We start from the raw sequence: 56,585 nt of genomic DNA, 5'->3' as shown, positions 1-56,585 counted from the left end.
CCATATTGGATATCCACCTTTTTCGGTAATATCCATATAAAATTCATTCTTTGTTTTAGGATCTTGAATCTTTACACTATAAAATGATTCTTTCGCACCTTTACCACTTTTCTCAACTTCTACTTTTTCATCGCCTTTTAAATTTAAAAATGATTTTGCAATTTTTGCCGCTTCATCTTTTGAAATCGCTTTGCCTGTTGCTTCAAAGCCGCCTTTTTTCACCTTTTGCATACTTGTGAAAGTTGGACCAAAATTATCTGAAGAATAGGATGTTACATTTTTCTCAACCGTCTTAAGCCCGTCAATAATCGTGTTATCCGCTGGATCTTTATCTGAAGCAAGCGCAAGTTCTACATCCATCCAACGTAAATTATTTTTTAAGACAAGATGTTGTACTTTCCGAAGTTCGTCTTGAATATCAGCTGCATTAGAATATAAACCTTGCAATGCTTTATATTCTTGATCGTTTAAAGGCTCTTTCTCTAAATCACGAATTGCAGTACGATAACTAAAATCACCAATATTCGCGAGAAATTCTTCTGTTTTATTAAACGGCATTAATGTTAAAGGGAGTTGTCCTACATCAGAACGGGCTTCTGATGTTAAACGCCATACATCAGCTAATGCCGGTGATAACGATGTTCGCGAATTCATTGCGAGTGTTGTTCCAATTTTATCGTGTAATAAATCAACCTCATATGCTAGATCATGAAAAGCACGCTGATAGCTGTTTTCTGCCCGGATTAAAACCGCATTCTTTTCTTGGTGTTCTTTATAGCCCCAATACCCAGTTCCAACTACGCCGATTGTTAACAATACAATTATGATACCTCTTAACATTTCTTCACCTCCACTCTATTTACAGAAAATATGTTTGCCGATTTTTTTAATTTGTGGTCGACTCCAAATCCATTTACTCGTTGCAGTATCTGGATTGAAATAATAAAGTGCATTTCCAGTAGGATCCCAGCCATTAATCGCATCTAATACAGCTTTTTTCGCAGTTTCATTCGGTGTTAAATAAATTTGACCATCAGCAACTGCTGTAAAGGCACGTGGTTCAAAAATCACCCCAGATACTGTATTTGGGAATGATGGACTCGTTACACGATTCAAAATAACTGCCGCTACTGCAACTTGTCCTAAATATGGTTCACCACGAGATTCACCATATACTGCGTTCGCCATTAATTGAATATCATTTTGTGAGTAACCATTTGGCACATTTGTACCTTTATTTTGAGTTGGCTTGCTACCTTGTCCACCACCTGTGTTTCCTTTATTAGCAGTCGATTTCTCGTACTTTGTTGCTTTCGCAAGCATTTGCTTCGTCTTCGCTCCCGCTAAGCCATCTACAGGTAAACCAAACTTTTGCTGGAAATTTCGTAGTGCCCAATATGTACCCCAGCCAAACACACCATCTACTTTTCCTTTATAAAACCCGTTAGATTTTAATCGCGACTGTAATTCAATGACATCTTCTCCAGAGGCACCTCTTTGAATTACTTGATTAGAAAAAGCTTGCACATTTCTTGTTTGCCCACTACTTACAATTACAGATATACCGATTAATACAAATAAAATCAGTATTTTAAAAATTGCGGTAGAACGCATATAATTCCCTCCTTATTTGCAGTGATGATTTCATGGTTATGTTTTGTAAATAAAACTCTTTTATGTAATGAAGACAAAAAATCCAAACTTATATGATTTAGACAGCATGTACACAATAAGAAAAACGGCTAAAAGGAGTTTATTATGAAGCGTATTTTTACATGTTTCGTATTAGGAATTGTATTTGCTACAACATATTGCAATATATATATGCACTCATCAGTTGTTCACGCTCAACCACCATATGCAAAATGGGGTAAACTTGCGGTAGAAAAAACGAAAGAAAAATATCCAAAAGCGCAAATTATTGATTACCTTCATATTGGAAGAAAACCAAAGACAGTAAATGTAACAACAGAAAAATTTAAATTATGGCTGCGTGAAGATGGAAAGGAATATGGCGTTTTTGTTGATGTAGAGTTTGATACAAAAACAGAGAAATTTTTGAAGATTATATTTCAGAAAACCAGTAGATAACATGCATTGGCTTTCAATCAAAAGTAAAAACCCCTCTGTNNACAGAGGGGTTTTTACTTTTAGAATAGACATATTAAATTTTTTGGAATCTTAAAGATCGATTTCCTAGGGTTTTTACAAGTACACAAATGAATCCAATTGCGATCCCGATTCCTACACTATATAAAAAGACACTTCCGTAACCATTTATTCTTGGATCCAAGAACGAATATGAGTGCCAATTAATAAGAGCTCCTCGTATTAAACTATAAATTACATATAATAGCGGAAATAATAGCCAACTTACCGCATGTTGCCATTTAATTTCTTTCGTTTGGGGATTTAGAGCCATGCCCATCAAGCTAACCAGAAATCTTACATTTTTGTAAGATTAGAGATTACAGGTCGTATTTTTGAATATTTTGTGTATTATGTTTATAATAAATTCTTTCACACAAAGGAGATTATACCTATGTCATTTGAACAAACATTAGAAAAGTATGCTACTCTTGCAGTAAATGTCGGTGTTAATATTCAGCCTGGACAAATATTATCTATTAATGCGCCACTTGAGGCAGCTCCATTTGTCCGCCTTGTTACAGAAAAAGCATATAAATCAGGCGCAAAGCATGTATATGTAGATTGGAACGATGAAGTATTAACACGTTTAAAATTTGACTTAGCTCCTGAAGAAGCATTCTCAGAATTCCCTGCTTGGAAGGCGCATGCACGTGAAGAGCTTGCAAAAGAAGGCGCTGCATTTATGTCTATCTATGCAGAGAATCCAGATCTATTAAAAGGTGTAGATGCAAAGCGAATTGCAAGTTCTCATAAGGTTGCTGGAGAAGCAATGGAAGTATACCGCGGTTATTTACAAGCAGATAAAGTAAGTTGGTGCGTGATCTCTGTTCCTACGAAAGAATGGGCAGCAAAGGTGTTCCCTGATGTTACATTAGAAAAGCAAGAAGAGAAGCTATGGGATGCAATTTTCCAAGCAACTCGTGCAAATCTAGAGAATCCTGTGGAATCATGGAAAAAACATGATGAAACATTACATAAAAAAGTAGATTATTTAAATGAAAAACATTATAAGGCGCTTCATTATACAGGTCCTGGAACAGATTTAACAATTGAACTTCCAGAAAAACATGTATGGGCTGGAGCTAGTAGCTTAAATGAAAAAAATGTACCATTTATGGCTAACATTCCAACAGAAGAAGTATTTACATTGCCATTAAAAACAGGTGTAAATGGGCAAGTATCAAGTACAAAACCATTAGCATTTGCAGGTAACATTATCGATAACTTTACACTTACATTTGAAAATGGACGCATTGTAGAATATAAAGCTGATATTGGTGAAGAAGCATTAAAACATTTAGTTGAGACAGATGAGGGTTCTCATTTCTTAGGAGAGGTTGCATTAGTACCTCATGATTCACCAATTTCTAATACAAATATTTTATTCTATAATATGTTATTTGATGAAAATGCATCTTGCCATTTAGCAATTGGGCATGCCCATGCAACTAACTTAATCGGTGGTAAGACAATGACAAAAGAAGAACTTGCAGAAAATGGGGCAAACTCTAGTATTATACACGAAGACTTTATGATTGGTTCTGCCAAACTTAATATTGACGGCATTACAGCAGATGGCACACATGAACCAATTTTCTGTAAAGGAAACTGGGCGTTTTAATAATAAGTCAGGAAAAAAGTACTGTCTCCTGAAAGAAGGCAGTATTTTTTAAATTTTGGCTATGTTTTAAATAGATGTTGAAAATTAATATATTAATAGTAGATATACTATAATTAAGCCATATACATACAGGTTTGGAGGTATTATTACGACAAGTGTTAATTCTTTGATTTCAGATATTCAAAAACTATCAGTATCTCAACAAGAACAGTTACTTTCCTATTTAGAAGACCTACTTGTATTAGGTACACAAGTAGGTCAAGTAACACAAGAAGTCAAGGGATTTAGATTTGCCAAGGGAAAAATCTGCCCACAAATGCTGAAACTGTATCAAGAAACGGCAAGTATAAAGGGAAGCAACGATATATTTGTAAATCCTGTAATAAGAATTTTACTGACTTCACAAACTCTGCCACTTACAAAAGCAAGAAAACATTAGATAATTGGCTTAAATACGCTAAATGTATGATTGCAGGTTTTTCCATTAGAAAGAGTGCTACAATTGTAGAGATTAATATTGCAACAAGTTTCTTTTGGAGACACAAAATACTTGATTGTATAAGGTCATTTTTGGGTGTAGGCTCTGTTGAGGGTGTAATTGAGGCTGATGAAGTATTCTTTGCAGAGAGTTTCAAAGGTACAAAACCTTCTAAAACGCCGAGAAAATCTCATAAAAGAGGAAAACATAAAGAAGGAATTTACCATATTCAACACATTAATGCTGTACACAGCAAATTAAAAAAGTGGATGAATAAGTTTAATGGTGTTGCAACTAAATATATCAGCAACTATTTGTATTGGTTTAAATGGCTACAATTATTTGAAACTGACAAAGAAGTTGTTAAAATCAAGAACTTTATGGTTCAATGCAATGTAGCCCATGCTTATACAAGAATAACAGATTTTAAAGAAAGAGAGCCAATATTTATTTAGGTATATACATTTGTAATATTAGGAATGACGAATTATTTGTATTTCATGGAGGATAAATTGTAATGATGAAAAATAATTTTAAAATAGAAAATATTCCAGCGGTTTTGTGGGGTGACAAATCAGATAAGTTATTTGTGGTGGTGCATGGTAACATGTCAAACAAGGCAGATAACTCAATTATTGTATTTGCAGAAGAAGCAACAGCAGTAGGTTATCAAGTGCTTAGTTTTGATTTACCTCAACATGGTGACCGTAAGGATGATACCTATCTTTACAAAGTTCAAAACTGTGTCCAAGACCTTAATACAATTATGACCTATGCAAAATCGTTATCAAATAATATAAGCATTTTTGCTTGTAGCATGGGAGCGTATTTTAGTCTATTAGAATATAGTCATGAGCCGTTGAAGCAGTGCTTGTTTCTCTCTCCTGTGGTAAATATGGAACGTATCATAAATAATATGATGACATGGTTTAACGTAAGTGAGAGTAGACTAAAAATAGAGAAAGAAATTTCTACACCTATTGGACAAACTCTCTATTGGGATTACTACTGTTATGTGAAAGAACATCCTATTGTTGCTTGGAATAATCCAACTTCAATTCTCTATGGTTCAGAAGATAACTTATGTGAGTTTGACGTTGTATCTGAATTTAATAAACGTTTTAACTGTAATTTGCAAGTAATGGAGAATGGAGAACACTATTTCCATACTGAGGAACAGTTGCAGTATTTCAGACAATGGCTGAAAAGTCATATATACGTTAAATGATAATAAAATAAAAAATGATTGATGTATAATCTTCTTTAAAAGCGAATTAAGGGAAGTCAAAATGTCTTCCCTTAAAAGTTATATAATTTCAACATTGTTTTAAAAGATCGCCTAAATTTTCTATTCTCTTTAACCTTCACCATTTTACTCCTTTTTATAAAAAACAAAAAATCCGATTTCAAATGAAATTAGAAATAAAAGTAAGTCTATGACCTATTTTTACACGTATCTCGGCTGTACCCCAATTACTGATCAAATCTCTTTACGATTCTCAAGCCAAACATCATAGTAAAGAAAACAACTACCATTACATAGCCTAGTACGTATTCTACTCGTATCATAGAATTCTTGTTAGTTATATATAAAACAAACAGTATTACAGCACCAACTAAATGAGAAAGACCGAAGATTTGAGCCATAAATTTCAAACTCACCATTAACTTGATGGGTATGGGATTTAAAGCCCAATCTAAAATTTATGTATGTTTATGTATCTCTTCTAAATACTCGATAAATAATTTAAGTGGTACTAATCCGCGCTTTGGCATTTGACTACTTATTACTGCCACAAGTTCTAACTGCGGAACAATGATAATATATTGCCCACCATATCCCATTGCAAAAAATATATAATACGGTATGTGAAATCTTTCATTGTCTAATATCCACCAGTGATAGCCATATGCCCCAACATGCTCGTATGTTAAAAAACGCGGCTTACTCGATTGTTCAATCCAACTTGAGGATACAATCTTTTCTCCGCTCCAAAATCCATTCTGTAGACATAATAATCCTATTTTTAACAAATCCTCCCCTTTCATTTTCACACCAAATCCACCAACATAAATATTTTGTGGATCTTGTTGCCACTCATATTCGGTAATTTGTAAAGGATTAAATAGATATTCCTTTGCAAACAGCTCCGTTGTCTTTCCAGTTGCAACTTGTAGGATATAGCTTAACAAATGGGAAGAACCTGAATTATAATTCATTTTCGTTCCTATCTCTTCTATTAATGGTTTCTGTAAAATGTATTTTATCCAATTGTCTGATTCCACAAAATCGTTTGGAAATACAACTCCATTACCAAACTCCTTCCATTCTTCACCAGTTGTCATTGTCAGCAAGTGATAAATGGTTAATCCCTTCTTTTCTTTCGGTACATGTGGAATCCACTTTGCTATAGAAGTATGTATATCACTTATGTATCCTTTATCTATTGCTATACCGATTAAAATCGACACGATACTTTTAGTAATAGAATTAATTTTATATAAATTGTTTGCACATTCTTTTGTTTTATAATATTTGGTTGTTAACTCACCTTGTTGATAAACGAGAAATGTATTTACTTTCTTACTTTTAAACATATTTTCTAGCATGTAAAAATCCAATATTCGTTCCTCCAAACACTTGCTTTCTTCTAATAGTCTTTACTATTCTACTGTGAAATAGTGAACCTTTTTTTCTTTAATGGTATTTTTTAATTTTTTTGTTGATTAATTTAACGTTACTAATTGCTTTGCTCTAGGGATGTAATAAAAAAGATGAATGCTATAGTATCTTTTGATGTACTAAACAGCTTATGAACACGATAGTTTCCCTACAGAAAAAAGGAAGTAAATGATTAAAATTTACTTCCTTTTTTCTATGTTTACATACCTAAAAGAATACAACTACATATTACGATTAGAAATAAAACCAATAAACTTTTAGGGAAATTATTCATAGAATACTCCTTTAATTGTGAGATGTGTAACAGATTATAGCATGAATTAATTGCAACGTGTATCACATATACTTATTTTCCAAATATATACAACTTATTGTTTACATCATGTAGAAATATGATTTTTATTTTTGTAAGATTTTTCAAGACCTATCATAAAATGGTTAAAAATACACCTGTATACCAAATAGTTACCATTTGATATCACTCAAAAATATCAAAATTCCCTTCCATACAACTCTTAAAAAATCACATAAATTAAAGTCTTATTTGAGTATACCAAATGTAAAAGCTTGTATTCTATATCTAACAAAAATAAGCCCGATGCTTTCAGTATCGGGCTCATTTTTGTTAACTTAATGGTTATGTTCTTTCGATCATCTTTTTGCTACTTTTTTACAATTTCGTTCTCACATTCCAAAGCTCTGGGAAAAAGCGTTGATCAAGAACACGTTTTAAATAAGAAACACCAGATGATCCACCTGTTCCCATTTTATGTCCAATAATACGTTCTACTGTTTTCATATGGCGGAATCGCCACTGCTGTAACCAATCTTCAATGTCGATTAACTTTTCAGCCAGTTGATATAAATCCCAATATTTTTTTACATCTGCATACACTTCTAACCATGCAGCTTCAACTGTCGCATCTTCTTCATAAGGCTGTGTAATATCACGATTTAAAACATTTGGATTGATTGGGAATCCCTCTTTTACAAGCGCCTGAATTGCAACATCGTAAAGACTTGCTGAATGAAGCGCTTTATGCAAACGAGCATGTAACTCTGGATCTTTTTCATAAATTTTTAATGCATGAGGCGTTTTATAACCAAGTGCATATTCAATCATACGGTATTGATAGGACTGAAATCCCGATGCTTGACCGAGTGAATCACGAAACTCAATATATTCAGATGGCGTAAGCGTTGCAAGAATATCCCAAGATTGAATAATTTGCGATTGAATTTTTGAAACGCGTGCAAGCATTTTAAATGCCGGTGCTAACCTTTCATTTTGAATCGATTCAATCGCTGCGTTAAGTTCATGTAAAATGAGTTTCATCCACAGTTCACTTGCCTGGTGAATAATAATAAACAACATTTCATCATGGTGATCAGATAATCTTTTTTGACTTCCTAACAAACTATCTAATTGTAAATACTCTCCGTATGTCATATTTTCTTTAAAATCCGTATGAATTCCCTTTTCCATAATTACTTTTTCATTTTCTTTCATAAAAATGAACACCCCTTCTATGCATCATCTGCTTGCTCTTATAGTGGTCTTAAAACTGCACGAACCGGACTACCATCCGCATCTGTCAATGCAAGTGGCAAGGCAATCAGTTCATAATCTCCGTCTTGTACATGGTCTAATACAACATTTTCTAAGATATGAATACCGTGTTTAAATAATTGATGATGGGTTGCTAATTCTTTATCATCTAATGGGTCCACAGAAGGTACATCTACCCCGATTAATCGAATGCCTTTTTTCGAAAGAAATGGTGCAATATCAGCACGTAAATACGGAATTACTTGCGGGAACTCCTGTGCATTTCCATGTGAAGAAGTCCGAAGTAATAACCTCTCTATTCCATCTAAAGGGAATTTTTTTAATTCTTTTGCGCCAATACTTTCGATACCTGATACATCTATAATTCGAGCTTTACCAACATAGACGTTAACATCTAAATCTAGTACTCTTTTTCCGTTATTATCAAAATGAAATGGCGCATCAATATGCGTACCTGTATGAATACTCATCGTTAATTTTCCAACATTAACAGATCCGCTTTGTTCTTTTGACCATGAGACTTCGTATGAAAATGGCGTATCTCCTGGCCATGTCGCGATATCATTATTTAATGGTTGTGAAATATCAATCCAATCAGATTCTTTCATCGCTTATGCCACAACCTCTCGCTTATTTTCAAATTTTTTATATTCTTCATCTTTCATGATTTTCTTCAAAATTTGCACAGACTTCCACACTTCTTCATACGTGTTATATAAAGCAACCGGCGCAAGGCGAACTCCATTTGGTGCACGGAAATCAGGAATAACTCCATTTGCTTTTAATGCTTTACATATACGCGTAGCTTCGGGATGCTCTAAATAAATATGTCCCCCGCGTTTCTCGTCCTCTAATGGATTTCCAATTGTGAATCCAAGCCCATTCAGTTCATAGTTGATTAAATCTAGCATATAACGAGTAATGTGTAATGATTTTTCTCGTAATCTTTCAATGCCAGCTTCTTTGAAAATCTCAAGAGAACCAATTAGCGGCGCTGTACTTAACACATGAGGTGTACCAATTTGATATGCCCCGGCGTGTTCAGCTGCCATTAATGTATGTTCCATATCGAATTGCTTATCTTTTCTCGAACTAAACCAGCCAGAAAGCCCAGGAAGACGATCAAAATGTTTCTTGTTTACATATAATCCAGCAACACCACCAGGCCCTGCGTTTAAATATTTATAATTACACCATACTGCGAAATCAACATCCCATCCCTTAAAGTCATGCGGGATTGAACCGATGGAATGGCATAAATCAAAACCAATATGGATACCACGTTTGTGCGCTTCAGCTGTTAATCGCTTCATATCAAGAATTTGCCCACTTCGATATAGCACTGCAGGCAATAAAATTAACGCAATATCATCAGTCATCGCCTCAATAATATCTTCCTCTTGAAGCATCCTACCATCCCTGCTCTTCACTCGTACAAGATGTTCATCTGGATTTAATCCTTTTAAACGGATTTGGCTTTGCAACGCATAAATATCTGATGGGAATGTCAATTCATCTGCAAGAATTTTTGTGCGAATTCCTTTCGGTTCATAAAACGTCGCAATGACTTGATGAATATTCGTTGTCGTGGAACCGGTTACAATTACCTCTTCAGGTAAAGCACCAACAAGAGGAGCAGTTAATTCACCTAATTGTTCAGAGAGAAAAAACCAAGGATGTTCTCCTTCTGTCCACCCATCAATACCATACTCTTTCCATGAATCTAGCATAGTAAGTAAAGATTTTTCCGCTCTTTTTGAAAGTAATCCTAATGAATTACCATCTAAATATATTGTATCTACTTTCTTATAAAATTCTTTTTGAAAATTAGCAAGTTCATCATATTTATCACATTCAATCGCATAGTCGCAAGATGGTTCAAATGGCTCTCGATACATTCTTTCACCTTCTCTTAATTTTCTTTTTATTCCAACTAATTGAAATATAACATCAAAATTGACATAACGTCAATGATATTATGTCAGTTGACTTTTTGTACTCGATTCAACTAGAATAAAAATATATTTTCAGATATTTCAGTATAAAGGAGTGTCCAGTTTGGAAAAAGGTCTTCTTTCAACAAGACAACAGCGATCTATAGAAACGAGAAATAAATTATTAAAATCTGCCCGCAATGTTTTTTTAGAAAACGGATTTCACAAAACAACAATCTCTCAAATTATTAAACATGCTGAAACTGGTTATGGTACGGCATATGTATATTTTAAAAATAAAGATGAGCTCCTTATTATCCTTATGGAAGATATTATGAACCGCTTTTATCAAATTGCCGAACGTTCCTTTTCGCCTAAAACAAAAAAAGAAGCTCACAGTATGATACAAAATCAAACGCGAGCTTTTTTACAAATAACTGAAGAAGAAAGAAATATATTACAAGTCGTTGAAGAGGCTATCGGTGCGTCAAAAGAAATTCAACGAAAGTGGAATGATATTCAAGAACGTTTTATAAATCGAATTATGCAAGATATCACCTATTCTCAGGAAAATGGATTGGCACGAAATGAATTAAATAAAGCAATAGTAGCACGTGGTTGGTTCTCTATGAACGAAATGTTTCTATGGGAAATTGTTCGAAATGAGAAGGAAATAGATGTAGAGGAAATTGTATTTACACTAACAGAGATGTATACCTCAGGACTATATAAGAAATCTTAATTTTTCTCATATTAAGAGTAAGCGCGCATTTTTTTGTTTATAATGAATGAATCATTATCCATCTTAATGTTACAAATACGATCACACTACTTTCTCATTATTCGACTACAAATAAATCCCAGTGTATCAGTAGCAATTTTATTACGATTAAGTACAATTCCTGCGTGACCAGAATTATAAATATATCTAGTTGGCTTATCCCAAGAAGTCCATAAATACTCAGTATCCTGAAAATGTACATATTGATCATATTTTGCTGATAGTAATAGAATGTTTTCTTTATTCACCTTTGGTAGCGCTTGACTAGGCTCCGTAACCTTCCAATATTGGATTAATTGTTCGTATGTGACACCATGATGTTGTAAATCAGCTTTAATGAATTTCCCAGGACTTGTATTCCATATTGAATAGGACAATTGGTTAGCATAGAGTATAGAAGCTAATACATCAATGTTACTCTCAACAAGAGCCGTTAAATTTGTTATAAACCCACCTAAACTAATACCTATTAATACTATTTGTCCTTTCTTATTCCTTTTTATCCAGTCGATTAATGCTCTTAAATCAACTACAGCTTGTTGGACCGATTGAATGGTTCGTTGAATATTTGCGCTAATCATATATTCGCCACTGTATAGAGATTCCTCGGGTTTTCTTTCAAAGTGATATGGAAGTGTAAAATAATACATATTCCATCCTAAATCCATAATTCGTTTATGAAAAATATTTTTAACTCGGTCATTTGATTCCATTCGCCAACCATGAACAAAAATAACATTAGGAACTTCTTTATTTGTATTTAAATAGGCCTCTCCCTTTACAATATCATTATTTAAATGGTCAGATTGAATAGCACTTTCATATTTAAATTCCCCTATTTCATATCTTCCGTACTGTAATTCATGCGAATTAAAGGCAATAGCAGCTGGATATAATTTATAAAACTCCTCTATCCTCTTTTCACCTTCTAGTTTAGGAAAATTTCGATCAAATTGTAAATCCTTACTTTTTTTCTTGTGTAAATCATATAAAGCAAATTGTTCTATCATTTTCCATATAATCATATTAATTCTCCCTAAATTGTAAATCTTAGTTATTTTTAAATTCAATTATAATCATAAGATATTTTTTAAGATATAACAAAGCTAACTGTGGTATTTCATTTATTTTAAAGTATGGAAGCTTGTAATATTCCCTATCTATTAAAAAAGAACCCTTAATTTACAAGGATTCTATGAATTATTTGCATCTTAACCTCCTATTTCAAAAAAAAACTTCAATTAGACATCTTTTTTATTATATCCTACTCACAATTCCCAAAATAAACTTATATTCATCCCGCTTCTTTTTTGATTTCTTAAATCCTTCTTTTGAGTCTAATATAAAACAATTTTTTCGAAACCAAACTCGTAAATAGCATGATTCAAAACAAATAGGTTTCACAACTCCTTTTTGCTCAAATTCAGTCCCATCTTCTCGTTCTATTTCTGTTCGAATAAACCATCTATTTCCGATTCCAACCTCTATATACTTCATTTATAACGCTCCTTTCGCATTACTTCTAGGAAATTTCATTATAAACACTTCTACTATTTCCCTGGTAAGCGCACGTTTTGACAGATTCTCCTTTATTTTTTCTTTATTTATGTGAGCTAAAGGAAAAATATTTATGGCACCGAATAACTCAAAGGTATATAAATATTTCTTAAGAAAGGTATGTATATTATGAATAACCAATTTACTACTCTATTAAGTGAAATGATTTTTATAGAAAGACAATATAAATTTCCTAATCCAGATGCTGTTCTCTATCATCCTGGTCATTACACTGAATTAAATGAACAAATTATCACATTATTTCATGAGGAAAGCTTTAAAACCATTATGATTCCCAGTGTACATAATACATTTTTAAATGCAAATGAGTTTACTTTTCATAAAGAAGTCCTAGTTCAATCAGGAATTCCTGAAGAACTCGTTATTCCAATAACAGGAGAAGCTAATACTGCTAATGATGTTATAAAAAACGCAATGCTTCTTCTATCAAAAACAACCGAAAACAAAAATATTTTATTAGCGGGAAAAACTTTTTTTATGAAAAGATTCTTGCTTATAGCGACCGCGTTTGCTACAAATGACATGACTATCGATGTTCTTCCTTTACAAGATCATAGAAATCTTACGAAAGAAACATGGTACTTAACAGATATCGGTAGGAAACGAGTATGGAATGAATACCATATGATTTCAAAGTTTCTTAAAGAAAACTATCATTAAACCGTAAAGTAGTAGACTTTATCGCGTTGACCAACTTAAAAGATTTCCCCTCTCTATAGAAATCATTTCATTCTACTATTTCCCCGGTAAGCGCATATTCCGACAGAACATGCATCTACATACAAAAGAAGTAGATTTACCGACATCTACTTCTTTACAATTGGAACCGTTGCATTCGTTTATAAAACGTACTAGACGGAACATCTAATAACTTTGCCACAGGTGATACATTTCCCTAGCATCCATCCTAATTATATCTAGGTACCTCCATCTGGCCTCTAAATCCGTACTGTAATAAATCATCTCCCTTTTCTTCATTGTTGGAGATTCATTTTTAGGAGCTCGTGCGAGGAAATATAATTTTATTATAAAACCCCATAAAAACGTTTCCAATAAAATCAGGAAGATGACACAAACATGTTAACAATTCCAATATTTTAATGAATACTTTTGTATTTTCTATATATCACTACATTTTGCGCAATAGAACTCACTGCAATAAAAATCCATAACCATTTCATCGGATGATTATTTAGAAAAAATATTGTGCTTGCTATAATGAACAAAACAGTGGACACGATACTAATGCATAATTTTGTTCCTAGTTGCAAGATTCTCACTCCTTTTCGCCTATGTTTCTACTTTATTTTACTCGCTTAGAAACGTCTATATGTAATTCCATAAGCTATTCTCCATTAAATCTTCCCATAATAATAGTATTATAGTATTTACCATCAGCAAGCCTTTTATCATTTTTTAATATTCCTTCTATTTCAAAACCAAGTTTTTCATACAATTTAATTGCTTTACCGTTTGTTTCTAAAACATTCAAAGCAATCTTTTTGATCCCGTTGCTGTCAGCCCAAGAGATAGATTCTTTTAAAAGGTTTTTACCGATACCATATCCCCAAAACTCTTTTAATACACATACTCCAAATTCTACCTTATGCGAGAATCGCTTTAAATTCACTCCCTCACACCTTGAAAAACCAACAATCCTGTTATTCACTACAGCAACTAAAAATAGGTTTCTTGGACTTTCAGTGTCTGTTTGTATAATCTCTTCAAACCCCTTTGTATCTATGAATCCCTCTCCTTTTTCTCTATCCAAATTTTCAGTCTCTCCATCAATCTGTAATCTTAACTCTGATAAGTCTTTTGCATCTTTATCCATTGCAGATCTAATAGTATACATTATCCCATTTACGTCAAACTCTTGTTTGCTAATAATCATAATATACCCCTTTTACATTAAGTTGATTTAGAAAAATAAAACAGCTAAAGCCCTTAATAATTTACTGCAATTCTAGCTAAATACCCCCCACCAATTTGTTCGATAAGATATTGTCCTAAATGGTAAATCTTGATAATCTCAGTTTATCATAGGTTCCATCAGTTAAGAATAAGTAGCTATTATCACTATCTAAAAAAATGTTTTATTGCTTCAAGCTGTATTTTATGATTACATTCGTCACAGCAATATTTACCTTTCTGGTCTTCCTTGAATTTCTTATATTTTTCAGTTCCTTCATATACCCGAAATACATTTTTACAACAAAAACAAATAACCTCATAAAATATCATGTCCTTCCCCCTCCTTAAGGTAATACGTTACTTTTGAATTGCCCGCTCAAAGATCTTGATAAGTTCTTTCGTGTAATCTTTAACGTTAAGATCGGAATTTCTCATTAGCTCTAGGCTAACGCCATCACCCTTAAGGACGATGTGAAAAACTCTCGAAACCCTCCTTCTGCATGCCCAAACGTAGAATATTTCCAATAGGAAGAAAAATAGTTTTAGTATGGTCTGCTGCAAACCGAAGTTTCCCTTCATCTGTTCTTTCATTCGAAACAATTTCTATAACAGCGAATATATGTTTTCAATTTTCATCTATAAATTTCAGATTGGATTCAATATATCTTTGAAGCATTCTTTTTGGGGACATTTGAGTTTCAATTTGCGGACAAATAAAGGACTGGCAAGCTATATAGTAATCAATAACAAATGTATGTAAAGAAACAATATCTATGCTTGACGATGTGATGTAAGAGAATGATAGATTTTCTACACGTAAATCGTTATGATGTAAGAAAAAAGAAAGTGAGCGAAAAATGAGTAAAATCGCGATTATTACAGGTGCATCCAGTGGATTTGGCCTTTTAACTACCCTTGAACTTGCAAAGAAAGACTATTTCGTCATCGCTACAATGCGTAACCTTGATAAACGAGCAGAATTATTATCTCAAGCTACTGCATTACATTTAAAACAAAATATCAAAATTCATCAATTAGATGTTACAGATCAAAAATCTATACAGGCATTTCAATTGTTTTTAAAAGAATTAAATCAAGTAGATCTTCTCGTTAATAACGCGGGATATGCGAGCAGTGGATTTATAGAGGAAATTCCAATAGAAGAATATCGCAAACAATTTGAAACGAATGTGTTTGGAGCAATATCAATATCTCAAATTGTATTACCGTATATGCGAAAACAAAAAAGTGGAAAAATTATTAATGTAAGTAGTATTAGTGGCCAAGTTGGTTTTCCTGGTTTATCTCCTTACGTTTCCTCCAAATATGCATTAGAAGGTTGGAGTGAATCCCTGCGCCTAGAGGTAAAACCGTATGGAATAGATGTTTCATTAATCGAACCCGGTTCCTATAACACAAACATATGGGAAGTTGGTAAAGAACTTGCAGAAAATTATGTAGAAACAACCTCTCCCTATAAAGAATATATGGATAAAATACAGAATCATATGAATAGTAGCAGTGAAACATTTGGCGATCCGATAGATGTTGCTCAAAAGATTGTAGCAATTGCTGAAACAAAAACGGCAACATTACGATATCCAATTGGAAAAGGTGTAAAATTGATGATGGTTGCGAAAAAATTTCTTCCGTGGAGAGTGTGGGAGTTTCTTGTTTTGAGAAGTCTTAAGAAGATGTAATGCAGAGGACTACTAATAAATAAGAGTCGTTATACACATTGAAATTGTGATAACGACTCTTATTATTTTACTCTTTTAACCAACAGGTTGGAATACATATATCATGAAATAATGTAATAATTAAACAAAACAAGAATACAAGTAGAGTCAACACAATCACTTTAGTGAGAGACATCCATTCTCCACTTCCCTGTAATTTACTATAATCACTTCACATGCTGTTTCACTGAATTCAATCGATCCACCCGGAAAGCGATAAAATGTTTCTTGCTTGTCACACTAAACAAGAACTTTAGAATGATCTCCATTCATAATAATCGCTTCTGAACGTAATAACAGCCTTTTCATTTTTCCTCTCTCTGTTGTACTGAATTTACAGATCGGATTTTCTCCGGTTGATCGCTCGGATAAGTAGCATACACACGATTATCATAATCCCAACTCATTATCGTGGCACTATCTCGTCCAAGTTGATGATGAACATGTTCTAAGACATCTTGAACACATTTTGTTAATTCTGGTTTATTTTCATACATATCTTTATACAAATAAAATGGATTTTCATAACGGCGTTCTCCGCATTCTAGTACACCATCTGTTACCATTATGATTCTATTTCTTCCTGTACGTAGTTCTCGAATACCAGAAGAATAACACGGGACTGGTAAAGAAAATGTATTCACATGCCCAATCCATTCATAAAAATGACGTTGGTTCAGCATATATTGTCCTAACTTATGTAATTCTTCATGAAATACATAAACGAGGCAGTCTCCTATAGAAAACCACCAAATATAATTTTCTTTTCTTACACATATTAAGCAAGCTGTTTCACCTTTTACTTGCTGGCACGACTGTTTAAATGAATTTGATTGAAAAAGTGCGAGTAAATGATTTTCAACAGATCGAAATACCGTTTCAACAGGCTTTTCTAATAAAGCTTTTATATTTTCATATTCATTTTTTATTGTATGTACTACTAAAGCAACACTTTCTGCACTATTGTGACCATCTAATATCATCGCAAATTCCCAGTTTCCATTTGACCAAACGAAAGCACCGTCTTCATTCTTCTTTGCGCCTGCACTCTTATTCCCACCATATCTGCCAAGCACTATCTCACCATGTTGCTGAACTGAAATTTCCCCTAAATACATTTCGTCACTACCAACCCATGAATATTGTGTATTATTTGTTGTATGCATACTCATTCACCATATATGTTCGTATTCTTTCACATAGTTTTTGTATTTGTTCTTCTTGTCCATATGGTGCACCTTCCCAATTTGCTACCTTAGTTGGTGACCAAAATTCCTTTGGTGTATTTGGATAACGTGGAATTATATGCATGTGCATATGATTTACTCCATTACCAGAAACGAAAGCATAAATATGTTCTGCACCCTCGCATTCTTTTAATGCACGGCTTACTCTGCTCGTAATTAAACCAAAAGCTTTCGCTTCTTCTTCTGTTAATTCAGCTAATCCTGGCGTATGTCTTTTTATATCAATCATTACATATCCGAGATACGTCTTGTCCTCTTCCCAATAGACATGTCCTACATATACAAGGTTATCTTCATAAATTGTCCCACCAGGTACTTGAATATTTCCGTTATGTTTTTGACAAATGAAACAGCTTTCTTCAGAGAAGTTTTGAATAGACATATGCATCCCTCACATTCCTTAAATTTATATTTTATAATATCATAAAAACGGAATACAAGTTAGATTTTTCCTAAATATCAGATTTTTTTTGGTTATTCATTTACAGAAATGAAAATCAAAATGATCTCGTATTTCGCACTTATTACCTTATTTTTCACAAGTCACCTTTACACGTATATAGGCATTTACTATAGAAAGCCATCTTTTACTGAAGGAGGAAGAAATCCCATGCACCCCTATATGAATTCACATTTCAATCACCTACCTATCCCCCATCAAAACCAAGCTGTACGAACTACACCACCGCTTCCTAACGATTCTTATTATATGAAGCAGCAAATGACGAATCTTGAAAATCAATTAGCAAAATTAATCGCGTTAATGAAAAAAACAACCAATTAATCAAATCGATGGAACAACAACAAAATCAAGTTTGTGCCCCGGGTGGAGGTTCGGTAATTGTTCGTATGTAATCTTTTCCGATCTTTCATCACAATAAAAAGCACGCATCGTATATGAGAAGATCCATTATGATGCGTGTTTTTATTTAACCTTTTCTTTTCCGGTGAAACCCTTGCGTAATCCGATCTAATACAATCGCAATGACTACAATAGCTAGTCCAGCTTCAAACCCCATTCCAATGTTAACTTGCGTTACAGAACGATATACATCTACACCAAGCCCCGGTGCTCCTACAAGTGAAGCTGTAACAACCATTGATAAGGACAGCATGATACTTTGGTTTACACCAGCCATTATAGTTCCCGTTGCGAGAGGTAACTGAACTTTAAATAACTTTTGCGATGTAGTTGAACCAAATGCATTTGCAGCTTCAATTAAATCTTCTGGTACTTGTCTAATTCCTAAATCCGTAAAACGAATTGTCGGTGGCATTGCAAAAATAACAGAAGCGATAATACCAGGAACAACGCCTACTCCGAAAAATGTAATCGCTGGAATCAAGTATACGAACGCCGGCATTGTTTGCATAAAGTCTAATGTTGGTTTTAATATTTTTGAAAACCGTTCATTTTGGGATGCTAACACACCTATTGGAATCCCGACAATAATGGAAATAATGACTGATGTGAGAACAAGCGCCAATGTTTGCATCGTTTGTCCCCAATAGTTAATGTTTAGAATAAATAATAAGCCGATTAACGCAAATACCACTAAAGATATTTTCCTTGTTGTATACCAAACGAGAAAACATACGATTATAATCATTAAAAATGCTGGAATCAATGTTAAGAAATTTGTAAGTAAATCAACAAAACCACCAATGACATATGAAAACCCTCTAAACAGTCCTTCAAAATTCGCATATAAACTAGCAACGAATGCATCAACCCATTCACCTAAAGGAATACGCGGAATACTATTCACCGTCATTCACCTCTTCTTCAATATTTCCTGCGAGGGCTTGAATGACACTTTCCCGTTTTATTATGCCTCTTAACCTTTTCTTTTCATCAATTACTGGTAACGGCAGCTTCATTTCCGCCATTTTTGCATATGTTTCTTCCAATAATGTATCTAAATAAACATGCGGAATATCCTTCAAGAGTAAATCTGCGATTGGCCATTGTTTTTGAACAGCTTTACTGGCATCATCAGCCGTTAAAATACCTAAAAATTCATGTTTTTTATTTACAACATATACAGTGGACACACCTGCATTTCTCATAATTTGTAGTGCTACACGTGGTCCGCGGTCAATTAGTAATGTTTCTGGTCTTTTCAAAATAGATTCAGCAGTAATCACTTTCCCTAAATTCACATCAGCAACGAATTTCTCTACGAATTCATTGGCTGGGCTTATCATAATTTCTTCTGGAGTACCAATTTGCACAATTTCTCCGTCTTTCATTAATGCGATACGATCCCCAATTCGTAGCGCTTCATCTAAATCATGTGTAATAAAAATAATCGTTTTTTCCATCTTATCTTGCAGCTCTAACAATTCATCTTGCATCTCTTTTCGAATGAGTGGGTCTAATGCGCTAAATGACTCGTCCATAAGTAGAACATCTGGATCATTTGTAAGAGCTCTGGCAATTCCAACGCGCTGCTGCATTCCACCACTTAGTTGCCCTGGATAACTATTTTTATGATGATCTAATCCTACTAATTTAAGTGATTCTAGTGCCTTTGCTTCTCTTTCTTCTACTGGAACCCCTTGTATTTCTAATCCATAGGCAACATTTTGTAAGACGGTACGATGTGGGAACAGTGCAAACTTTTGAAAAACCATACTCATTTTCGTTCTTCTGACTTTCCTAAGCGCTTCTTTCCCCATTGTTGCGATATCTTCCCCGTCTATGTATATGTGCCCTGCTGTTGGCCTTATAAGCTGATTGAGCATACGAACAAGAGTTGATTTTCCGCTCCCAGATAGCCCCATAATGACAAAAATTTCTCCGGTATATACTTCAAACGTTGCCTTTTTCACCCCAACGTTCATTCCTGTTTCTTTCAATATTTCTGATTTACTTTTTCCTTCTTTTAATAAGGCGACTGCTCTTTGAGGATTTTTTCCAAATACTTTTGTTACGTTTTCTACACGTACTTTTGTATTTTCCATAAAACGACTCCTTTTCTGCCTATCTATTCACATAGTGTAACGATTTTAAACAGAAATATTACATAAAGAGGATTTTTTTAAAATTCTTGTTTCCGTTCATAATAAGAAGGTTCACTTATAGATTTATTCCTACTAACAACGCGATCCAAAACGAAATGAAAATTTCTATTTATGAAACGGGAGGATTCAATGAAACGGAAAATATGGCTTATAAGTATTTTGTTATTTATTAGTATGATTATTGCCTCTTGTAATGCTACAAATGCAAATACGAAAGGGAAAATTAAACTTGGTGTAACAAGTTGGAAGGAAAATATTGCGGCTGCAAATATGTGGAAAGTTTTATTAGAACAAAAAGGCTATAAAGTTGAACTCATGTATTTAGAAAAAGCAGCCATTTGGACTGGTGTCGCTCGCGGCGATGTTGATGCAAATTTAGAAGTATGGCTTCCGGTTACCGATAAGCCCTTAAATGATCGGTATAAAAATGACATTGTGTTAAAATCGAAATGGTATGAGGGCACTGGACTTGGATTGGTTGTTCCTTCTTATATGAAAGATATTAACAGCATCGAAGATTTAAACGCCCATAAGGATGAATTGAACAACAAAATTGTAGGGATTGAACCTGGTAGTAGCCTTATGAACTTAACGGATAAAGCAATGAAAGAATATGATATCAAGCTAAAACTTGTCCAATCTTCGGAAGCGGCAATGATGAGTGAGCTAAAAAAGGCTTATACGCAAAAGAAACCAATCGCTGTAACGCTTTGGAATCCACACTGGGGCTTTTCAGAATTTGATTTGAAATATTTAAAAGACCCTAAAAAAGTATATGGTGAAAAAGACGACATTTATTACTCTGTACGAAAAGGTTTTGAAAAAGATTATCCAGAGATTGTGAAATATTTCGATAGATGGAAAATGAATGACGAACAACTTGGTACTTTAATGGTGATGTTAAATAAAACAAAGGACCCTGAAGAAGCTGCACGAAAATGGATTAAACAGAATCAAGCATTAGTTGATGAATGGACAAAAGATTGATTTATGGCATAAAAATAGGCCGGAGAATCATATATTCTCTGGCCTATTTTAAGTTATTTTTTTTCAATAACAGCGTCAACAATACCATATACTTTCGCTTCTTCTGCAGTCATAAAGTAATCTCTTTCTGTATCCTCCGCTACCTTTTCAACTGGTTGACCTGTTCGATCCGATATAATTTTATTAATATCATGTTTTAACTTTAATATTCGTTTTGCAGTTATTTCAATCTCCGTCGCTTGCCCTTTTACTCCGCCAAGTGGCTGATGAATCATAATTTCACTATTTGGAAGCGCAAACCTTTTTCCTTTTGCTCCAGCGAGTAACAATAAGGCTCCAAATGACGCTGCGAATCCCATACAAAGTGTTTGAACATCGGGTTTAATCAAATTCATTGTATCTAATATCGCAAATCCCGCTGTAGTTGAGCCTCCTGGACTATTGATATAAAGAAAAATATCCTTCTCCGCATCTTCTGCCTCTAAAAATAATAACTGTGCCACGATACTGCTTGCTACTTGATCATTAATTTCTGATCCGATCATGACAATACGGTCTTTTAACAACCTTGAATATATATCATAGGAGCGTTCTCCTAATTTTGTTTGTTCTACAACATACGGAATTGCATTCATTATAATCCCTCCATCTACTTTTTAAGCTGCACATAGCATATAACCGTAAGAAGAAGGTGCTTTTGTATTGAATAATAGTACAGGCTGCTTAGGTGATACGTGTTCAAACTGTATTGTCGGAAGAAGTTTTGTTAACAATTGTGGTTTTTGTTCACGAATAGCTGTTACAATTACTTCAACGTCATCATCCTGCCCGGCTAATTCAATCTTCTCTTCTTCACTTACCGTTTTCAATCTATTTCTACTACGAAACAAGGAAGCCTTCACTGCACCTTCTGAGATTGAACATATTTCCGCAATATCTGATAAGCTGTATTGAAAAACATCTTTTAACAAGAAGATAACGGATTGCTGTATATTTAATAAAGACAAGACTTTCTCTGCCATCTCATGCAAATCAGCAATTTTACCATGCGGTTCTTCAAATGGAACCTCCTGCTCTAATTTCTCTTGAACTGATTTTGTTTTTAGTTGATCTAGCCATTTATTTCGAGCAATTTTATATAGAAGCGTAATACAAATATCTTTCTCCACATATTTTTGAAGTACTTTACAAACCGTTTCTTGGGCAAGATCTTCTCCATCCCATTTACTTTTGGTTAAAAATGTACAGTACCTTTTTAACTCTGCGTAATTTTCAATTAAAAAGTTTTTATTTGAATGATTCATATCGATAGGATTTCTTAACATCTGAGTTACTTTTGTGCACAAAATAACCACTCCTTTTCAGCGCTTACTTAATTAACGATTGAACAAATGAAAAAGTTACGGGTCAAATAAAAAAAATCATGTTTATGTTTGTAATTGTGCGGTCATAAATATGTTATGTAGAATTTTACACGAGGAGGCTGGAATATGCCAAAATTAACTGTTGTAGGTAATGGCACATTTGATGTAAAAGAAGGAACAAAGTTAGTACTAGCACTCGAAGATAATGATATCCATATTCTTCATCGCTGCGGCGGGAAAGCACGTTGTACGACTTGCCGTGTAGAAATCGTATCTGGAGACTTCTACGAGCCTACACATATTGAGAAGAATGCTATTACCGAAAAAGGAATTGAAGATCATTTGCGATTGTCATGTCAAATGCGTGTACAGACTGATTTAACCGTTCGCCCAATATTGACTGTTGAAAATTCTGGATTAGATGCTGGGCCGCGTCCTGTGGAATGAAAAGGCAACAGAATGAAACATTTAAAACGCTTAGTTGGTGAATATGCTAGTGATTTTGTAAAAGATGGGATGAAAATCGGCCTTGGTACTGGTTCCACTGTATATTGGACAATACAAAAATTGGGACAGCTAGTAAATGAAGGTTTATCTATTCAAGCTGTACCAACATCAATAGAAACTCAAAAATTAGCAGAGCAACTGTCTATCCCCTTAATCTCTTTAAATGACGTAGATTATCTTGATCTCACCATTGATGGTGCAGATGAGATTAACCCGGATTTACAGTTAATTAAAGGGGGCGGTGGTGCACTTCTTCGCGAAAAAATAGTTGCTGTGTCTTCCCAGAAACTTATCATAGTCGCTGATGAATCGAAACTTGTAACGAATTTAGGTATTTTTCCTCTTCCTATTGAAATAGTACCTTTCGCTTGGGAGCAAACTGCAAAACGAATTCAATCATTTGGCTGCCAGACAATTTTACGTATCCAAAACAATAAACCATTTAAAACAGACAATGGAAATATGATCTTAGATTGTATTTTTCCAAATCAAATAGCCAATCCACTCGAAACTCATCAGCAGTTAAAAATGATAACGGGTGTAATTGAAACTGGTCTATTTATTAACATGGTAGATAAAACAATTATTGCAACTGAAAAAGGAATAAAAGTATTATGACAAAACTAAAGGGCATGAGCCCGGTACAATACCGAGTTCATGCCCAAGAAGTTACCTAAGGAAGGAATCGTCTAACTTTTTAGGACACTTCACTAATAGTGGCTAACTAAACGAATTTAGCTAACTCACATTGCAATCTATATCCTTCTAATTCCCAAATTTTATTTACAATACGTTCTTTACAACATTCAATACCAATATTCACATCATAATCAGCAGGATTAGTACATGAGCTGGATTCGGTTAAAATAAATCCATTTGGCAATTTCGCAACCACGACTGTACATTTACCATGAAATTCTTCCACTGTCCATTTCGTTTTTTCTAAAATATTATCAATATCCTGTTGAGTTACCGTATTTTCCATAACTCTATAACCTCCCAATCTTCTGCTAACATATCAGTTTATGAAGCTAACCAAGGAACAAAATTTTCTTGTACTGTTTTCATTGCAATATATGCAACATATGAGACATTATGTCCTGTATGCTTGTTTATCATAAAGATTGATAAAAATCACCTCTTTAGTTATTCTTTGAGGTGATTTTTATGTTGGATATTTATGTTAAAATGGGTTTGTGTAATTACTTAACTAGCTGACAGGTTATTTGAAGAAAGGTATTTTTTCCTTATTCTATAGAACAGGTCGATAAACCCTAAAACATCTCCTCTCCCTAATACCAAAGAGCCGTAAAACATAAAAATCATGACTACGAAAATACTAGGTACCTATATGAGTTTGATAATAAATGAGAAGTCCTTATTGGATTTTAGCAGAAGGGATGGATCAAAATGGACATTAGGAAAATACGATATTTCATAAAATCCATCTTATATTACGTGAAATGACAACGGAGCAGCAACTAAAAGCACTCTATGAAAAACAAATTCATATTGGATTTTTTCGTTCTAAACAGAACAATGAGATACTATCTTCTGAAGTTTGTGCTGAAGAATCTTTAAGATTGGTTTTACATCAAGATCACCCTTTCGCCTCATTACCCGAAATTCCACTCCAATTGTTAATTGATGAACCATTTATTTTGTTTCCACGTCATTTTGGTCCAAATTTTTATGATTTAATTGTTAGCTACTTTTTGGATTATGGTGTAAGTTTAAATGTTGTTCAAGAAGCTATTCAAATGCAAACTATTGTTAATTTAGTCGCAACAGGAATGGGTGTTTCTGTCGTTCCATCGTCGGTGGAAAGTTATAAACGTCCTGGTTTTGTAGTACCCAAGCTACTGCGAGTTGAGCGAGGGTAAGATCAATCTCTTGTGCGATGGATTTGAGATTCTAGATAGCAGTGAGCACATTGTCGTTCATCCAACGTTGTGCAAATTGATTTAATACTTTTCTTTCAGCCAACAACTGCCTTTTGAACTTTTTCTTTTAATATATAATTTTACTTATTCCCTATAATCTTCGTTACTTTCAGTTGGGTCGTTTCTACTGTTACTTGCTCGTCTTGAAACCAAAAATTTGTAATATCTAATATGTGTTCCATTGTACATATACCCCTTTATGAAATCCGAAGCCTTTTATACTTTTCGAAATATGAATTCAAAAAGCATACCTATTCCAACTCCAATTGTATACGCTAATAAATCACTCCACAAAAAACCATATCCTAATATAAGTCCACCTAATGTCGTTGCCCGTATACTATCTATCCATTCCGCATGATATAATTGACTCATTTCAATCCCATAGCAAAATAGTAAACTTAAAAATGCAATCTTTTTAGTCTCCATTTTATGAAAAAGAAATCCAACTCCAATGAAAATCATCAGCGCCCATAGTGCATCTCCTAAATAGGCATTTAATAAATCTGGTAAAACATACGCGAACTTTCTTGATCCCAATCCAAAGATAATTACTATTATGGTTAGTGCCGCATACAGTACCCTATTTCGTTTATATTCCATTCTTAAATCCTCTCTCATCACACCAAACCTTTCACAAAACCTGTACCCCATATTTTTATAAAAGTGATGTGCATGTTCCCTTTCAGCACGATTTCCGATATATAATCTAATTGAAACTCCTCATTGTTCTATCTATGTACAGCGTCTAAGCGTGTATTTCTGATTTCCACATCTCATTCTACTCTACTGTTCAAAGCCCCTATACCATTATTCATTTATTCCTCATGCAATACTTGAAAATCAGTTACAAGTGAAACTATATTTCCCTTCTCATCAATCCCCCAATAGGAAGGATAAAAACCATCACCATAACCCGAACGGAACATAATAATATTACTCCCCGTTTCCTCACACACTACACAATTTCCCCACTCATCATCATGTTCTGTTAGTACGTCATCTATTAGATCATCATACAAACTAATAAATTCGTCTCCTAGTTCTTGTTGTAGTCTATCTTCTACTTCTTCTAACTTATCAATTGCTTCTACATCTGCAAAACACCCTAGTCCCGTATCAACTGGATAGCCAAAAATGTAGCCTTCCTCTAGTTCACTTACATTCTGCCCTGGCTTTGTTGCCATCTTCCACTCTACCGCTTTTGATTCCGATACTTTCAATTCAGCACCAGCAATTACACCATCTTCCTCGTTCCACCAAGCAATAATTGGATATGTACCTAGCTTAATTGTTTGTTCGAAGTGATTTTTATTAAAAATAAGAGGATCACAAGCAACCAATTTTCCTGAAGTAACTTTTAAATGATCTAATACTTCAGAACGTAATATTTCACTATTCAATTTAGATAATTCATGTAATAACTTTGACATACTATTTTTCTTCCTCTCGTTCATTTATTCATAGACTTTCCTAGAATTTAAGCTGAGAAATCATCAATAATTTCCACCACTTCAATTTTCCCATTAATTAAAAGCTCTGGAAGCTCATTTTTTACATTACCCTTCCAATATTCTTTAGCTTGTTCAATTTTTCGAGAGAAAGGAACACCATCTTCCTTTGGTAAAAGGTTTCCATCACCCTCAAAAGAATTCCCCATAACTCGAAGCTTAACAATCTGCAAAACTTTCCGACTATAAGAATCAAATAATTTTTTCCATTTCAAAGCATCTTCATAACTTTTCGCAGCGTATAAGCAAGACAATCTTGAAGGATATTCAGGATATTCTTGTAGTCTAACCATTTCTACTATCACTTCTCTAATTGCTCTGATTGTTTGGTCTACATACTTAATCGCTACTTCGGCATTTTCTTTATTCATGTTCAATCCTGTATTTGTATAATGATCTTGTATAATCTGAATAAAGTCTTCACCTTTTGAATTCAATTGTTCTCTCTCAAAAAAGAAGCGATATAAGGTATTATTTTGGTTCTTATCAAAGTTAATTATCTGCCCAAGAATCATTTTTTTCCTAGTAACGATGTGATAAACATACAATTCGTTCTCTTTCATGGCCTGTCTCCTATTGGTCTTCATCAGACTATATTATATAATTTCCATCACTCTTGTCCGCAAAGAATAATTTGTTTCAGGTACTTGATTCATCAGTGTATCAATTACAAATATTTTATTATGAATTCTCATACATGTAGCATTCCATCCGTCTAGAGAATCTTCGTTACTTTTCTTTTTGAAAAGCAGTATGTACGTGTTGCTTCCTTTGATCCCTTCCCACCTCGTATTCTCTTATCTTGTAAGCTGATTACGATGCATGACTATTTGCCTCGTTGCTTTGAATTGTTGTTTTCCATAGAATTTTATTAATTTTTCTTCACAAAATAGACTTACAATATCTATATGAGCAAGCTCATGAAGCAAGATTGTCATCATTTTCTCACCAATTTCCTTATTCCTTACACTATTATGTACTACAACATCTTCAATATACGCTCGAAACACACCATCAGTTACTGCTCTTGCAAATCCTATTAATTGCTTCTCTTTCCATACACCAATCGCTATACTATTCTCTAACATTTTAGAAATATCTTCTTCATCTCTTTCAGGCCACCAACCAACAGAATTGTACAGTAGCTTCACTTTTTTTGCAGTAATAGGTTGTTTATGATGAAATGTATAATTGTACATTCTATTTACCTCCCAATATTCAATTTACATAATATAATTATTTCACAATTTTAATTGCTTTTCTAAAAAATGTTGACTATACCCTTTAGGATGATCTTCCACTACGCCAAACTCCCTGTAACCATGTTTCTTATAAAATTCAGGTGCTTGAAAACTAAATGAATCAAGTAGTATAAGCCTACAGTTTTTCTCTTTGGCAATTTCTTCAATTTTATTTAATAGTTGACTACCATATCCTCCATGACGTACTGACTCATCCACCCATAAAAAATCGATATGGAGGTGATAAAAATATATTGTGCCTGTTATGCCTCCAAATATTTTGCCAGCATTGTCTTTTAATAGAAAACTTACATGTTCTAGTGGACTTTTTACTTCATCTGGTAGTACAGACATATTGTATTGGATTACTTTATTTTTAATGTACTCGCTGTCTTTTGAATTGTTTTGTTGTGTAATTTCCAAGTCTATTCTCCTTTCTCTTCATTATAAATAGCATCCTGTATACTCTTTATACAAACATTGTAATGTTTCTATTATTTTCATATCAGCTTCTTGATTCTCATACCGATTTGGTAACTCCATTCCACCAATTACATAAAGCAATGGATTTTCATGAAATGTTCCTAGTATACCAATATTCATAACAGCTGTAGACAATCCACCTGTCATATGTGCCAAGTGGTAACTTCGTATTCCCTCATATTTCCCTTGTTGTCTTACCATTCCATTTATAATGGGTTCCCATAACACTGGATCCGATTCATATCCTTGGAATATATGAATTAAAAGTTTAAGAACTTGTTTTAATTTCCCAACGTTTTTCACATCCCTTGGGTCTTTCGTAACATTAATCTTTGAAAAGGAACATTGAATTCTCTTATTTACTTCTTCCCATCCACCGCAAAAGTTCACAACAGATTGTGCAATACAATTGTCATGACATGCAATCATTACTTCCACAGCATTTCTTAATGTTAATACAGTTCTTTTTTGTAGATGTGGATATATTTCTTTACTATCTTCTTTCGGATTAAATACGATATTTGCGATTTCATCACTCCAGCGAACTTGATTCTCTTCAACCATTTTAGCTACCACAAATCCAATTGCCACTTTTGCGGCAGACGCTAGTGGAACCAATATATCATCATTATATAAAGCGATAATATTTTGGCTTTCTGGTGAATAAACAACGATACCTACGTGACCCGATTTTATTTCTTTTATTTTCTTGATTACTTCCTCCATTTGTACGCCTCTTCTCGATTTCGTTTTTATCCCTTTCAGTATTTCGATAATACAAATCAAAAATCCTTTTATGAGGTTAACAAATAGGTATTCTACTATTTTTATTCCAACTCTACTGGTAAAACATAGACGCCATTTTCTTTCTGAAGTTCTACTACTTTCACAACAGCATGAGTATTTACAGTTCCGTATATATGTGGATAGTTTTGACCATTAGAAGCCAATTCATATTTTATCTCCGCATCAACTAATGACGAATCAATTAGAAGTAGTACTAACTCCATTTCCCTGCTAAAATGTTTTTCTGCCACTTGAAGAGATTGTTCTAAAAAAGAACAATGAATAAATCCTTCTTGCATTAGTGAAGCTTCAATTATATTTCCTTTTGCTTTTGCTACTTCCCATTCTCTTTTTTTCATTATCTTTGTAATCATAGTCATTTTCCTTCTTCCCTTCTTAGTTATAGAAAAAACAAGAGGATTTTCCCGCTAGTCACTTGAAAATCCTCTTTAAACATCTATTATTTACTTTCATATAACTCTTCTTGTATTCCTCGAATTAAAGGTGATGCTTCTCCAGAATAGAAGATTCGTAAGTCATGGAGAGCTCTTGTACATCCAACATATAATAATTTTGCATCATGCTTTGTACCTTTATAATGCACTTCATCAACATCGATAAGAAGTACCGCATCAAATTCTAATCCTTTTGCTAAATACACAGGCACAACTGAAATGCCGCCTTCATATTTATTTTGGTTTGCTTCGATGACATTAACAGTGATTCCTTCAGCTGTTAACTTCTCATATAAATCGCGGCATTCCTCATCTGTTCTTCCTATAACAGCGATCGTTTTCACATTTTCATTCTGCATATGTTGTAGAGTCTTTACAATTGCGGCAAATTGGTCGTCAGTCGAAATAACTTTTACTTTCTCACCACTGCGGAAAACAGGGGTTGCGAATCCTACTGGAACTTCAGCATTTTTAATCACTTCATTTGCAAACTCAATAATTTCTTTTGTAGAACGATAACTTCTCGTCAGTTCAAAATAACCCGTTTCTTGAAACACTTCTTTAAAGTCATTCCAGTCTTCAATTCCTTGATAATCATATATAGCTTGCGATAGATCACCTAAAATCGTAAAGGAATTACCTATTGTAATTTCTTTTAATATATAAATTTGGAATGGTGAAAAGTCTTGCGCTTCATCTATAACAACATGGTGGAATTTTTGCCCGATTTCAATACCCGCTAATTTATGGTGAATATGAATAAGAGGTGCTAAATCTTCTACATACACTTCTTTTTTACGGCAACTTTTTTCTGTGTCTTGAACAAGTTCTTCAGGCAAAAGTTCCAATATTTCTTTTCGCTGCATCATCGAACTATAAAATGATAACGGGCTCATTTTAGGCCAAAATTTCATATAGGCATTTAATCTCTTTGTAGCTTCTTTTTTTAATACTTTTTTCTCATTTGTTCCTTCAAACTTTTTAAGTTCAATCTCAATCCAGCGTTTTATTCGGCCAACCAATCTTTCTCTACGCTTCATTAATGGATAGTGTTTATATTCCACTTGCATCCATTTTTTAACCTCTTCTACTGTAATAGCAGCTTTATCCCACGCTTCAAAATCTTTTACTGGTACTAAATTCTCTTCAAATTGAGCAATACTTTTTTCAATAAATGACTTAAACTTCAGCGTTCCTTTTAATTTACCAAGCATAACCTTGCTATCATCACGATTTATTGCAAAAGCTTGTTTCAGTTTTTCTTCTGTATTTTTTACTTTCACCGCATCATCTAACGTACGTAGCGCCCAATCTTGAAATGTTGTTTGCCTAATATTTCCGACGCCAAGCTCAGGAAGTACACTAGAAATATAATCTAAAAACAAACTGTTTGGTGCAAATACAATCATTCTCTCTGCCTCTAGCTGTTCACGATATTCATAAATTAAAAAAGCAAGGCGATGTAAAGCGATTGTTGTTTTTCCGCTTCCTGCAACCCCTTGAATCAATAGTGGCATGTTTTTCTCTGCACGAATAATATCATTTTGTTCGGATTGTATCGTCGAAACGATATCTTTTAATTTATTATCTTTATTTTCACCTAATCGATATAGAAGAAAATCATCCGCAAGAGATACATCTTCACTTCCTTTTGTATATGTATCAACCACACGTTCTAGTTCTCTTTTGCGAATGGCGATATTTCTTTTTAAATACACATCTCCTTCTACTAGTCCGTCTGGTGAATGATAAAAAGCCGATTCTTCACCACCAGTAAATGAATAAAACATGCTCGCAACAGGTGCACGCCAGTCAATAACAATTGGTTTCATCGTTTCTTCATCTGAAACACCTACTTTACCAATATAAATTGGATTTGGTTCTAATTGTCCATCCTCCTGAAAATCTAGTCGTCCAAAGTATGGTTCTTGTACACCAACACGTAAGTTTCTCCGACTTGATTCCCTCATACTTTCAAGGATTTGCTCTTTAAAATCTTCTCCATAATAAACTGGGATCTTTTCCAATTTCTCTAATTGCTCATCCATTGTAGCTAAAGTCTCTTTCATCCGCTGGAATTCTTCTTCAAATATAATACTCATTGTGATGATTCCCTCCTGTCCGTTCGAAAATTTCAGTCGAAATACAATTGTATAAAAAATACGTTTACAAAGTCAATAGATCGAGTAAGAATTTTCCAAAAAATAAAAACAGACAAAGGGTTTACGCCCTCCGTCTTTTTGTTTGCCTGCTCTATTAAATTAAATAGATAAGTAACATTCTAAATTGATTTCCCAAATAGTTTATCTGTAAATCTGCAATTTTGACCAATTCTCTAGAACTTGAGCTAAGGACATGTTGCATAATTCCTAAAAAACTTAATTTGTCCTAGCTATATTTTTTGGTAACGTGTCCAATCGCCAGAAGAAATGGGTTTTTGTAACATTTCGTCATTCTGCGCAACATAAACATATGCATCCCTATTATGATCTCCAAAATAGATAGTCTGTATAATACGATCATATAAATCTTGTTCTGGATTACCTGTATACACTTCCAGTTCATCTAACTTTTTTAAAATCTCATCATCTACTTCATATACTTCGCCATACACTTTATCCTCTTTCGATCGAATCATTGCAGGATAGCCTTCATTTGTATCAAAAAGTTTCCCATGAGTCCATGCTTCTTCAGCTATACACGTTGCCCTATGTAAGTAATGAGCATTTGATTGTTGTTTTCTTAAAGTGCCGTAAACAAAAACATAATGCATTTCCTTATCCCCTTTGTACTTCTCTATTTTCTTATTTGTAAATAAGCACGAATCATAAAGTAACTCACTTCAGCAGGAAGCAGTTCTTTAATCGACTTTAATCCGCCTTCTGCATGTTGCATTGCTGTTTCAATAAGAGATTCATATTCTGCTGGAACGAAACTATGCCAATCCACTTCCATTCCTTCTTCATAACAGCGAATTAAGTGGTTTTCGACAGTTTGACTTGATAAGCCTCGTTCTTTTGCGATTATACTTAACTCCGTTCCTTGTTTATACATTTCATACGTTTCTAAGTGAGAATCTGTCGATGATTTTCCAGGTTTCTTGCGTTCCGTAACAACTTCTGTCTTAATCGTATCTGCGTAATCTGGATTTTCTTCAATAAAATGAATGACTGCTTGTAAAAAGTGCGAACCATACTTCGCAAGTTTATGTTCTCCAATCCCTTTAACTTGTAAAAGTTCTGCATCGCTTTGTGGCATTTTCGCACACATATCTTTTAGCGTTTGATCAGAGAAGATAACAAATGGTGGTACGCCTTCCCCTTGCGCGATTTCTTTCCGAACTTCACGTAATATCTCAAACAATGGATGATCCTGTACAATTTGTCTTGTTGCCACTCTTTCTTTACGTAACACATTTTCATTTCCAAGCAATACTTCTTTCCCTTTTTCTGTTACCTTTAAGGTTGGATACGTCCCGTGTTCCACCGCAATTAATTCTTCTGAAATTAAAAACTCAATAAACTCACTTACTTCTTTTACGCTACGATTCGATAAAAGACCGTAAGTAGGTAATGTATGGAAATTGAATTCAACTACTTTTTTATTTTTTGATCCGGTCAATACTTGTGCAATCATTTGCTTTCCAAATCGCTGGTTTGTTCGAATCATACATGATAAAACCATTTGTGATTCTCTCGTAACGTCGACGCTCTCACGTTCATCTGTACAATTCCCACAGCGTCCACAATCTTCTTTTGGTTCTTCACCAAAGTACTCTAGAATAAATGATTGTAAACATTGTTCTGTATGGCAGTAATCTGTCATATACTGCAATTTTTCAAGTTCATTTGAGAAACGTGATTCTCCAGTGGATTGATCAATTAAAAAGCGCTGTACTTGTACATCCTGAGAAGAATATAACAAAATACATTCACTATCTAATCCGTCACGGCCAGCACGTCCTGCTTCTTGATAATAACTTTCCATATTCTTCGGGAGTTGATAATGAATAACATAACGAATGTTTGATTTATCGATCCCCATACCAAATGCAGATGTCGCTACCATTACGCTCACTTCATCACGTAAAAATCGCTCTTGCTGTCCATTACGATCATGATCATTCATTCCGGCATGATAACGAGCAACTGAAACCCCTGCTTTATATAAATCTTCATACAACTGATCAACAACTTTTCTTGTCGCTGCATAAATAATTCCAGATTCCTTTTTATTTTGACGAATATAGTCCGCTAAATATGCATTTCGATCCTGTCCCTTGATTACTGAGAACGATAAATTTTCCCGTTCAAACGTTGTCATAATTGTATTTTTTTGATCAATTTCTAGCGCGCGACAAATATCTTCTCGCACTTGCGGTGTTGCAGTCGCAGTTAACGCTAATACAAGCGGCTTTTCTGGAAGATAGTCTAATATACGATGTATATGTAAATAACTTGGGCGGAAATCATGTCCCCACTGCGAAATACAGTGTGCTTCGTCAATTGCAATCATCGGTATCTTCATATCAATTAATTGATCCACAAATTCCATTGAATCTAGACGCTCTGGCGCTACATATAGCAACTTATAATGACCTTGTTTCGCTAATTGGATTCGTTGGTTTGCTTCTGTAATTGAAATAGAACTATTAATGTATGTAGCTGAAATTCCATTTTGTACTAACGTATCTACTTGGTCCTTCATAAGTGAAATAAGCGGCGATATAACTAATGTCGTCCCCTCAAATACTAATGCCGGAATTTGATAACAAATCGATTTACCACCGCCTGTTGGCATAATACAAACGGTATCTTTACCATCCAATACATTTTTAATTGTCTCATCTTGCCCTCTGCGGAATGACTTGTAACCAAAATAGGACGCTAAAAGTTCTTGTGCTTTTGTAAACAAAAAAGATTCACCTGCTTTTCTTAGTCTTTCATCTAGTAATATTATATCATTACTCGAAAATCATTGTACCCTCTACTTCTCTCCATCGCTTCGCATGCTTACGAATAATCGTTACAAACTCATGCAAAGCTGGAGAAAACCATTTATTTTTATGATACGCAAGTTGTGTCGCAAACTTTGTTTCATTTGCAATAACAGCGTGTAATCTCTTATCTTTCCACTCTTGCTGGACCGTAATAATTGGTAATAAAGAAATCCCTAATCCGCACATTACACATTGTTTTATGGCCTCAATACTCCAAAATTCGAATGTACTTTCATGTTGAATTCCTTGTCTTTGTAAATAATGTTCAAAAAACGCTCGGTAACTGCAATCACGTTCCGTATACAAAAAGGTTTCCTCTTGAGAAAATTGGACAACTTGTGAATCTGTTTGTCTCACAATATAGTCTTTAGGAAAAACAAACGCCATTTGCTCCATGACAAGTGGTTCGATATGTAAGTCCTCTTCATGACGCTCTGTGTCTAAGAGAAAAGCAATATCTATATTCCCGCTCTTTAAATCATTTCGTAATTCCCAACAAGTTGAAGCTTTTAATGTGATCTTTACTTTTGGATACTTCTTTTTATATTCGTGAAGAATAGAGGGCAATCGGTAAATTGTTAATGATTCTGGAGCACCAATTACAATTTTTCCAGTAATCTCATTATCCATGCTTGGGATTTGTTTTACTTTCTCGGACAAAGCAATCATTTCATTGGCATAAGGCAGTAAATGCTTCCCTACATCTGTTAACACCATTTTTTTCCCTAACCGATTGAATAAAGGCTGTCCCATTTCTTGTTCAATTGCTTGAATATGTCCTGTTACAGTAGATTGCGCATACCCTAAATAGTCTGCTGCCCGTGTGTATCCTCCTAACTCAACAATTGTTTTAAATGTTTTTAAATGCCGAATCTCCATTTCAATATCCCCATTCTAACATCATAATTTCCGATAATTAACTTCATATATATCTATTTTACTGATAAATAAACCCGATTTACAATAAAAGAAACAAATTTTTTTAATTTTTCAAAAGGAGATGTATGTACATATGAGAAAGAAAAAATTAGGGCCATTACTTCTCAGCGGCTTAATTATTGGTCCCATTTTAGGATCGGGAATCATTTTACTTCCCCCACTTATTTACAAAACAACTGGAGATTATGCCATTATTGCTTGGCTATTTATTATGGGAGTTGGATTTCTTTTTGCTTCATTGTTTGGTAAGTTAAGCATTCGCTTCCCCAGTGAATCTGGAATTGCACATGCAGTCGATCAAGCTTTTGGACCTTCTATAAAACAATTAACTTCTATTCTCTTTATCATAGCAGGTTGTCTAGGACCAACAGCTGTTCTGATGACAGCTAGTCAATATATAGCAGCTTTATTTTCAAACTTTAAATTTCCGTTAGAGGGAATTGGTTTTCTTTTAATGAGCGTTTGTATATTCATTTTATTATTAGATATATCATCTATTGGAAAAATATCATTTGTATTTTCAACAGCTGCAACCGTTCTTTTATTAAGTGGAGGAATCAGTTCTATTCCTCATCTTCGATCAGAACATCTATTTCAAACATCTTTTTCTTTTGGTAATTTTGGATATAGTATTTTACTGCTCTTTTGGGCTTTAGTAGGTTGGGAGATTATTGGGAATTACAGTATGGAGGTCAAAAATCGAAAGAAAACGATTCCGCAAGCAATTGCGATAAGCACATTTACTGTAACGGTTGTTTGTCTTGTCGTAGCAGGCGCTACACAATGGATTGAAATTCCAAGTTCAAATCAAGAAAATTTACGAATAACAGTCATATTAGCTACTTTATTTGGTGAGTTTGCTATTCCTCTTATTGCCTTTATTACTACTGTTCTTTGCATGAGTACATATTTATTGGTTGTTGGCGGTGTCTCACGTCTTATCGCTTCTGAGGCGAAATATATAAAGAAATTATCTAAACTTTCCTATCGTACGAAATCGAATGTACCAATCTTTTCTTTACTGTTATTAGTAAGTATACATACTGCCGTATTTATCTGCCTATATAACCATCTCATTACAGTTGAACAAATCGTAGCCATTGCAAATGCTTTCTTTATCTGTAATACCATATGCGGAATCTTTGCAGCATATAAATTATTACCAGGTTTATTTAACAAAATTCTCTCTTTAAGTTTAATTGTCTGTTTCTTTATCATTCTCTCTTTCTCTTCCATCTGGATTTTAATGAGTATCGGAATACTAGTTGCTTTCTATGGATTACAGTACTTCAAAAACAGACCAAAACCTTATGAAAAGGAAATTTCAATAAGATAATGAAAAGAAAAGATTCTCATTTGAACTATTTCTCACACAAATCACACATTCATTTCCATAATATAACCGCATCAAATTAAAGGAGGTTTATTTATGAAACGCAACAATAATCTAATTGCCTTTCGCTCTTCGGATAAACAACTCAAAGTCTCTAATAATGATGCCTGGAAATATGAATATATTTATAAATATCGACCTTTATTTTCCTACAAAAAGCTTTTTAACATCTTTTTTAATGAGAAAAAACATGAATAGCATTCATACAACATTTCTCAATGCGCGACCCATGGACTTCATTCATCCTAATTGTTAATATTTAATAAATCTATTGGATTAAAGTCCCTTCTTACGACCTGCCTTTTATTTGCAGGCCTTTTTTATTCCCCCATGACCCTATAAATGTAACAAAAGCATGAAATTGTGACACGTATAAAGTAACTATTGATGACAGCTAAAATTTTTTCTCAATACACAAACCCCATTCTGTTTGTTACTATAAAGATACTCCAGATGGGTTATTACTCATCAACATTATCTAGCCAAAGAGACCTGCCCGCGGGAAGTAGGTCTCTTTGACTTTGTTTGAAAGATTTCTTATAGCCTCCGCACTAGGCCTCTCTTCATTTGGACGCATTTACCAGCACTATTTCCAAGAAATTCATGTTATGCTTACTTTGTCGAGCCCGACATTCTCGGCAATATACCCTTACGAAGCCCTGTAACTTCCCTTGCAGGGCTTCATTTCTTTTATATCCCCCTTATTAACATCTTCAATTTACTTTCCTACAATTGACTTAAAAAATCCCCTTTAAGATCCATATAAATTCCCACATCTCTTTATAAAGTGAAACTGATTATTAGCCCTCACCAATCGAGCTTTTACGGACAGTTAATCTCCCGCCTAACTTCTTTAGAAAAGCGGAAGCACCTCGATCGGAATCACAGGTGTAGCTTTAAAATAAAGTTTGATCAAATTAATGAGAATGACGCTGATAAAAGACAAATAGAAAGAGCATGTTTAAAAAAAGATTAATCAAAACATGCTCTTATTTCATCTAATTGCTCAAATGTTTTATGAACATCTAGCACTAACAAAATCAGAGGCTGTATCTATTTTAAATAAAGATTATCAATCCAGTTTTAAATTGTATGACAAAATAGAGAAAGGAGCTTTAGAAATGGCTGACGCTATTACAGCAGCGATCGTAAAACAATTCCCTCAAGTTTTTCAATAACAGAAGATACCGATTCATTTTTGAATCGATATCTATTAAACTTTTTCTCCCTATCAACTCGTAAATTCCTTTACATAATTATTACCAACCACCTTATCTCTTTACATTTAACATGTATAGAGATATTTTATTAATATCCTTATTTATATTTATAGGAGGAAAAATATTGATTAACGCAGTAGGTATCGCTTTTATTCTTTCTAATAAGCCTGAAAAGAAGAGAAAAGTTTATCTTAATGATAGATTTGCACTAATAGACATTTTTGAATCTAAAGATGTGTATGATTCTGAAGGCATCCCACTAGTAGAGCTAACATGTAAATACAGTATTTATTTGGATGAAAAATACTATTGTAAATCTCTCGAAGACTACACTGGACAAGTATTTCCTTTCCTTAGTTCAAAAATAGGAAAAGGTCTTGTTAGAAATTTAAATTATTATTTTTCATATGTTGATGTGTATAATAAAAAACCACCAGTTAAAGAAATAAGAAGCCTTATGGAGGAAGTAATCAATTACAATTGAACTACCCCCACCTACCGTTACACGCTTGAGGTAGGGGTCTTCTCGCTAAATATGATAAAGGGGATTTCTACATCCCTTTTTTCTATGAATGATTAATCTTCATCTCGATATGTTAATACAGATAAAAATTCTTTTAGTGAATCACTATGTAAAAGTGGCTCCCACTCACCCATGCCATGTTCAGCTGTATACACTGGAAAATCAATATCTTTTACATCAACAAAAAATGGATCTCCCATTAATTCCTCATATCCAATAACAAACCAGCTTTCTTTCCAATCCCCTTTTTCGTTTCCAATAAGAGATTCATTTTCTAACCCTCCTACACGATAACCTAATTGTCCTTCTTCAAAATCAGCTCTAGAAAATAGATAAACAGGCAACATTTCTTCTGTAATATCTAAAATTTCTACCTCTTGATTTTCTAACCGATCGAGCATACATAGCAACTTATCAATTTCATTCTTGTAGGACATTTTAACATCTCCCCATCCAACTTCTCAGCTTATAAGCCTGTATTTCTAACGATACACAACACTTTTTTATACAGTATCAATCGATTTCTTTAACTTTTACTAAATCTCGTTATGATTTTCAACCGCACATTTCAACCTCTGCAACATATATCCAATCCCTTTACATCCCTCTAGCGGGTAAGAAATAATCTCTTCTGGATATAATTTTGTTACTACTTTTTTATGTTTCTTTCCTGCAAGCAGGACAATTTCATCAAAATTTAGCAGCTCTTTATCAATCATCTGTTTTTTTAATTGTTCTATACAAATAATTTCATCGCTTTTTGAATCAAAAGCAAGATCATAGTTTTTTTCTATTATATCAGTTGGCAATAAAAATCCATGTTTAGCTGATAAAATAACCCAGTGTGTAAAAAATTGAGAAGCATATGCTTGGCATGCTTTTCCGAATGGACTAATGTATACACCCTTCGCTTCTGTTGGTCCCTTATCAGGGTACTTATCCCAAATCTTCTTTTTCCCACATGGAATTATGCATAGTCTTGTCATTATTACGTTCTTTCCCCTCTTCTCTTTCAATCCCATAAAATCTACTTCATAATAAAATCATAGCATTTTTCATTCACGGATAAAAATAGTAGGTTTTTCTTTTCTTCCTGACCAAGGTTTATTTTTTCTAAATGAAATAGGAAAAGAATAGACCTTGATATCCGAAATTTTATCCTTCCTAAAAACAAAAAAGAACAAGCAGACTGTATATCTGCTTGTTCTTTTACATCCGAAGTACTCTTATAGAGCTTGGAACGTTTCTGTTAATACAGGAACGATTTGTTTTTTACGAGACACAACACCTTTTAAAGTTGCTGTATTGTTTTCTAACGTTACGTTGTATGCTTTCTCAACAACATTCACTGCTTTACCGATTGCAAGACCAACTGAATCGTTCGTTAAGATATCAGTTACAACGAATAAGAATAGGTCTAACCCTTTTTCTTCTACTACTGCAGAAATTACCTTTTCTAATTCCGCTTGGTGTACAAGAACGTCGTTTGTATCAACAGCGTTTACTTGTGCAATTTCAACTTTTGCATCGCCCATTTGGAATTCTTTTGCGTCAAGTGAAATTAATTGCTCCATTGTTTTACCGCTTAAATCTGCACCAGCCTTTAACATTTCTAAGCCATAGCTTTCTGCGTCAACACCAGCGATTTCTGCTAATTCACGAGCTGCCGCTACGTCCTGTTCTGTGCAAGTTGGAGATTTGAATAGTAAAGAATCTGAGATAATTGCAGATAACATTAAACCTGCAACCTCTTTACGAATTGCAACGCCATTTTCTTTGTACATTTTGTTTAAGATTGTAGCTGTACAACCAACTGGCTCACAACGATAGTATAAAGGATCGCTTGTCTCAAAGTTTGCAATACGGTGATGATCGATAACTTCTAACACACGAACAGATTCGATATCGTTAGCACTTTGTTGACGTTCATTATGGTCAACTAAAATAACGTTGTCCACTTCGTTTGCTACTGTCTCAACAAAACGCGTTCCTTCTACTTTAAAATGATCTAACGCAAATTGAGTTTCACCGCTGATTTCACCTAAACGTACAGGCTCAGCATTCATTCCTAATTCTTTTTTTAGCTCTGCATAAGCAATTGCAGAACAAATTGCATCTGTGTCTGGGTTTTTATGCCCGAAAACTAGTACTTTTTCCATGATTTCCACCTCTTCATGAAAAGGATATCTTAAAGAAGCAAATATGACAATATTTTAAACACATTTTTTATAAATAAAATCAAGTTTTTATCATATTCACAAAAAACATCCCTCTTCTCCTATATTAAAAGGAAAAAAATTTGGAAAAACGAATAAAATCATGAAAAGGAGGTTTATTATTATGCCTATTATAAAGCTTGAAAATGGTGTGGAATTATATTACGAAGAACAAGGAAAAGGTACACCTATTCTTTTTCTCCACGGTGTTTGGATGAGCAGCCGTTTTTTTCATAAACAAATTCCTTTTTTCAGTGAAAAATATCGTGCGATCTCGATTGATCTACGAAGTCATGGGCGCTCTCCTCATATTGAAACTGGACATACGATTGCAAACTATGCCCATGATGTACACGCTTTTATAGAAAGCTTATCATTAAAAGATGTCATCTTAGTAGGTTGGTCGATGGGAGCATTTGTTGTATGGGAATATATAAAGCAATTTGGAGAACAAAATATTAAAGGTTCTGTTATTATAGATGAATTAGCGTCTGATTTTAAATGGCCTGATTTCCCTATTGGTGCCTTTGATTTCGCAACACTCATTCACTTCATGAGAGAAGTTCAAACAAATCAAGCGGAGTTTCTAAAGGGGTTTATCCCTCTCATGTTTAAAAATCCCCTTTCTACAAAAGATGCAACTTGGATGCTTGAAGAAGTAACAAAAGTTCCAGCTTCTATTGCGAGTGCTATTTTGTTTGATCAATCTGTTGTTGATTACCGTGAAGAATTAAAGTCAATTACCAAACCAACTTTACTTTGCTTTGGTAGAGAAGAAAAATTAATTCCAGTAGCTGCGGGCGAACATCTGCATGAACATATCCATAATTCTAAGCTTGTTATTTTCGAAAACAGCTGTCATTGTCCATTTCTAGAAGAAACTGATCATTTTAACAATGTGCTTCATTCTTTCTTCCAATTACTTTTATAATAATATATTTTAAAACAGAAGGGATTTTCAGAATCAAAACTTTACACTTTGATCAATCGTAACTTTTTCCTTAGCACTATTTCTTTCTAGTTCTTTACATTTTTCTTCCCAAAATTCAATGCCTTCACATCCTGCTTTTTTCTGACTTTCATAATCCTTCAACATTTTTTAAGCAGATTTTGTTAAAAGTAAAATTGCAAGAAAGTTAAGTTAAGCCATACTTCCTATCCTTCAATCACCAAGATTCCATCAAAAAAGCAAAGGCATTCACCTTTGCTTTCTTTTCTTTCCTTATAGATGCTCTAACTAATTATTTGTAGCCTTTCCCATTGGATCTTTAGATAAAAACAGTATAATACCAAATAAAGCTTTTCCCTATCTATAATTGCACCATACCTAAAAGTTCATAAGCATAAGAAATGAATTCGATCCTCTCCGCTTTCAAGTTCCAGGTTTATTTCATTTTAAAATATACATACTAAAAAAGAGCTGGCGAGATTACTCTCAACAGCCCTCTTTATTACTCATCCGAGTTATTTAAATTCGCTAATGCGAAAATACCTTCATTATCATCTAATTCAAGTTGTAATCTTGCTGCAAATGGATTGATATTATATTCCCTATCAAGCCATAAGCGAAGTGCTTCAATTAAGTTTGCTTGAATTAAAATTTGCTGGCGACCATTTACTTCTACTTCAGCAGAAAAACCATAGTCATCATCATACATCAATTCAACTAAAACTGCTTCTGGACCAACTTGACGCTTTTCTGCAATATATACACATAGTGCATTTATAAGCTCTTGTTCAGAGATTTTTATCGTTTCCATACTGCTTCTTCCGCCTGTTTCTTACGTTGATTTTTGAAATATTTAAATGCTCGAATCGCTAACATGACGATACCAGCCATTACTAACATATTTACCATGAACGCTAACACAGAACCAAGTGCTCCCATGTTTGCAAATAAGCTTCCCATTAATAAACCACCAAGACCACCTAGTAATAAACCTTTCATAAAGCTTCCTTTATTACTCTTTGGTGCTGTGTTTGATGCTTTTGTTTTTGAATCAGGGTTTGTTTTCTGTGCATTCACATTAGAATCTTTTTTATTTAAATCCACTTTCGAATTCTGTCCTGAACTTGGTGTAAATGATTTTTTACCTGATTTGTAACTCTTCGCTGCTGCATGATCTACGAAAACAAAACTGCTAGCTCCAAAAACAACCATAAATGCAGTCATTACTGTAACGAGTTTTTTCAACATAGTATATCCAGTCTCCTTTTACTATAGATATATGTGAAATCTATCTTTCTCTAAAATAAGAATGATAGATTTATTTTAAAGTTAAATAGAAAGTTCTTATGAACCTATTATATGAACTTTTATTGAAATAAGCAAGCGTTATTTACTTAACTTTATTAATAATTTAAAAAAACTTAAGTTAACAGGAAAAATAAAGAAAAACAGAATTGACTTTACAAGCAACTAAACATAATATAAGTTCATAAGAACTTTTATAATTTTGGAGGTGAAAAGATGGAAACATTTCATCTCACACGAAACGAAATGGCGACGCTCCTTCTTTCTCTTAGAGGATGGAATACAAAAAGGCCTCTCGTTATTTTGCAAGAAGCTTGGGCAAAGTCACATAAAAAAGATATTGAGTGTGGTCAAAGTGTTACAGCTTTTATTACAACCGCTCTTTCACCTATTTTTGAAAAACTAATTAAAATTGAAGATACAGATATTGGTTTTTCATTAAATGAGATTGTTGCGCTTGGTAATCAAATTGAAAACACCAGTTTTTCGGTAACAGCTATGCAAAACTGGGTAAAACGAGATATAAAAGAAATGATCGGTTCACCACAAAAAGGAAAAAAATATTCAATTGAACAAGCAGCATTATTATTTATTGTAGAAGATTTGAAAACTGCACTAGACTTTGAATCTATACGTAAGTTATTAAGACTTATTGTAAATGATCCAGCCGATCGAAGTGATGATTTAATTAATCCTGTTCATCTATACGTTGCTTACTCCTCTTTATTTGAAGAGTTGAATCAAGGTGGTTGTTTACAATTAAACGCGACTGATACCGTTCGTACAATTGAAAATATTGTAAAAGAAAAAGCGGATAAAATCGCAAGTAAATTTGACCAAATCAACAATGAACAACGGGAAGCCATTCGTAATGCGATTATTATCGCAACGCTCTCTGTACATACCGCATATGTACAAATGTTGGCAAAACGCTATGTATCGGCAACATTATTTCTACAAAATTTAGATGTGAAACCATAAAAAAGAGGAGCGAAATTCGCTTCTCTTTTTTTCTTTCTTATTATAAATAGTACATATACTCTCTTTTTGGCAAAGCGACCATTTCTTTAATGTATTTGGATAGCTCTAAAATATCCATGAAATGCGAATTTTTATTTATATAAATACCACCTATGTATGAACTATACCCTTTCTTTTCCTTCATAACTTCCGATATATATCGAACTTCTTTTTTATAACATGCAAAGTCACCTTCTAATCCCGATTCCCAATCTAAACTTCGTGATTTTGAAAGATATAATTGAGCTAACTCTGCTAATTGCTCATGTTCCGATACTGCAAAATACTTCATTTCATTTAAAATAACCTCATCAACTAAATGGACAAAATCTTTTACTTCTAATTCTTTTTCTCTTTTTTGAAAAAAGTTTTGTAATAGTGGGCTATAAAATGAAATGTTATCTTCTTTTATCTTCTGAAAAATAAGTTGAAATAATAAATCTTTTCCCACTACAAATGGATGACCAAATCCATTATGATAAAGAGCGCTTTTCACCTTTACTAGATGCTCTATATACGGTACTCCAGATTCTTCAATGACAAGCTTTTGATTCACCATACGCATAGTAGAAATGAGTTTCTCAATTGGAATTCTTTCTACTTGAAGTGATGAATAATATAAATCACGATTCCAAAAATCAAGCTGATCCATACCCAATGAACAAAACAAGAGTTCATCGATAATTGGAAAACTATTTTCTTCTGACAAGGCTTGGATTACATCTTCTAATAAATTAGGTGTCCGTTCTAAGATAGTACGTACATCTCTATCTTCTTGAATAATCTGTATCGTCCAATCACCATGATCTTGACCAGATATTCGTTGGAAGCAATGTGAATATGGACCATGCCCAATATCATGAAGAAGAGCTACTATAGAAACAACTTTCTGCTCATATTCTGTCAAATCAATGTCACTGATTGTAGTAAGATGCGTTATAACTTTATTTACAAGTACATATACCCCTATAGAATGTTCTATCCTTGTATGTGTTGCATTCGGATGTAAATAATATGTATGTCCTTGCTGTTTAATATGAGCCAATCTTTGAAATGCTTTTGTCTTTATTAATTCAATGATATCTCTATCTTGAATCGAAACCCTTCCATAAATTGAATCTGTAATCTGCACAGTTTCCCCCTCCTCAAATAATAAAATTCCTATTATATTATATCGAATTTTCTGTTTATTAAAAACTTCATTCTCCTTTAAGTATGAGAAATTTTTAATATACTTTTTATTGTCTCTTCATGAAATTCCAATTTGTATACCTTACTATAAAGATTAGAAACAAGATCGTACAACACTATCTTTCACAAATACGTAAAAACCTTAAAATAGCTATACGGTAAACGTTTGCTGTATAATTTATATATGAGAAATCAATTATATATTATTTCCCTAAACAGTAAGTGGCATTTCACCTCTTACAATTTTTAAAAATTTATGGACTAGAAGGTGCAACATGTTAGGTAGTTTTATTCATTCCGTATTATCATTTTTAGAAGGCCTTGGTTATTGGGGCGTTATGCTTGGACTTATGATTGAGATTATCCCAAGCGAAATCGTTCTCGCCTATGCAGGTTATTTAGTATTCTCAGGAAACATCTCATTTGTAGGAGCCGTTGTATTTGGTACGATTGGTGGTGTTATCGCCCAAATCTTTATTTATTGGATCGGGCGTTACGGGGGAAGACCTGTACTAGAGCGCTATGGTAAATACATTTTCATCCATAAAAAACAAATTGATGCCGCAGAAGCATGGTTTAACCGTTATGGAACCGGTGTTATTTTCACAGCACGATTCATTCCAGTCGTTCGCCATGCCATTTCGATCCCTGCCGGAATTACTAAAATGTCACCTATACGCTTTATTACACTTACAGCTCTTGCAATTATCCCATGGTCTATCATCTTTATCTATTTAGGCGAAAAGCTAGGAGAAAATTGGGGTAATATTAACGAAGTAGCTGGACCATATGTGACATCGTTCGCTATTGGTGGAGTCATATTAATTGTTTTATATTTCACTTTAAAAATATGGTTTAAAAAACGAAGAAAACTTGGTTAAATGAATCACTTAAGATAACGACTTAAAAACACCATCAACTGAATTGATGGTGTTTTTTAAGTCGCTATACTTTTATAATTGAATCTGGTTACTTTTTAAAAAATCAATGATTTCTTTTTTATGCTTCAAATCATGTTGAACAAGAATCAAAAAATAATCATTTAACTTCATACTTTCTTTTCCGAATTGATAATCATTATTAAAATTTTGACCAGGAATCTCTTTTATAAGACTGACTAAACGCTCTCTTGTAAGAGTGAATTGATTAATTATCCCATCTTTTGAAATACCAGATCTTGCATATTGAATAGCACTATTATTCATTTTCTCAACATCATTTGAAACATTCGGTAGGCTTTCTAAATGTATGAAATAAGATACCCTATGTTGAATTAAAAACTCGTCCCAAATTATAAAATGCGAAATAACATCTGCAATTCCCCAGGAACCATTTCGAAATGCTTTAAACCATATATCATCAGGTAAACTCTTTAATCCCTTGCACCATTCTATTAAACTTAACTTTTCCTTCAAAATAGATTCTTTACTCATGAGCCTCTCCTTGTTCTTTAATTTTCATTACCATATGTCATTCACATCGACTTATTCTAGACGGTATAAGAAAATCCTCCTGCATTAAGTAAACGCAAACGGATAAGCAACCATTCCTTTCCTAAGTTCGTATATTATCGTAAAAGGAGGAATTTACACATGCATTGGCAACAAAAAGTTCAATATTTAATCGGTAAGCCTGTCGGAGTTTCTTTAGTAAACGGTCAAGGAACATCTGGAGTCTTATGTGGTGTACACGATGGACATATTTATTTGTATGAATACTTATATCAAGCGCAATTTGCAATGAAACATTATGATTTTAGACAAATTCAAGATATACATCCTTTTCCAAATTGTCCACAACAAAACCCTTTATATTAAAAACAGGAGCAGCTTCAAAAAGCTGTTCCTGTTTTTATGTTTGTCCTACATACTAATCAATTTTTATTGAAATACATTCTTAAATTCATAATATAATAATTGACGTCCATCATAATCTACATCGTGCGTGTATGTAAATCCAATCTTTTCTAAAACATTCTTCGATTTCTCATTTGTACTTTTAATTCTTGCGATTAATTTTTGAACCTTCAAATCATGAAATGCATATTGAATCGATGCATGAGTAGCCTCTGTAGCAAACCCGTTCCCCCAAAACTTCGGATCAAGAAGGTACATAATCTCCACATCTCTTGTTTCATCGATATATCTTAAACCACAATGCCCCATTAGTTCTCCCGTTGTTTTATGAAATAGGAACCACACACCAAAACCATTTTCAGTCCAATGTTTTATGATTTTTCCAACATACTGCTTGGCTTCTTCCCTTAACATCCCTCTAGATACTGCAAGCCATCTACCAACTTCATCGTTTTTCACAATTTGATGGAATGCATCAATATCTTCTAAAGTAGGTCTTCTCATTAAAAGTCTTTCTGTACGAATTGATTTGTCATTGACCTGGATTGACATATTCTCTTCCCCTTCATAATAAGTTTACTTCGTTAAATTATATCATGAATTTTCTTTCATTTTATATTGCAAATCCTAAAACAACGATATACATCTATAGAAAAAAACAGACTATCGTTCAACCGAAGTCTGTTTTTTTCTATACTTCATTTTTATTTTTTCACATCTGCCCATTTCAAGCTAGTTGCTGGCCCAAATTGATGTACATATAAATCTTTTACATATGACTTTTGTAAATAAGATAATCCTCGCTGGAACACCGGTGCAATTACCGCTTCATCAAGTAGCATTTTTTCTGCATCTTGCATCGCTTTCCAACGTGCCTTTTCGTCATTTCCTAATTCCATTTTTATCTTTTTAATTAATGAATCATATTCTGGATTGGCATAGCCTGTATTATTGACGCCACTTTCTGAAATAAATACTTCTAAGTACGTCATTGGATCTGGATAATCCGGTAACCAACGTGATAATGACATTTCATATTCTTTCTTTTTCTCTAATGCTAGTTTCTGAGAGTGTGGTTGTAACTTCACTTTCACGGTTAATCCTGGTAAGTTTTTCTCCAATTCTTCTTTAATAAATTCTCCTACTTTTTTAAAGTTATCTAAATCATAGTTTAGCATTTCTAACGTAACTTCATTCATTCCTGTTTCTTGCTTCGCCTTTTCCCAATATTCCTTTGCCTGTTTTACACTCGTTTTATTAAACTCTGTCGTTGTTTCCCTGAAATCTTTTTTATCCGGCCCTTTCAAGAAGCCATTTGGAACGTAGTAGTTGGCAGGTACTGATCCATCGTTTAAAAATGAAGTCGCAAGTCCCTTTTTATCAAAAGCCATACTAAGTGCAAGACGGGCATTTTTATTTTTCAGAATTGGTACATTTTCATTAAAACGGAAGAAATACATAACAGGATCAGTATATTGCTTTAACTCTTTATCATTTTTATATTTATCAACAAATTCTGTCGAAATAACTGCACGATCTACTTTATCTGTTTGATATAAATTTACTACCGTCGAAATTTCTTTAACAATTTGGTAATTTACTTCATCTAATTTCACTTCTTTTTTATCCCAATATTGATTGTTTTTCTTCATTGTGAAACTTGCTTCATGCTTCCATTCTGACAATGTAAATGGCCCGTTATATAGAGTTGTATTCGCTTCCAAACCATATTTATCTCCTTGTTTTTTTGCGTACTTTTCGTTAATTGGATAAAAGGATGGTAAACAAAGTAATTTTGTAAAATACGGGACAGCATGTTCTAACTCTACAGTAAACGTTTTATCATCTTGAGCTTTTATCCCTAATTCATCCAGCCCCATTTGCTTCTTGTTTATCTTTTCTGCATTTTTCACGTCATACATGATATATGCATATTCAGAGCCAGTTTCGGGATTAACAAGCTGTTTCCAAGCATATACAAAATCATGTGCTGTTACAGAATCACCATTAGACCATTTCGCATCACGTAAATGAAATGTATATGTTTTTCCATCTTTACTAACCTCATACTTTTGCGCAATACCAGAAATGACCTCATCGTTTTTTGAAAGTCTAAACAATCCTTCCATTACATTATTTAATACGTTAAATGCAACAGCGTCCGTTACTTTTAAGGAATTTAATGATGGAATTTCTCCTGTCTCAGTTAACTGCAATATTTTCTTCTCTTCTTTTGGTTTTGTAGTCGTTTTTTCTTTTCCACAACCAGCTAAAAATGAAGAAAGTAGTAACGTACTAACTAATGAAAAACGAACAACTTTGTTCATTCGAAAACCCCCTTGTATTATTGTTCTATTACTCTCTTATTAAGGTAAATAACGACGTGCTCCTGCATATTCTTCAATGTAACCCGGGGTGTTTACAGGAATAATTTCAACTGTTTTTGCTGCATTTGGAGAATGAATCATTTTTCCATCTCCAATATACATGCCCACGTGATGAACACTCCCTTTTCCTTGATTGTACGCAAAGAATATTAAATCACCTTTTTGCAAGTTTTCTCTTTCAACAGTAATCCCCGCTTTTGATTGTGGACCTGAATCCCGCGGAATTGTGATACCATGTGATTTGTAAATCGTATGTGTGAAGCCCGAACAATCAAATCCAAAACCACTTGTTCCAGCCCATATATACGGTAACCCTAAAAATAATTTCCCAGTATTCACTAAATCATCACCTGTTGGAATAGGAATGTCATTTTGTGATTTATATACTTTTCCGTCATTTTTCCGTAACCATGCTTTTTGTCCGTTTGGTAATAATACTCGATACGACATATTATCTTCACTTATTAGTGGTAAACGTGTGTTATAACTAACCTCTAAAGATTTATATTTATCAGATGGATTAATGTATAAAATAGCTGTCGACTTTGTAATTAGAACGAATGGTTGCTCCTTTTTTTCTGCAAATTCTTGATTATAGGTTAGCTGTTTTACTGGAACCCATCCTGGATAACCAGCCTCATTTCTTGGCGTTGGCTGACCATGAACAACTACTTTTGCCCACTCACCTTGCCGATCAATGATTGTTACTTCCTGCCCCAATAAAGCTTGTGTTTCTAATTTATTTGTACTTGTTAACCAAAGCTTTTCATCAAGCGTCATTGATTTCGTCCATTTCCATAAATCAACAGGATTCGTTGCACTTGGCTCATCAATAGGACGAAGCAAATTGGGCCCAGTCCATAATGTTGCAGCCGCTACATCTACATATGCTTGATTACCTTTTACATCTTCAGCATTCGCTACAGAAAAAGTTGAAAATACTAACAAGCAACTAAAAAACATAGTAATGACTTTCCTCATAAACACATCCCCCTTTTATTAATATTTCTCCCTGTTCAAAAAAATTGTGACTTCAAAGAAAACCCTTCTGCTGGAATTTTATTTTATATTCACTGCATGATGCAGGTTTACCTTTGGTCCGTTATATGTGATTCCGCTCGGCTCTTCCATTAACCATAAAGGAGCATCAAGATCAAAGTAATGAATATTTGGATGAGCGGCTGCTACATGTGCAATTGCTGTTACGGAAAGCGATGATTCCATCATGCTACCAACCATACATTTTACACCGGCAGCGCCGGCGATATCAGCAATCTTCCACGCTTCCCGTATCCCGCCGCATTTCATCAATTTAATATTTAATAGATCAGCATACTGTCCTTGAACAAGCTTTAAAGCGTCCTGCGCTGAGAAAACACTTTCATCAGCCATAATTGGTGTTTGTACATGATCTTTTACATATTTCATTCCTTCCCAATCTTTCGCATGAACGGGTTGCTCTACAAATTCTATATTTAATTTTCTATTTTCCATTTCCCGAATAATCGCGACAGCTTCTTTTGGACTCCAACCTTGATTCGCATCTAAGCGCAAAGTAACATCCTTCGGTACACTATTTCTGATTGCTTCAATACGCTCTAAATCCAGATCGGCTGATTTACCAACTTTAATTTTCAATATGTGAAATCCTTTTTCCACATGATTTTTTGCTTCTTTGACCATTAATAAAGGCTCATCAACACTTACTGTAATGTCTGTTCGAATCTCTTTCTTTCCACCAAGTAACGCATATAATGGCATATTATGAAGTTGACAATATACATCATATAACGCCATATCTACCGCTGCCTTCGCACTCGTATTTCCTACACAGCTCATTTGAATTTGTAACAGTAATGTTTGAAAGTGCTGCAATTCTTTCCCGATTAATACAGAGCGAATCGGTCCTAAAATAGCCTCTTCCATTCCACTCGCAAAGTCCCCAGTAATAACCGGAGTCGCGGCTCCAGCTCCTTTTCCTACAATACCTTCATCTGTGTGAATAAAAACATCAATACTTTCAATTTCAGTTACAGTGCGCAATGCTGTTTTAAACGGTGTATGAAGCTTGATATAGCGCCGTTTTAACGTTAGATCCATGATTTTCATTTTCATTCATCCTTTCTGTCCAATAAAAAAATCCAGCCATAAGAAAGACTCTTATGGCTGGATTTTGTCTATGAATGTGTAGACAAAGCAGCGATTTGATTATATTTTTTTTGTGCATCTTTTAATGCTACAAGTAATGCTTTTTGAGAAGATCCGAAATACCGATTTCTAATCTCTTCTACTAATTGTGGGTCATTCATATTTCTATGTAGAAATAAATGTTTTACAAATTGGCTCGTTAATGCAATGGTTGCTGAACAATCCGCATCCACAATTTTCCCTGTATCTTTTTCTACAACAAACGCAACAAAGTAGCTTTTAAACTTTTCTGTAATAGGATTATTTTGAGGTGCTTTAGCGTCCCCTACGATATAAATCGTATTAGAAGCATACACATATATCTTCCTTTCCTATACGAGGATAACGGTTTTCTTAACAGGCGCATGGGCTGACGGCTCATCGTTAATTAAGAAATGTATCCGTTTACTGTATATTATATACAATTGACAGAATTTTAACAATATTTATTTTAGTAAATATTGTACAATTAAACTTCCAATCTCTGAAAATATATAATTCGTATGATGCACACATTCAACATTTGAACTTAAAACAGCTACATATACTATTCGGTTATTTATGTTCAGTCTTGCAGCATCATGTGTAACAGTTTGCAGTTCTCCCGTTTTGTTCGCTGTTAAAAGCCCTTTAACCCTCTCTAACTTCCCACATAATTTATAGGTAAATTGTTGATTTTGAAGTGGTTTATAAAACTGTTCTTCGTTTTCATAGTACTTTAGTAAAGATACAATATCTTCAGCTGTTGTGACATTATCCTTTCCCGGTTCCTTAGGTGCTTGCATCATATATCGTTGTAGTTTCGTCCCATTTAACCGTAGTGAATCAATATGTCTTTGAATATGATTCATTTTCAACTTATTTATAAGCCAATTCGTCGCAGTGTTATCAGAAACTGTAATCATCAATGTAATAAGATCTTGTATCGTTATACTTGGTGTACGTAATGAAGCAACTATACCGCTTCCTCCAGTTTTTTCAAGAGATGCAATAGAAATTAATTCATATGGATGTAAAATACCCTCCTTCATCGTTTCTATAGCACATGAAAGAATAGGTAACTTAATAAGGCTAGCTGACGGATGAATCAATTGTTCATTGTACCGATACATAATTTCCCCTTGTACCATGACACTTACATCTCCATTTATACTTTTAATTTGTTTCTCTAATTCATATATAAAGTCTGTTTTTTTCATATCCCCTCTCCTTTTTGAAAATTATAACAACAAAAACTGTTCGCGGTTATCGATATATCCATATCTTTTTATAAAGGGAATGAATCAGTGACATTATGCTTTCTTCTCCCAACTCATTCAAAGCGTGTGTTAAAAAAACAGTTAGCTCTTTGCTAACTGTTTTTAACACACGCTATCTACTCAGGTAATACAAATATAGTTTCATTCGGCTTAGAGAATTGATACTCTTTTCTCGCAAACTTTAAAATCTCTTCTTCATTATCAGTCAAATTTGCAACCTCACTCTTTAAATAACGGGAATCTTTTTTTATAGAAATTAATTGCTTTTGTTGATTTTTAATCGTAGCTCGCTTTTCTACAATTATTTCTTCTTGCTTAGTAAGAATATATTGAACATAAAAAGTTGCTGAAAAAATAAAAATAAAAGCTAAAATAAACCGACGCAATTTTCTCTTATTCATAACTCGGTATTCATTATACTGTGTTTGTTGTTGTAGTGTATTAGGAACATTTACTTTCTTGAGTTTCCTCATTTTTTAAATCCCCCTAACTCATTTTATTTCACTACCACAGGCATACTTTCTTACTAACCTAAATTCTCTTCACGTAAAATAAGCTCCTCCATAAAAAAATCTCATAAATTAACCAATTAGAGATACCTTTCGACGACATCTCTATATTTCAGATGAAAATTTTATATTTTGTGCTATATATTAGTGTTTTATGTTTTTAAGCTAGGCAAAAAGATCTCATAAACACATTTGCTTTTTCAGTGAATAATTTATTAGTAATTCCTTTTATTAAGGAGGTAAACAAATGAAATACCGCGACTTAGGAAAAACCGGTTTAACTGTTTCTGAAATTGGATTTGGAGCATGGGCAATCGGCGGTGATGAATGGGGACCTGTCAATGATGAACATTCTATTGCTGCTATGAAAACGGCAATAGAGCATGGAGTAAATTTTATCGATACTGCTGATGTGTATGGATTAGGACATAGTGAAAAATTAGTGGCACAAGTAATAAAAAAACATCGAAATGACATTGTCCTTTCCACAAAAGGAGGTTTAATTGGTCATCACTATGATCCTGATAGAGAACCTGTCTATGATACAGCAGAAAAAATAATTGCAGTATTCGAAACTAGCTTACTTCGCCTGCAAACAGATTACATTGATGTTTATTTTTGTCATATTTGGTGGGATAAAAAAGAAGAAACAGAAGCATTTCTTCGCGCATTTGAAATTTTAAAGCGTGATGGCAAAGTAAGAGCTGTTGGTGTTTCAACCCATGATTTACAATATATAAAAAATTTTAATCAATACGGTGAAATTGATGTTGTACAACTTGACTACAGCATACTTAACCGAGCACCTGAAAATGATATTTTACCTTACTTACAAGAGAAAAATTTAGGAGCTGTCATTCGTGGACCATTAAAAATGGGGATATTAACTGGAAAGTTTACTAACCAAACAACATTTCCTGATGGTGATTTACGACAAGATTGGCCAAAAGAAACATGGTTTCAAGATGATTTACAAAAAGTTGAACAATTGAGATCTCTTTCAAATCCTAACCGAACTTTAGGACAGGTGGCTCTTCGTTATGTACTATCACACCCTGCAGTATCTGTTGCTATTCCAGGAGCAAAAACCGCTCATCAAGCCACCGAAAATGCAGCTGCTTCTGTACGACCACTTCTATTAGAAGAAGAGTTAGCATATATACTAGAGCTTTAAACAAAAAAATCAGTAGCAATTCATTGTTACTGATCTTTTTTATCCTATTACATCCATAAGATTTTCATATTCAGCTAATTGCGCAGCTCAATATCATATTCCATTCTTTTTGCTGTTGCTTCTGCAATTTCTACCCCTAATAAATTTTTTACTATATGAAATGACATATTAATTCCGGCCGAAATTCCTCCAGAAGTAATAATGTGTCCTTCATCAACAAACTTTACATTCTCTAATACTTCTACAGTTGGAAATTCATTTCTAAATCTTTCAATACTCGCCCAATGTGTAGTCGCCTTCCTTGAATCAAGTAAACCTGCTTTCGCAAGAAGTAGTGCCCCTGTACATACAGAAGCCATTAACTTTACCTCTTTCATTTGCTGCCTGATCCAACTTATAATAATCTCATTTTTCATTTCATATTCCCTAACGCCTAATCCACCCGGAATGATTAAAATATCAACTGGGGGTAAATTTTTAATACTAAAATCTGGTTGTACTTTCAAGCCATTTCTCGCTGTTATTATTTGGCCCTCTTGGCTGACGGTATGAACAGTGAACGGATGAACTCCATTTGCTTCTGTTGTAACAGAAAAGACTTCAAATGGTCCCGTAAAATCCAATACTTCTACTTCATCAAATAAAAAAATTCCCACATGCCAGTGGTTTATCATATAATCTCTTCCCTTTTTATATGTATTTTTTAAATTTTCTTTATACAAGATGTAGAAGATGCTGATATCCCTTTTCTAATGCGATATCATATGCTGTTTTACCATCATTTTTCTTAATACTTTTATCTGCTCCATTTTCAATAAGTAATGCTACTATTTTTTCATCGCCTAATAAAGCCGCTTCGTGAAGTCCTGTCCAACCGCCACTTTGTACAGCGTTAACATCTGCCCCCTGCTCAATTAAAAATGTAGCCATTTCGATTTTCTTGTTTGCAATCGCTGCTTGCAAAGATGTATTTTCATTTTGATTCTTCGCTTTCACATGTAAATTAGTGCCCTTTTTCAAGAGAAAACTCGCAATTTCCTTATGACCAAAATAAGCTGCTAAATGCAGTGGTGTCCAGCCATCTTCACTATAAACATGCACCAGATTTTGATCTTCATTTATTAATTCCACTACCTTCTCTAGTTCTCCATTCATTACAGCATTTGTAATTGCTATAATTGGATTCATCGTTATCTTCCCCTTACATAGATTCATTTTATTTCCTAACTATGAAATAATTCTATTGAACATGGAGAATTCCTTTTTACCACAGAGTAGTTTACATAATAATATTATAAATGTTAATTTAATTTTCAAGTTATCGTATTAAAAAATATTTTTACAATAAAAAAACGGCCCATTTTTAGAATGAACCGTCCAGGATTCAATTAAATTATTTTTACATAAAATAATTTAACGTTTTTATATAAAAAATACAAAAATATCCGTGTTTTAGTG

Annotated in this window: 63 protein-coding genes and 11 pseudogenes (1 of these 74 running past the window's edge); 21 read left to right on the top strand and 53 right to left on the bottom strand. The window is 33.8% G+C overall.

All coding sequences use genetic code 11. From position 1 onward, the window contains the following. Together ypeB and sleB are read right to left on the bottom strand one after the other, a co-directional pair. Positions 1 to 840 carry the 5' portion of a germination protein YpeB gene (ypeB, locus tag CN288_RS20815; protein ID WP_098303026.1) on the bottom strand. It extends 501 nt beyond the left edge of the window, so 840 of the gene's 1,341 nt are visible here — the first part of the coding sequence; it begins with the start codon at positions 838 to 840; the stop codon falls past the left edge of the window. Between the two features lie 15 nt (positions 841 to 855). Then, complete coding sequence (gene sleB, locus CN288_RS20810) at positions 856 to 1,614, bottom strand: spore cortex-lytic enzyme (RefSeq protein ID WP_026590975.1); 759 nt, start codon at positions 1,612 to 1,614, stop codon at positions 856 to 858. A gap of 144 nt (positions 1,615 to 1,758) precedes the next feature. Here sleB and CN288_RS20805 point away from each other — a divergent pair, with 144 nt between their 5' ends. Next, complete coding sequence (locus CN288_RS20805) at positions 1,759 to 2,091, top strand: YqzG/YhdC family protein (protein WP_026590976.1); 333 nt, start codon at positions 1,759 to 1,761, stop codon at positions 2,089 to 2,091. A 73-nt stretch (positions 2,092 to 2,164) separates the two neighbouring features. Here the strand turns inward: CN288_RS20805 and CN288_RS20800 are convergent. Continuing rightward, a pseudogene (locus tag CN288_RS20800) lies at positions 2,165 to 2,422 on the bottom strand (Pr6Pr family membrane protein); the annotation flags it as partial. A gap of 120 nt (positions 2,423 to 2,542) precedes the next feature. Between CN288_RS20800 and CN288_RS20795 the strand changes: the two are divergent. The 3 genes and pseudogenes from CN288_RS20795 to CN288_RS20785 all read left to right on the top strand — a co-directional run bounded on the left by CN288_RS20795 (position 2,543) and on the right by CN288_RS20785 (position 5,478). Next, positions 2,543 to 3,772 carry an aminopeptidase gene (locus tag CN288_RS20795; protein ID WP_026590977.1) on the top strand — a complete coding sequence of 410 codons (1,230 nt, stop codon included), beginning with the start codon at positions 2,543 to 2,545 and terminating at the stop codon, positions 3,770 to 3,772. A 145-nt stretch (positions 3,773 to 3,917) separates the two neighbouring features. Next, positions 3,918 to 4,705 (top strand): annotated as a pseudogene (locus CN288_RS20790) (IS1/IS1595 family N-terminal zinc-binding domain-containing protein). A 62-nt stretch (positions 4,706 to 4,767) separates the two neighbouring features. Beyond that, positions 4,768 to 5,478: an alpha/beta hydrolase gene (locus CN288_RS20785; protein WP_098303025.1), complete on the top strand. Its 711-nt coding sequence runs from the start codon at positions 4,768 to 4,770 to the stop codon at positions 5,476 to 5,478. Positions 5,479 to 5,723: 245 nt separating this feature from the next. On the opposite strand, the pseudogene CN288_RS30095 reads toward CN288_RS20785, so the two are convergent. From CN288_RS30095 to kynU, 5 genes and pseudogenes are all read right to left on the bottom strand, one after another. Next, positions 5,724 to 5,912 (bottom strand): annotated as a pseudogene (locus CN288_RS30095) (hypothetical protein); the annotation flags it as partial. Between the two features lie 42 nt (positions 5,913 to 5,954). Continuing rightward, positions 5,955 to 6,872: a serine hydrolase domain-containing protein gene (locus CN288_RS20775; RefSeq protein WP_098303024.1), complete on the bottom strand. Its 918-nt coding sequence runs from the start codon at positions 6,870 to 6,872 to the stop codon at positions 5,955 to 5,957. A gap of 731 nt (positions 6,873 to 7,603) precedes the next feature. Next, positions 7,604 to 8,443, bottom strand: a complete 840-nt coding sequence (kynA, locus tag CN288_RS20770) for a tryptophan 2,3-dioxygenase (protein ID WP_026590981.1) — start codon at positions 8,441 to 8,443, stop codon at positions 7,604 to 7,606. A 38-nt stretch (positions 8,444 to 8,481) separates the two neighbouring features. Further along, a complete protein-coding gene (kynB, locus tag CN288_RS20765; RefSeq protein WP_026590982.1) occupies positions 8,482 to 9,111 on the bottom strand; it encodes an arylformamidase in 630 nt (209 codons plus the stop codon). Positions 9,112 to 9,114: 3 nt separating this feature from the next. Beyond that, a complete protein-coding gene (gene kynU / locus CN288_RS20760; protein ID WP_026590983.1) occupies positions 9,115 to 10,401 on the bottom strand; it encodes a kynureninase in 1,287 nt (428 codons plus the stop codon). Between the two features lie 160 nt (positions 10,402 to 10,561). Here kynU and CN288_RS20755 point away from each other — a divergent pair, with 160 nt between their 5' ends. Next, positions 10,562 to 11,179, top strand: coding sequence for a TetR/AcrR family transcriptional regulator (locus CN288_RS20755; protein ID WP_026590984.1), 618 nt, complete (start codon positions 10,562 to 10,564; stop codon positions 11,177 to 11,179). 86 nt (positions 11,180 to 11,265) lie between these two features. Here the strand turns inward: CN288_RS20755 and CN288_RS20750 are convergent, their stop codons facing one another. Together CN288_RS20750 and CN288_RS20745 are read right to left on the bottom strand one after the other, a co-directional pair. Then, on the bottom strand, positions 11,266 to 12,243 hold the full coding sequence (locus CN288_RS20750) for an alpha/beta hydrolase (protein ID WP_026590985.1): 978 nt from the start codon (positions 12,241 to 12,243) through the stop codon (positions 11,266 to 11,268). A 232-nt stretch (positions 12,244 to 12,475) separates the two neighbouring features. Further along, entirely contained in the window at positions 12,476 to 12,715 is a 240-nt protein-coding gene (locus CN288_RS20745) for a DUF3977 family protein (RefSeq protein WP_026590986.1), read from the bottom strand. Between the two features lie 189 nt (positions 12,716 to 12,904). Here CN288_RS20745 and CN288_RS20735 point away from each other — a divergent pair, with 189 nt between their 5' ends. Continuing rightward, entirely contained in the window at positions 12,905 to 13,456 is a 552-nt protein-coding gene (locus CN288_RS20735; protein ID WP_090689655.1) for a hypothetical protein, read from the top strand. Between the two features lie 154 nt (positions 13,457 to 13,610). Here the strand turns inward: CN288_RS20735 and CN288_RS30090 are convergent. The 4 genes and pseudogenes from CN288_RS30090 to CN288_RS29770 all read right to left on the bottom strand — a co-directional run. Beyond that, positions 13,611 to 13,691, bottom strand: a pseudogene (locus CN288_RS30090) (helix-turn-helix domain-containing protein); the annotation flags it as partial. 450 nt (positions 13,692 to 14,141) lie between these two features. Beyond that, complete coding sequence (locus CN288_RS20725) at positions 14,142 to 14,690, bottom strand: GNAT family N-acetyltransferase (protein ID WP_098303021.1); 549 nt, start codon at positions 14,688 to 14,690, stop codon at positions 14,142 to 14,144. 185 nt (positions 14,691 to 14,875) lie between these two features. Further along, positions 14,876 to 15,040 carry a DUF2197 domain-containing protein gene (locus CN288_RS20720; RefSeq protein ID WP_081810979.1) on the bottom strand — a complete coding sequence of 55 codons (165 nt, stop codon included), beginning with the start codon at positions 15,038 to 15,040 and terminating at the stop codon, positions 14,876 to 14,878. A gap of 27 nt (positions 15,041 to 15,067) precedes the next feature. Continuing rightward, entirely contained in the window at positions 15,068 to 15,301 is a 234-nt protein-coding gene (locus tag CN288_RS29770) for a hypothetical protein (protein WP_255260027.1), read from the bottom strand. Positions 15,302 to 15,567: 266 nt separating this feature from the next. Here CN288_RS29770 and CN288_RS20710 point away from each other — a divergent pair, with 266 nt between their 5' ends. Continuing rightward, on the top strand, positions 15,568 to 16,410 hold the full coding sequence (locus tag CN288_RS20710) for an oxidoreductase (RefSeq protein ID WP_098303020.1): 843 nt from the start codon (positions 15,568 to 15,570) through the stop codon (positions 16,408 to 16,410). Between the two features lie 201 nt (positions 16,411 to 16,611). Here CN288_RS20710 and CN288_RS29765 read toward each other — a convergent pair. From CN288_RS29765 to CN288_RS20695, 3 genes and pseudogenes are all read right to left on the bottom strand, one after another. Then, positions 16,612 to 16,758 (bottom strand): annotated as a pseudogene (locus CN288_RS29765) (NUDIX domain-containing protein); the annotation flags it as partial. Further along, positions 16,755 to 17,621 carry a PP2C family serine/threonine-protein phosphatase gene (locus tag CN288_RS20700; protein WP_026590991.1) on the bottom strand — a complete coding sequence of 289 codons (867 nt, stop codon included), beginning with the start codon at positions 17,619 to 17,621 and terminating at the stop codon, positions 16,755 to 16,757. The gene CN288_RS20700 and the pseudogene CN288_RS29765, both read right to left, overlap by 4 nt. Next, a complete protein-coding gene (locus CN288_RS20695) occupies positions 17,599 to 18,078 on the bottom strand; it encodes an HIT family protein (RefSeq protein WP_026590992.1) in 480 nt (159 codons plus the stop codon). The genes CN288_RS20700 and CN288_RS20695 overlap by 23 nt, the downstream gene beginning before the upstream one ends. Before the next feature lie 228 nt (positions 18,079 to 18,306). Between CN288_RS20695 and CN288_RS28950 the strand changes: the two are divergent. After that, positions 18,307 to 18,551, top strand: a pseudogene (locus tag CN288_RS28950) (hypothetical protein). Positions 18,552 to 18,625: 74 nt separating this feature from the next. Here CN288_RS28950 and CN288_RS20690 read toward each other — a convergent pair. After that, positions 18,626 to 19,465 carry an ABC transporter permease gene (locus tag CN288_RS20690; protein ID WP_026590993.1) on the bottom strand — a complete coding sequence of 280 codons (840 nt, stop codon included), beginning with the start codon at positions 19,463 to 19,465 and terminating at the stop codon, positions 18,626 to 18,628. Next, a complete protein-coding gene (locus CN288_RS20685) occupies positions 19,458 to 20,663 on the bottom strand; it encodes a quaternary amine ABC transporter ATP-binding protein (protein WP_026590994.1) in 1,206 nt (401 codons plus the stop codon). The genes CN288_RS20690 and CN288_RS20685 overlap by 8 nt, the downstream gene beginning before the upstream one ends. A gap of 189 nt (positions 20,664 to 20,852) precedes the next feature. Here CN288_RS20685 and CN288_RS20680 point away from each other — a divergent pair, with 189 nt between their 5' ends. Next, positions 20,853 to 21,710 (top strand): glycine betaine ABC transporter substrate-binding protein, encoded by an 858-nt coding sequence (locus CN288_RS20680; RefSeq protein WP_098303019.1) that lies wholly within the window; start codon positions 20,853 to 20,855, stop codon positions 21,708 to 21,710. Between the two features lie 53 nt (positions 21,711 to 21,763). On the opposite strand, the gene clpP is transcribed toward CN288_RS20680, so the two are convergent. Beyond that, a complete protein-coding gene (gene clpP, locus CN288_RS20675; RefSeq protein WP_026590996.1) occupies positions 21,764 to 22,345 on the bottom strand; it encodes an ATP-dependent Clp endopeptidase proteolytic subunit ClpP in 582 nt (193 codons plus the stop codon). A 21-nt stretch (positions 22,346 to 22,366) separates the two neighbouring features. After that, positions 22,367 to 23,056, bottom strand: coding sequence for an RNA polymerase subunit sigma-70 (locus tag CN288_RS20670; RefSeq protein WP_026590997.1), 690 nt, complete (start codon positions 23,054 to 23,056; stop codon positions 22,367 to 22,369). 144 nt (positions 23,057 to 23,200) lie between these two features. On the opposite strand from CN288_RS20670, the gene CN288_RS20665 reads away from it, so the two are divergent. Further along, positions 23,201 to 23,521: a 2Fe-2S iron-sulfur cluster-binding protein gene (locus CN288_RS20665; protein WP_026590998.1), complete on the top strand. Its 321-nt coding sequence runs from the start codon at positions 23,201 to 23,203 to the stop codon at positions 23,519 to 23,521. 12 nt (positions 23,522 to 23,533) lie between these two features. After that, on the top strand, positions 23,534 to 24,199 hold the full coding sequence (gene rpiA / locus CN288_RS20660) for a ribose-5-phosphate isomerase RpiA (RefSeq protein ID WP_026590999.1): 666 nt from the start codon (positions 23,534 to 23,536) through the stop codon (positions 24,197 to 24,199). A gap of 106 nt (positions 24,200 to 24,305) precedes the next feature. Here rpiA and CN288_RS20655 read toward each other — a convergent pair whose 3' ends face one another. Continuing rightward, complete coding sequence (locus CN288_RS20655; protein ID WP_090689685.1) at positions 24,306 to 24,566, bottom strand: Gp49 family protein; 261 nt, start codon at positions 24,564 to 24,566, stop codon at positions 24,306 to 24,308. Between the two features lie 38 nt (positions 24,567 to 24,604). Then, the gene (locus tag CN288_RS29305; protein WP_217994261.1) at positions 24,605 to 24,700 is read right to left on the bottom strand and encodes a DUF2829 domain-containing protein; all 96 of its coding nucleotides are present in this window, start codon (positions 24,698 to 24,700) and stop codon (positions 24,605 to 24,607) included. A 314-nt stretch (positions 24,701 to 25,014) separates the two neighbouring features. Between CN288_RS29305 and CN288_RS20650 the strand changes: the two are divergent. Next, a pseudogene (locus CN288_RS20650) lies at positions 25,015 to 25,464 on the top strand (LysR family substrate-binding domain-containing protein); the annotation flags it as partial. Here CN288_RS20650 and CN288_RS29760 read toward each other — a convergent pair. The 13 genes and pseudogenes from CN288_RS29760 to CN288_RS20585 form a co-directional block, all read right to left on the bottom strand. Continuing rightward, a pseudogene (locus CN288_RS29760) lies at positions 25,415 to 25,537 on the bottom strand (aldo/keto reductase); the annotation flags it as partial. The pseudogenes CN288_RS20650 and CN288_RS29760 overlap by 50 nt on opposite strands. A gap of 203 nt (positions 25,538 to 25,740) precedes the next feature. After that, complete coding sequence (locus CN288_RS20640) at positions 25,741 to 26,127, bottom strand: ribosomal maturation YjgA family protein (RefSeq protein ID WP_090689687.1); 387 nt, start codon at positions 26,125 to 26,127, stop codon at positions 25,741 to 25,743. Between the two features lie 215 nt (positions 26,128 to 26,342). Continuing rightward, positions 26,343 to 26,957: a DUF4241 domain-containing protein gene (locus CN288_RS20635; RefSeq protein WP_026591002.1), complete on the bottom strand. Its 615-nt coding sequence runs from the start codon at positions 26,955 to 26,957 to the stop codon at positions 26,343 to 26,345. A 47-nt stretch (positions 26,958 to 27,004) separates the two neighbouring features. Continuing rightward, a complete protein-coding gene (locus CN288_RS20630) occupies positions 27,005 to 27,598 on the bottom strand; it encodes a DUF2441 domain-containing protein (RefSeq protein ID WP_090689693.1) in 594 nt (197 codons plus the stop codon). Positions 27,599 to 27,700: 102 nt separating this feature from the next. Next, positions 27,701 to 27,828 (bottom strand): annotated as a pseudogene (locus CN288_RS20625) (MmcQ/YjbR family DNA-binding protein); the annotation flags it as partial. A gap of 4 nt (positions 27,829 to 27,832) precedes the next feature. Continuing rightward, positions 27,833 to 28,234 (bottom strand): GNAT family N-acetyltransferase, encoded by a 402-nt coding sequence (locus CN288_RS20620; protein WP_026591004.1) that lies wholly within the window; start codon positions 28,232 to 28,234, stop codon positions 27,833 to 27,835. A 42-nt stretch (positions 28,235 to 28,276) separates the two neighbouring features. Beyond that, positions 28,277 to 28,630: a GNAT family N-acetyltransferase gene (locus CN288_RS20615; protein ID WP_231503916.1), complete on the bottom strand. Its 354-nt coding sequence runs from the start codon at positions 28,628 to 28,630 to the stop codon at positions 28,277 to 28,279. A 90-nt stretch (positions 28,631 to 28,720) separates the two neighbouring features. Then, positions 28,721 to 29,485, bottom strand: coding sequence for a serine hydrolase (locus tag CN288_RS20610; protein WP_098303018.1), 765 nt, complete (start codon positions 29,483 to 29,485; stop codon positions 28,721 to 28,723). A gap of 101 nt (positions 29,486 to 29,586) precedes the next feature. Next, positions 29,587 to 29,919, bottom strand: a complete 333-nt coding sequence (locus CN288_RS20605) for a DUF952 domain-containing protein (RefSeq protein ID WP_090689696.1) — start codon at positions 29,917 to 29,919, stop codon at positions 29,587 to 29,589. A gap of 86 nt (positions 29,920 to 30,005) precedes the next feature. Beyond that, complete coding sequence (locus tag CN288_RS20600) at positions 30,006 to 32,102, bottom strand: HelD family protein (RefSeq protein WP_098303017.1); 2,097 nt, start codon at positions 32,100 to 32,102, stop codon at positions 30,006 to 30,008. 290 nt (positions 32,103 to 32,392) lie between these two features. Next, entirely contained in the window at positions 32,393 to 32,773 is a 381-nt protein-coding gene (locus tag CN288_RS20595) for a gamma-glutamylcyclotransferase family protein (protein ID WP_098303016.1), read from the bottom strand. 23 nt (positions 32,774 to 32,796) lie between these two features. After that, positions 32,797 to 34,914, bottom strand: coding sequence for a DNA helicase RecQ (gene recQ / locus CN288_RS20590; RefSeq protein WP_098303015.1), 2,118 nt, complete (start codon positions 34,912 to 34,914; stop codon positions 32,797 to 32,799). 49 nt (positions 34,915 to 34,963) lie between these two features. After that, positions 34,964 to 35,878: a LysR family transcriptional regulator gene (locus CN288_RS20585; protein ID WP_090689706.1), complete on the bottom strand. Its 915-nt coding sequence runs from the start codon at positions 35,876 to 35,878 to the stop codon at positions 34,964 to 34,966. Positions 35,879 to 36,011: 133 nt separating this feature from the next. Here CN288_RS20585 and CN288_RS20580 point away from each other — a divergent pair, with 133 nt between their 5' ends. The 4 genes and pseudogenes from CN288_RS20580 (at position 36,012) to CN288_RS20570 (ending at position 39,035) form a co-directional block, all read left to right on the top strand. Continuing rightward, entirely contained in the window at positions 36,012 to 37,274 is a 1,263-nt protein-coding gene (locus tag CN288_RS20580) for an APC family permease (RefSeq protein WP_026591012.1), read from the top strand. 93 nt (positions 37,275 to 37,367) lie between these two features. Continuing rightward, positions 37,368 to 37,529 (top strand): hypothetical protein, encoded by a 162-nt coding sequence (locus CN288_RS28945; RefSeq protein ID WP_176527711.1) that lies wholly within the window; start codon positions 37,368 to 37,370, stop codon positions 37,527 to 37,529. Positions 37,530 to 38,338: 809 nt separating this feature from the next. Then, positions 38,339 to 38,509: pseudogene (locus CN288_RS20575) on the top strand (acetylglutamate kinase); the annotation flags it as partial. A 166-nt stretch (positions 38,510 to 38,675) separates the two neighbouring features. Further along, positions 38,676 to 39,035 carry a hypothetical protein gene (locus tag CN288_RS20570; protein WP_026591014.1) on the top strand — a complete coding sequence of 120 codons (360 nt, stop codon included), beginning with the start codon at positions 38,676 to 38,678 and terminating at the stop codon, positions 39,033 to 39,035. Between the two features lie 92 nt (positions 39,036 to 39,127). Here the strand turns inward: CN288_RS20570 and CN288_RS20565 are convergent, their stop codons facing one another. The 3 genes from CN288_RS20565 to ppaC form a co-directional block, all read right to left on the bottom strand. Then, complete coding sequence (locus tag CN288_RS20565) at positions 39,128 to 39,511, bottom strand: hypothetical protein (RefSeq protein ID WP_026591015.1); 384 nt, start codon at positions 39,509 to 39,511, stop codon at positions 39,128 to 39,130. 99 nt (positions 39,512 to 39,610) lie between these two features. Beyond that, positions 39,611 to 40,060: a DUF6884 domain-containing protein gene (locus tag CN288_RS20560; RefSeq protein WP_026591016.1), complete on the bottom strand. Its 450-nt coding sequence runs from the start codon at positions 40,058 to 40,060 to the stop codon at positions 39,611 to 39,613. A 240-nt stretch (positions 40,061 to 40,300) separates the two neighbouring features. Next, a complete protein-coding gene (ppaC, locus tag CN288_RS20555; RefSeq protein ID WP_098303014.1) occupies positions 40,301 to 41,233 on the bottom strand; it encodes a manganese-dependent inorganic pyrophosphatase in 933 nt (310 codons plus the stop codon). Positions 41,234 to 41,414: 181 nt separating this feature from the next. Here ppaC and CN288_RS20550 point away from each other — a divergent pair, with 181 nt between their 5' ends. Continuing rightward, positions 41,415 to 42,221 (top strand): alpha/beta fold hydrolase, encoded by an 807-nt coding sequence (locus CN288_RS20550; protein ID WP_098303013.1) that lies wholly within the window; start codon positions 41,415 to 41,417, stop codon positions 42,219 to 42,221. 33 nt (positions 42,222 to 42,254) lie between these two features. Here the strand turns inward: CN288_RS20550 and CN288_RS29755 are convergent. The 3 genes and pseudogenes from CN288_RS29755 to CN288_RS20535 all read right to left on the bottom strand — a co-directional run. Continuing rightward, positions 42,255 to 42,470 (bottom strand): annotated as a pseudogene (locus CN288_RS29755) (alanine:cation symporter family protein); the annotation flags it as partial. Between the two features lie 271 nt (positions 42,471 to 42,741). Next, positions 42,742 to 43,050, bottom strand: coding sequence for a YxcD family protein (locus CN288_RS20540; RefSeq protein WP_026591019.1), 309 nt, complete (start codon positions 43,048 to 43,050; stop codon positions 42,742 to 42,744). Beyond that, the gene (locus CN288_RS20535) at positions 43,038 to 43,487 is read right to left on the bottom strand and encodes a hypothetical protein (protein WP_026591020.1); all 450 of its coding nucleotides are present in this window, start codon (positions 43,485 to 43,487) and stop codon (positions 43,038 to 43,040) included. The genes CN288_RS20540 and CN288_RS20535 overlap by 13 nt, the downstream gene beginning before the upstream one ends. 273 nt (positions 43,488 to 43,760) lie before the next feature. Between CN288_RS20535 and CN288_RS20530 the strand changes: the two genes are divergently transcribed. After that, positions 43,761 to 44,525, top strand: coding sequence for a DUF1836 domain-containing protein (locus CN288_RS20530; RefSeq protein WP_026591021.1), 765 nt, complete (start codon positions 43,761 to 43,763; stop codon positions 44,523 to 44,525). 40 nt (positions 44,526 to 44,565) lie between these two features. On the opposite strand, the gene CN288_RS20525 is transcribed toward CN288_RS20530, so the two are convergent. After that, positions 44,566 to 45,696, bottom strand: coding sequence for an HD domain-containing protein (locus tag CN288_RS20525; protein WP_098303012.1), 1,131 nt, complete (start codon positions 45,694 to 45,696; stop codon positions 44,566 to 44,568). A 334-nt stretch (positions 45,697 to 46,030) separates the two neighbouring features. On the opposite strand from CN288_RS20525, the gene CN288_RS20520 reads away from it, so the two are divergent. Further along, positions 46,031 to 46,636, top strand: coding sequence for a DedA family protein (locus tag CN288_RS20520; protein ID WP_026591023.1), 606 nt, complete (start codon positions 46,031 to 46,033; stop codon positions 46,634 to 46,636). A gap of 72 nt (positions 46,637 to 46,708) precedes the next feature. Here CN288_RS20520 and CN288_RS20515 read toward each other — a convergent pair whose 3' ends face one another. Beyond that, positions 46,709 to 47,188, bottom strand: coding sequence for a DinB family protein (locus CN288_RS20515; protein WP_026591024.1), 480 nt, complete (start codon positions 47,186 to 47,188; stop codon positions 46,709 to 46,711). A gap of 159 nt (positions 47,189 to 47,347) precedes the next feature. Between CN288_RS20515 and CN288_RS20510 the strand changes: the two genes are divergently transcribed. Next, the gene (locus CN288_RS20510) at positions 47,348 to 47,572 is read left to right on the top strand and encodes a hypothetical protein (RefSeq protein ID WP_026591025.1); all 225 of its coding nucleotides are present in this window, start codon (positions 47,348 to 47,350) and stop codon (positions 47,570 to 47,572) included. Between the two features lie 63 nt (positions 47,573 to 47,635). Here CN288_RS20510 and CN288_RS20505 read toward each other — a convergent pair whose 3' ends face one another. The 7 genes from CN288_RS20505 to CN288_RS20475 form a co-directional block, all read right to left on the bottom strand. Beyond that, entirely contained in the window at positions 47,636 to 48,163 is a 528-nt protein-coding gene (locus tag CN288_RS20505; protein ID WP_026591026.1) for a GNAT family N-acetyltransferase, read from the bottom strand. Positions 48,164 to 48,315: 152 nt separating this feature from the next. After that, on the bottom strand, positions 48,316 to 49,938 hold the full coding sequence (locus CN288_RS20500) for a peptide ABC transporter substrate-binding protein (RefSeq protein ID WP_098303011.1): 1,623 nt from the start codon (positions 49,936 to 49,938) through the stop codon (positions 48,316 to 48,318). A gap of 39 nt (positions 49,939 to 49,977) precedes the next feature. After that, entirely contained in the window at positions 49,978 to 50,979 is a 1,002-nt protein-coding gene (locus CN288_RS20495; protein ID WP_098303010.1) for a C40 family peptidase, read from the bottom strand. 78 nt (positions 50,980 to 51,057) lie between these two features. Beyond that, the gene (locus CN288_RS20490) at positions 51,058 to 52,107 is read right to left on the bottom strand and encodes a dipeptide epimerase (protein ID WP_098303009.1); all 1,050 of its coding nucleotides are present in this window, start codon (positions 52,105 to 52,107) and stop codon (positions 51,058 to 51,060) included. 68 nt (positions 52,108 to 52,175) lie between these two features. Then, a complete protein-coding gene (locus tag CN288_RS20485; protein WP_026591030.1) occupies positions 52,176 to 52,502 on the bottom strand; it encodes a DUF3870 domain-containing protein in 327 nt (108 codons plus the stop codon). 129 nt (positions 52,503 to 52,631) lie between these two features. After that, complete coding sequence (locus CN288_RS20480) at positions 52,632 to 53,384, bottom strand: serine hydrolase (RefSeq protein ID WP_026591031.1); 753 nt, start codon at positions 53,382 to 53,384, stop codon at positions 52,632 to 52,634. A gap of 176 nt (positions 53,385 to 53,560) precedes the next feature. Next, the gene (locus CN288_RS20475) at positions 53,561 to 53,917 is read right to left on the bottom strand and encodes an FtsB family cell division protein (RefSeq protein WP_026591032.1); all 357 of its coding nucleotides are present in this window, start codon (positions 53,915 to 53,917) and stop codon (positions 53,561 to 53,563) included. A 283-nt stretch (positions 53,918 to 54,200) separates the two neighbouring features. Between CN288_RS20475 and CN288_RS20470 the strand changes: the two genes are divergently transcribed. Then, positions 54,201 to 55,127 (top strand): aldo/keto reductase, encoded by a 927-nt coding sequence (locus CN288_RS20470; RefSeq protein WP_026591033.1) that lies wholly within the window; start codon positions 54,201 to 54,203, stop codon positions 55,125 to 55,127. Positions 55,128 to 55,201: 74 nt separating this feature from the next. Here the strand turns inward: CN288_RS20470 and CN288_RS20465 are convergent, their stop codons facing one another. Together CN288_RS20465 and CN288_RS20460 are read right to left on the bottom strand one after the other, a co-directional pair. Next, a complete protein-coding gene (locus CN288_RS20465; protein WP_090690030.1) occupies positions 55,202 to 55,801 on the bottom strand; it encodes a DJ-1/PfpI family protein in 600 nt (199 codons plus the stop codon). A gap of 40 nt (positions 55,802 to 55,841) precedes the next feature. Further along, on the bottom strand, positions 55,842 to 56,315 hold the full coding sequence (locus CN288_RS20460; protein WP_026591035.1) for an ankyrin repeat domain-containing protein: 474 nt from the start codon (positions 56,313 to 56,315) through the stop codon (positions 55,842 to 55,844). Between the last annotated feature and the right edge of the window lie 270 nt (positions 56,316 to 56,585).

It is taken from the genome of Bacillus sp. AFS023182 (genome assembly GCF_002560575.1).
Classification (GTDB): Bacteria; Bacillota; Bacilli; order Bacillales; family Bacillaceae_G; genus Bacillus_A; species Bacillus_A arachidis.
This window is presented reverse-complemented; position numbering and strand designations above follow the sequence as displayed.

Excerpts from the sequence above, each read along its gene's own strand:
- sleB (WP_026590975.1), bottom strand. The coding sequence starts at position 1,614 with ATGCGTTCTACCGCAATTTTTAAAATACTGATTTTATTTGTATTAATC.
- CN288_RS20805 (WP_026590976.1), top strand. The coding sequence starts at position 1,759 with ATGAAGCGTATTTTTACATGTTTCGTATTAGGAATTGTATTTGCTACA.
- CN288_RS20795 (WP_026590977.1), top strand. The coding sequence starts at position 2,543 with ATGTCATTTGAACAAACATTAGAAAAGTATGCTACTCTTGCAGTAAAT.
- CN288_RS20785 (WP_098303025.1), top strand. The coding sequence starts at position 4,768 with ATGATGAAAAATAATTTTAAAATAGAAAATATTCCAGCGGTTTTGTGG.
- kynA (WP_026590981.1), bottom strand. The coding sequence starts at position 8,443 with ATGAAAGAAAATGAAAAAGTAATTATGGAAAAGGGAATTCATACGGAT.
- kynB (WP_026590982.1), bottom strand. The coding sequence starts at position 9,111 with ATGAAAGAATCTGATTGGATTGATATTTCACAACCATTAAATAATGAT.
- kynU (WP_026590983.1), bottom strand. The coding sequence starts at position 10,401 with ATGTATCGAGAGCCATTTGAACCATCTTGCGACTATGCGATTGAATGT.
- CN288_RS20750 (WP_026590985.1), bottom strand. The coding sequence starts at position 12,243 with ATGATTATATGGAAAATGATAGAACAATTTGCTTTATATGATTTACAC.
- CN288_RS20745 (WP_026590986.1), bottom strand. The coding sequence starts at position 12,715 with ATGAAGTATATAGAGGTTGGAATCGGAAATAGATGGTTTATTCGAACA.
- CN288_RS20735 (WP_090689655.1), top strand. The coding sequence starts at position 12,905 with ATGAATAACCAATTTACTACTCTATTAAGTGAAATGATTTTTATAGAA.
- CN288_RS20725 (WP_098303021.1), bottom strand. The coding sequence starts at position 14,690 with ATGATTATTAGCAAACAAGAGTTTGACGTAAATGGGATAATGTATACT.
- CN288_RS20720 (WP_081810979.1), bottom strand. The coding sequence starts at position 15,040 with ATGATATTTTATGAGGTTATTTGTTTTTGTTGTAAAAATGTATTTCGG.
- CN288_RS29770 (WP_255260027.1), bottom strand. The coding sequence starts at position 15,301 with ATGAAAGAACAGATGAAGGGAAACTTCGGTTTGCAGCAGACCATACTA.
- CN288_RS20710 (WP_098303020.1), top strand. The coding sequence starts at position 15,568 with ATGAGTAAAATCGCGATTATTACAGGTGCATCCAGTGGATTTGGCCTT.
- CN288_RS20700 (WP_026590991.1), bottom strand. The coding sequence starts at position 17,621 with ATGAGTATGCATACAACAAATAATACACAATATTCATGGGTTGGTAGT.
- CN288_RS20695 (WP_026590992.1), bottom strand. The coding sequence starts at position 18,078 with ATGTCTATTCAAAACTTCTCTGAAGAAAGCTGTTTCATTTGTCAAAAA.
- CN288_RS20685 (WP_026590994.1), bottom strand. The coding sequence starts at position 20,663 with ATGGAAAATACAAAAGTACGTGTAGAAAACGTAACAAAAGTATTTGGA.
- CN288_RS20680 (WP_098303019.1), top strand. The coding sequence starts at position 20,853 with ATGAAACGGAAAATATGGCTTATAAGTATTTTGTTATTTATTAGTATG.
- clpP (WP_026590996.1), bottom strand. The coding sequence starts at position 22,345 with ATGAATGCAATTCCGTATGTTGTAGAACAAACAAAATTAGGAGAACGC.
- CN288_RS20665 (WP_026590998.1), top strand. The coding sequence starts at position 23,201 with ATGCCAAAATTAACTGTTGTAGGTAATGGCACATTTGATGTAAAAGAA.
- rpiA (WP_026590999.1), top strand. The coding sequence starts at position 23,534 with ATGAAACATTTAAAACGCTTAGTTGGTGAATATGCTAGTGATTTTGTA.
- CN288_RS20655 (WP_090689685.1), bottom strand. The coding sequence starts at position 24,566 with ATGGAAAATACGGTAACTCAACAGGATATTGATAATATTTTAGAAAAA.
- CN288_RS29305 (WP_217994261.1), bottom strand. The coding sequence starts at position 24,700 with ATGATAAACAAGCATACAGGACATAATGTCTCATATGTTGCATATATT.
- CN288_RS20640 (WP_090689687.1), bottom strand. The coding sequence starts at position 26,127 with ATGGAATATAAACGAAATAGGGTACTGTATGCGGCACTAACCATAATA.
- CN288_RS20635 (WP_026591002.1), bottom strand. The coding sequence starts at position 26,957 with ATGTCAAAGTTATTACATGAATTATCTAAATTGAATAGTGAAATATTA.
- CN288_RS20630 (WP_090689693.1), bottom strand. The coding sequence starts at position 27,598 with ATGAAAGAGAACGAATTGTATGTTTATCACATCGTTACTAGGAAAAAA.
- CN288_RS20620 (WP_026591004.1), bottom strand. The coding sequence starts at position 28,234 with ATGTACAATTATACATTTCATCATAAACAACCTATTACTGCAAAAAAA.
- CN288_RS20615 (WP_231503916.1), bottom strand. The coding sequence starts at position 28,630 with ATGTCTGTACTACCAGATGAAGTAAAAAGTCCACTAGAACATGTAAGT.
- CN288_RS20610 (WP_098303018.1), bottom strand. The coding sequence starts at position 29,485 with ATGGAGGAAGTAATCAAGAAAATAAAAGAAATAAAATCGGGTCACGTA.
- CN288_RS20605 (WP_090689696.1), bottom strand. The coding sequence starts at position 29,919 with ATGATTACAAAGATAATGAAAAAAAGAGAATGGGAAGTAGCAAAAGCA.
- CN288_RS20600 (WP_098303017.1), bottom strand. The coding sequence starts at position 32,102 with ATGAGTATTATATTTGAAGAAGAATTCCAGCGGATGAAAGAGACTTTA.
- CN288_RS20595 (WP_098303016.1), bottom strand. The coding sequence starts at position 32,773 with ATGCATTATGTTTTTGTTTACGGCACTTTAAGAAAACAACAATCAAAT.
- CN288_RS20585 (WP_090689706.1), bottom strand. The coding sequence starts at position 35,878 with ATGGAGATTCGGCATTTAAAAACATTTAAAACAATTGTTGAGTTAGGA.
- CN288_RS20580 (WP_026591012.1), top strand. The coding sequence starts at position 36,012 with ATGAGAAAGAAAAAATTAGGGCCATTACTTCTCAGCGGCTTAATTATT.
- CN288_RS28945 (WP_176527711.1), top strand. The coding sequence starts at position 37,368 with ATGAAACGCAACAATAATCTAATTGCCTTTCGCTCTTCGGATAAACAA.
- CN288_RS20565 (WP_026591015.1), bottom strand. The coding sequence starts at position 39,511 with ATGTCCTACAAGAATGAAATTGATAAGTTGCTATGTATGCTCGATCGG.
- CN288_RS20560 (WP_026591016.1), bottom strand. The coding sequence starts at position 40,060 with ATGACAAGACTATGCATAATTCCATGTGGGAAAAAGAAGATTTGGGAT.
- ppaC (WP_098303014.1), bottom strand. The coding sequence starts at position 41,233 with ATGGAAAAAGTACTAGTTTTCGGGCATAAAAACCCAGACACAGATGCA.
- CN288_RS20550 (WP_098303013.1), top strand. The coding sequence starts at position 41,415 with ATGCCTATTATAAAGCTTGAAAATGGTGTGGAATTATATTACGAAGAA.
- CN288_RS20540 (WP_026591019.1), bottom strand. The coding sequence starts at position 43,050 with ATGGAAACGATAAAAATCTCTGAACAAGAGCTTATAAATGCACTATGT.
- CN288_RS20535 (WP_026591020.1), bottom strand. The coding sequence starts at position 43,487 with ATGTTGAAAAAACTCGTTACAGTAATGACTGCATTTATGGTTGTTTTT.
- CN288_RS20530 (WP_026591021.1), top strand. The coding sequence starts at position 43,761 with ATGGAAACATTTCATCTCACACGAAACGAAATGGCGACGCTCCTTCTT.
- CN288_RS20520 (WP_026591023.1), top strand. The coding sequence starts at position 46,031 with ATGTTAGGTAGTTTTATTCATTCCGTATTATCATTTTTAGAAGGCCTT.
- CN288_RS20515 (WP_026591024.1), bottom strand. The coding sequence starts at position 47,188 with ATGAGTAAAGAATCTATTTTGAAGGAAAAGTTAAGTTTAATAGAATGG.
- CN288_RS20510 (WP_026591025.1), top strand. The coding sequence starts at position 47,348 with ATGCATTGGCAACAAAAAGTTCAATATTTAATCGGTAAGCCTGTCGGA.
- CN288_RS20505 (WP_026591026.1), bottom strand. The coding sequence starts at position 48,163 with ATGTCAATCCAGGTCAATGACAAATCAATTCGTACAGAAAGACTTTTA.
- CN288_RS20500 (WP_098303011.1), bottom strand. The coding sequence starts at position 49,938 with ATGAACAAAGTTGTTCGTTTTTCATTAGTTAGTACGTTACTACTTTCT.
- CN288_RS20495 (WP_098303010.1), bottom strand. The coding sequence starts at position 50,979 with ATGAGGAAAGTCATTACTATGTTTTTTAGTTGCTTGTTAGTATTTTCA.
- CN288_RS20490 (WP_098303009.1), bottom strand. The coding sequence starts at position 52,107 with ATGAAAATCATGGATCTAACGTTAAAACGGCGCTATATCAAGCTTCAT.
- CN288_RS20480 (WP_026591031.1), bottom strand. The coding sequence starts at position 53,384 with ATGAAAAAAACAGACTTTATATATGAATTAGAGAAACAAATTAAAAGT.
- CN288_RS20475 (WP_026591032.1), bottom strand. The coding sequence starts at position 53,917 with ATGAGGAAACTCAAGAAAGTAAATGTTCCTAATACACTACAACAACAA.
- CN288_RS20470 (WP_026591033.1), top strand. The coding sequence starts at position 54,201 with ATGAAATACCGCGACTTAGGAAAAACCGGTTTAACTGTTTCTGAAATT.
- CN288_RS20465 (WP_090690030.1), bottom strand. The coding sequence starts at position 55,801 with ATGATAAACCACTGGCATGTGGGAATTTTTTTATTTGATGAAGTAGAA.
- CN288_RS20460 (WP_026591035.1), bottom strand. The coding sequence starts at position 56,315 with ATGAATCCAATTATAGCAATTACAAATGCTGTAATGAATGGAGAACTA.